The organism is Plantactinospora solaniradicis, from assembly GCF_042658085.1.
Taxonomy (GTDB): Bacteria; Actinomycetota; Actinomycetes; order Mycobacteriales; family Micromonosporaceae; genus Plantactinospora; species Plantactinospora solaniradicis.
Genome location: NZ_JBHSPR010000042.1, coordinates 1 through 57671, shown reverse-complemented (window position 1 = coordinate 57671; position 57671 = coordinate 1). Strand labels below are relative to the sequence as shown.

The 57671-nt window shown below is 69.5% G+C and carries 49 protein-coding genes and 6 pseudogenes (1 of these 55 running past the window's edge); 26 read left to right on the top strand and 29 right to left on the bottom strand.

The features are described 5' to 3' along the window. From ACFP2T_RS35035 to ACFP2T_RS35025, 3 genes are all read right to left on the bottom strand, one after another. Nucleotides 1-189: the start of a dihydrofolate reductase family protein gene (locus ACFP2T_RS35035; protein WP_377429485.1), read on the bottom strand. It extends 390 nt beyond the left edge of the window; 189 of the gene's 579 nt are visible here — the first part of the coding sequence; it begins with the start codon at nt 187-189; its stop codon lies off the left edge, out of view. A 236-nt stretch (nt 190-425) separates the two neighbouring features. Next, the gene (locus ACFP2T_RS35030) at nt 426-572 is read right to left on the bottom strand and encodes a hypothetical protein (RefSeq protein WP_377429483.1); all 147 of its coding nucleotides are present in this window, start codon (nt 570-572) and stop codon (nt 426-428) included. A gap of 119 nt (nt 573-691) precedes the next feature. After that, a complete protein-coding gene (locus tag ACFP2T_RS35025) occupies nt 692-1456 on the bottom strand; it encodes a phosphotransferase family protein (protein ID WP_377429481.1) in 765 nt (254 codons plus the stop codon). A 146-nt stretch (nt 1457-1602) separates the two neighbouring features. Here ACFP2T_RS35025 and ACFP2T_RS35020 point away from each other — a divergent pair, with 146 nt between their 5' ends. The 5 genes from ACFP2T_RS35020 to ACFP2T_RS35000 all read left to right on the top strand — a co-directional run bounded on the left by ACFP2T_RS35020 (nt 1603) and on the right by ACFP2T_RS35000 (nt 7455). Next, a complete protein-coding gene (locus ACFP2T_RS35020; protein WP_377429479.1) occupies nt 1603-2061 on the top strand; it encodes a cold-shock protein in 459 nt (152 codons plus the stop codon). Next, nucleotides 2031-2741 carry an LPXTG cell wall anchor domain-containing protein gene (locus tag ACFP2T_RS35015; RefSeq protein WP_377429477.1) on the top strand — a complete coding sequence of 237 codons (711 nt, stop codon included), beginning with the start codon at nt 2031-2033 and terminating at the stop codon, nt 2739-2741. Before ACFP2T_RS35020 ends, ACFP2T_RS35015 begins: the two co-directional genes overlap by 31 nt. Before the next feature lie 569 nt (nt 2742-3310). Further along, nucleotides 3311-5599, top strand: a complete 2289-nt coding sequence (locus ACFP2T_RS35010; protein WP_377429475.1) for an ATP-binding protein — start codon at nt 3311-3313, stop codon at nt 5597-5599. 359 nt (nt 5600-5958) lie between these two features. Further along, nucleotides 5959-6228, top strand: a complete 270-nt coding sequence (locus tag ACFP2T_RS35005; RefSeq protein ID WP_377429473.1) for a hypothetical protein — start codon at nt 5959-5961, stop codon at nt 6226-6228. Nucleotides 6229-6498: 270 nt separating this feature from the next. Next, the gene (locus tag ACFP2T_RS35000) at nt 6499-7455 is read left to right on the top strand and encodes a TIGR03557 family F420-dependent LLM class oxidoreductase (protein ID WP_377429471.1); all 957 of its coding nucleotides are present in this window, start codon (nt 6499-6501) and stop codon (nt 7453-7455) included. A 47-nt stretch (nt 7456-7502) separates the two neighbouring features. On the opposite strand, the gene ACFP2T_RS34995 is transcribed toward ACFP2T_RS35000, so the two are convergent. From ACFP2T_RS34995 to ACFP2T_RS34980, 4 genes and pseudogenes are all read right to left on the bottom strand, one after another. Then, complete coding sequence (locus ACFP2T_RS34995) at nt 7503-7949, bottom strand: glycosyl hydrolase family 65 domain-containing protein (protein WP_377429469.1); 447 nt, start codon at nt 7947-7949, stop codon at nt 7503-7505. 97 nt (nt 7950-8046) lie between these two features. Beyond that, a pseudogene (locus ACFP2T_RS48140) lies at nt 8047-8199 on the bottom strand (hypothetical protein); the annotation flags it as partial. A 172-nt stretch (nt 8200-8371) separates the two neighbouring features. Then, complete coding sequence (locus ACFP2T_RS34985) at nt 8372-9154, bottom strand: glycoside hydrolase family 65 protein (protein WP_377429467.1); 783 nt, start codon at nt 9152-9154, stop codon at nt 8372-8374. A gap of 181 nt (nt 9155-9335) precedes the next feature. Continuing rightward, a complete protein-coding gene (locus ACFP2T_RS34980; RefSeq protein ID WP_377429465.1) occupies nt 9336-9770 on the bottom strand; it encodes a MerR family transcriptional regulator in 435 nt (144 codons plus the stop codon). Here ACFP2T_RS34980 and ACFP2T_RS34975 point away from each other — a divergent pair. Beyond that, nucleotides 9760-10566 carry an MBL fold metallo-hydrolase gene (locus ACFP2T_RS34975; RefSeq protein WP_377429463.1) on the top strand — a complete coding sequence of 269 codons (807 nt, stop codon included), beginning with the start codon at nt 9760-9762 and terminating at the stop codon, nt 10564-10566. The two genes, ACFP2T_RS34980 and ACFP2T_RS34975, sit on opposite strands and share 11 nt — an antisense overlap. 34 nt (nt 10567-10600) lie before the next feature. Here ACFP2T_RS34975 and ACFP2T_RS34970 read toward each other — a convergent pair whose 3' ends face one another. Next, on the bottom strand, nt 10601-11782 hold the full coding sequence (locus ACFP2T_RS34970; protein WP_377429461.1) for a hypothetical protein: 1182 nt from the start codon (nt 11780-11782) through the stop codon (nt 10601-10603). A 415-nt stretch (nt 11783-12197) separates the two neighbouring features. Here ACFP2T_RS34970 and ACFP2T_RS34965 point away from each other — a divergent pair, with 415 nt between their 5' ends. Beyond that, a complete protein-coding gene (locus ACFP2T_RS34965; protein WP_377429459.1) occupies nt 12198-14978 on the top strand; it encodes an AfsR/SARP family transcriptional regulator in 2781 nt (926 codons plus the stop codon). A 7-nt stretch (nt 14979-14985) separates the two neighbouring features. Here the strand turns inward: ACFP2T_RS34965 and ACFP2T_RS34960 are convergent, their stop codons facing one another. The 5 genes and pseudogenes from ACFP2T_RS34960 to ACFP2T_RS34940 form a co-directional block, all read right to left on the bottom strand. Continuing rightward, the gene (locus tag ACFP2T_RS34960; protein WP_377429457.1) at nt 14986-16047 is read right to left on the bottom strand and encodes a hypothetical protein; all 1062 of its coding nucleotides are present in this window, start codon (nt 16045-16047) and stop codon (nt 14986-14988) included. Between the two features lie 78 nt (nt 16048-16125). Then, nucleotides 16126-21381, bottom strand: a complete 5256-nt coding sequence (locus tag ACFP2T_RS34955; protein WP_377429455.1) for a non-ribosomal peptide synthetase/MFS transporter — start codon at nt 21379-21381, stop codon at nt 16126-16128. Further along, complete coding sequence (locus ACFP2T_RS34950) at nt 21378-24365, bottom strand: condensation domain-containing protein (protein WP_377429453.1); 2988 nt, start codon at nt 24363-24365, stop codon at nt 21378-21380. Before ACFP2T_RS34950 ends, ACFP2T_RS34955 begins: the two co-directional genes overlap by 4 nt. A gap of 8 nt (nt 24366-24373) precedes the next feature. Next, nucleotides 24374-26410, bottom strand: coding sequence for an HAD-IIIC family phosphatase (locus ACFP2T_RS34945; RefSeq protein WP_377429451.1), 2037 nt, complete (start codon nt 26408-26410; stop codon nt 24374-24376). Between the two features lie 527 nt (nt 26411-26937). Then, nucleotides 26938-27213 (bottom strand): annotated as a pseudogene (locus tag ACFP2T_RS34940) (IS5/IS1182 family transposase); the annotation flags it as partial. Nucleotides 27214-27846: 633 nt separating this feature from the next. Here ACFP2T_RS34940 and ACFP2T_RS34935 point away from each other — a divergent pair. Together ACFP2T_RS34935 and ACFP2T_RS34930 are read left to right on the top strand one after the other, a co-directional pair. Next, nucleotides 27847-28323, top strand: coding sequence for a DUF2243 domain-containing protein (locus ACFP2T_RS34935; RefSeq protein WP_377429449.1), 477 nt, complete (start codon nt 27847-27849; stop codon nt 28321-28323). Further along, complete coding sequence (locus tag ACFP2T_RS34930; RefSeq protein ID WP_377429447.1) at nt 28320-29144, top strand: cytochrome c oxidase assembly protein; 825 nt, start codon at nt 28320-28322, stop codon at nt 29142-29144. Before ACFP2T_RS34935 ends, ACFP2T_RS34930 begins: the two co-directional genes overlap by 4 nt. Before the next feature lie 16 nt (nt 29145-29160). On the opposite strand, the gene ACFP2T_RS34925 is transcribed toward ACFP2T_RS34930, so the two are convergent. The 8 genes and pseudogenes from ACFP2T_RS34925 to ACFP2T_RS34890 all read right to left on the bottom strand — a co-directional run bounded on the left by ACFP2T_RS34925 (nt 29161) and on the right by ACFP2T_RS34890 (nt 35915). Then, nucleotides 29161-30339 carry a zinc-dependent alcohol dehydrogenase gene (locus tag ACFP2T_RS34925; protein ID WP_377429445.1) on the bottom strand — a complete coding sequence of 393 codons (1179 nt, stop codon included), beginning with the start codon at nt 30337-30339 and terminating at the stop codon, nt 29161-29163. Then, nucleotides 30336-30962: an SRPBCC family protein gene (locus ACFP2T_RS34920; protein ID WP_377429443.1), complete on the bottom strand. Its 627-nt coding sequence runs from the start codon at nt 30960-30962 to the stop codon at nt 30336-30338. The genes ACFP2T_RS34925 and ACFP2T_RS34920 overlap by 4 nt, the downstream gene beginning before the upstream one ends. A gap of 379 nt (nt 30963-31341) precedes the next feature. Then, the gene (locus ACFP2T_RS34915; protein WP_377429441.1) at nt 31342-31914 is read right to left on the bottom strand and encodes a hemerythrin domain-containing protein; all 573 of its coding nucleotides are present in this window, start codon (nt 31912-31914) and stop codon (nt 31342-31344) included. Next, nucleotides 31911-33122, bottom strand: a complete 1212-nt coding sequence (locus tag ACFP2T_RS34910) for a hypothetical protein (RefSeq protein WP_377429439.1) — start codon at nt 33120-33122, stop codon at nt 31911-31913. The genes ACFP2T_RS34915 and ACFP2T_RS34910 overlap by 4 nt, the downstream gene beginning before the upstream one ends. 170 nt (nt 33123-33292) lie before the next feature. Further along, nucleotides 33293-34005, bottom strand: a pseudogene (locus tag ACFP2T_RS34905) (cbb3-type cytochrome c oxidase subunit I); the annotation flags it as partial. A 157-nt stretch (nt 34006-34162) separates the two neighbouring features. After that, on the bottom strand, nt 34163-34762 hold the full coding sequence (locus ACFP2T_RS34900; protein WP_377429437.1) for a DUF3618 domain-containing protein: 600 nt from the start codon (nt 34760-34762) through the stop codon (nt 34163-34165). After that, nucleotides 34759-35205, bottom strand: a complete 447-nt coding sequence (locus ACFP2T_RS34895; protein ID WP_377429435.1) for a phage holin family protein — start codon at nt 35203-35205, stop codon at nt 34759-34761. Before ACFP2T_RS34895 ends, ACFP2T_RS34900 begins: the two co-directional genes overlap by 4 nt. After that, nucleotides 35202-35915, bottom strand: a complete 714-nt coding sequence (locus ACFP2T_RS34890) for a hypothetical protein (protein WP_377429434.1) — start codon at nt 35913-35915, stop codon at nt 35202-35204. Before ACFP2T_RS34890 ends, ACFP2T_RS34895 begins: the two co-directional genes overlap by 4 nt. A gap of 184 nt (nt 35916-36099) precedes the next feature. On the opposite strand from ACFP2T_RS34890, the pseudogene ACFP2T_RS34885 reads away from it, so the two are divergent. The 6 genes and pseudogenes from ACFP2T_RS34885 to ACFP2T_RS34860 form a co-directional block, all read left to right on the top strand. Continuing rightward, nucleotides 36100-36321, top strand: a pseudogene (locus ACFP2T_RS34885) (IS701 family transposase); the annotation flags it as partial. Between the two features lie 271 nt (nt 36322-36592). Then, nucleotides 36593-37144, top strand: a complete 552-nt coding sequence (locus ACFP2T_RS34880) for an STAS domain-containing protein (RefSeq protein WP_377429601.1) — start codon at nt 36593-36595, stop codon at nt 37142-37144. Continuing rightward, a complete protein-coding gene (locus ACFP2T_RS34875; protein ID WP_377429599.1) occupies nt 37138-37929 on the top strand; it encodes a SigB/SigF/SigG family RNA polymerase sigma factor in 792 nt (263 codons plus the stop codon). The genes ACFP2T_RS34880 and ACFP2T_RS34875 overlap by 7 nt, the downstream gene beginning before the upstream one ends. A gap of 450 nt (nt 37930-38379) precedes the next feature. Next, complete coding sequence (locus ACFP2T_RS34870) at nt 38380-38673, top strand: hypothetical protein (protein WP_377429432.1); 294 nt, start codon at nt 38380-38382, stop codon at nt 38671-38673. A gap of 498 nt (nt 38674-39171) precedes the next feature. Beyond that, a complete protein-coding gene (locus ACFP2T_RS34865; protein WP_377429430.1) occupies nt 39172-39474 on the top strand; it encodes a hypothetical protein in 303 nt (100 codons plus the stop codon). A 710-nt stretch (nt 39475-40184) separates the two neighbouring features. After that, entirely contained in the window at nt 40185-40883 is a 699-nt protein-coding gene (locus tag ACFP2T_RS34860; RefSeq protein WP_377429429.1) for an alpha/beta fold hydrolase, read from the top strand. Nucleotides 40884-40988: 105 nt separating this feature from the next. Here ACFP2T_RS34860 and ACFP2T_RS34855 read toward each other — a convergent pair whose 3' ends face one another. From ACFP2T_RS34855 to ACFP2T_RS34840, 4 genes are all read right to left on the bottom strand, one after another. Beyond that, nucleotides 40989-41267, bottom strand: coding sequence for a DUF418 domain-containing protein (locus ACFP2T_RS34855; RefSeq protein ID WP_377429427.1), 279 nt, complete (start codon nt 41265-41267; stop codon nt 40989-40991). Next, nucleotides 41264-41866, bottom strand: a complete 603-nt coding sequence (locus tag ACFP2T_RS34850) for a DUF3618 domain-containing protein (protein WP_377429425.1) — start codon at nt 41864-41866, stop codon at nt 41264-41266. Before ACFP2T_RS34850 ends, ACFP2T_RS34855 begins: the two co-directional genes overlap by 4 nt. After that, complete coding sequence (locus ACFP2T_RS34845) at nt 41863-42318, bottom strand: phage holin family protein (protein WP_377429423.1); 456 nt, start codon at nt 42316-42318, stop codon at nt 41863-41865. Before ACFP2T_RS34845 ends, ACFP2T_RS34850 begins: the two co-directional genes overlap by 4 nt. 497 nt (nt 42319-42815) lie before the next feature. Further along, nucleotides 42816-43532 carry a GAF and ANTAR domain-containing protein gene (locus ACFP2T_RS34840; RefSeq protein ID WP_377429421.1) on the bottom strand — a complete coding sequence of 239 codons (717 nt, stop codon included), beginning with the start codon at nt 43530-43532 and terminating at the stop codon, nt 42816-42818. A gap of 603 nt (nt 43533-44135) precedes the next feature. Between ACFP2T_RS34840 and ACFP2T_RS34835 the strand changes: the two genes are divergently transcribed. Both ACFP2T_RS34835 and ACFP2T_RS34830 read left to right on the top strand, forming a co-directional pair. Then, the gene (locus ACFP2T_RS34835; protein ID WP_377429419.1) at nt 44136-44615 is read left to right on the top strand and encodes a hypothetical protein; all 480 of its coding nucleotides are present in this window, start codon (nt 44136-44138) and stop codon (nt 44613-44615) included. Between the two features lie 142 nt (nt 44616-44757). After that, nucleotides 44758-45588, top strand: a complete 831-nt coding sequence (locus ACFP2T_RS34830; protein WP_377429417.1) for a glycoside hydrolase family 43 protein — start codon at nt 44758-44760, stop codon at nt 45586-45588. A 567-nt stretch (nt 45589-46155) separates the two neighbouring features. Here ACFP2T_RS34830 and ACFP2T_RS34825 read toward each other — a convergent pair. From ACFP2T_RS34825 to ACFP2T_RS34815, 3 genes are all read right to left on the bottom strand, one after another. After that, nucleotides 46156-46410, bottom strand: a complete 255-nt coding sequence (locus tag ACFP2T_RS34825; RefSeq protein ID WP_377429416.1) for a hypothetical protein — start codon at nt 46408-46410, stop codon at nt 46156-46158. A 206-nt stretch (nt 46411-46616) separates the two neighbouring features. Beyond that, nucleotides 46617-47300, bottom strand: a complete 684-nt coding sequence (locus ACFP2T_RS34820; RefSeq protein ID WP_377429414.1) for a response regulator transcription factor — start codon at nt 47298-47300, stop codon at nt 46617-46619. Beyond that, entirely contained in the window at nt 47297-48460 is a 1164-nt protein-coding gene (locus ACFP2T_RS34815; RefSeq protein WP_377429413.1) for a sensor histidine kinase, read from the bottom strand. Before ACFP2T_RS34815 ends, ACFP2T_RS34820 begins: the two co-directional genes overlap by 4 nt. A 161-nt stretch (nt 48461-48621) precedes the next feature. Here ACFP2T_RS34815 and ACFP2T_RS34810 point away from each other — a divergent pair, with 161 nt between their 5' ends. The 5 genes from ACFP2T_RS34810 (at nt 48622) to ACFP2T_RS34790 (ending at nt 53623) form a co-directional block, all read left to right on the top strand. Further along, complete coding sequence (locus tag ACFP2T_RS34810) at nt 48622-49347, top strand: ABC transporter ATP-binding protein (protein WP_377429411.1); 726 nt, start codon at nt 48622-48624, stop codon at nt 49345-49347. After that, nucleotides 49344-50075, top strand: a complete 732-nt coding sequence (locus tag ACFP2T_RS34805; protein ID WP_377429409.1) for an ABC transporter permease — start codon at nt 49344-49346, stop codon at nt 50073-50075. The genes ACFP2T_RS34810 and ACFP2T_RS34805 overlap by 4 nt, the downstream gene beginning before the upstream one ends. Nucleotides 50076-50105: 30 nt before the next feature. Beyond that, nucleotides 50106-50738 carry a class I SAM-dependent methyltransferase gene (locus ACFP2T_RS34800; protein WP_377429407.1) on the top strand — a complete coding sequence of 211 codons (633 nt, stop codon included), beginning with the start codon at nt 50106-50108 and terminating at the stop codon, nt 50736-50738. A 549-nt stretch (nt 50739-51287) separates the two neighbouring features. Further along, complete coding sequence (locus tag ACFP2T_RS34795) at nt 51288-52001, top strand: TetR/AcrR family transcriptional regulator (RefSeq protein ID WP_377429405.1); 714 nt, start codon at nt 51288-51290, stop codon at nt 51999-52001. A gap of 116 nt (nt 52002-52117) precedes the next feature. Then, nucleotides 52118-53623, top strand: a complete 1506-nt coding sequence (locus ACFP2T_RS34790) for an MFS transporter (RefSeq protein ID WP_377429403.1) — start codon at nt 52118-52120, stop codon at nt 53621-53623. Nucleotides 53624-53714: 91 nt separating this feature from the next. Here ACFP2T_RS34790 and ACFP2T_RS34785 read toward each other — a convergent pair. Continuing rightward, nucleotides 53715-53837 (bottom strand): annotated as a pseudogene (locus tag ACFP2T_RS34785) (IS6 family transposase); the annotation flags it as partial. 290 nt (nt 53838-54127) lie between these two features. On the opposite strand from ACFP2T_RS34785, the pseudogene ACFP2T_RS34780 reads away from it, so the two are divergent. From ACFP2T_RS34780 to ACFP2T_RS34765, 4 genes and pseudogenes are all read left to right on the top strand, one after another. Next, a pseudogene (locus ACFP2T_RS34780) lies at nt 54128-54776 on the top strand (ATP-binding cassette domain-containing protein); the annotation flags it as partial. A gap of 11 nt (nt 54777-54787) precedes the next feature. Continuing rightward, entirely contained in the window at nt 54788-55408 is a 621-nt protein-coding gene (locus ACFP2T_RS34775; RefSeq protein ID WP_377429401.1) for an AAA family ATPase, read from the top strand. A gap of 322 nt (nt 55409-55730) precedes the next feature. Continuing rightward, the gene (locus ACFP2T_RS34770; protein WP_377429399.1) at nt 55731-56642 is read left to right on the top strand and encodes an NAD-dependent epimerase/dehydratase family protein; all 912 of its coding nucleotides are present in this window, start codon (nt 55731-55733) and stop codon (nt 56640-56642) included. 782 nt (nt 56643-57424) lie between these two features. Then, a complete protein-coding gene (locus ACFP2T_RS34765) occupies nt 57425-57574 on the top strand; it encodes a hypothetical protein (RefSeq protein WP_377429397.1) in 150 nt (49 codons plus the stop codon). Nucleotides 57575-57671 lie beyond the last annotated feature (97 nt).

Genomic DNA, 57671 nt, shown 5'->3' with positions numbered 1-57671 from the left:
GCTGCGACGGCCGAACATCAGCGCCGTCGTGTCGGTGAGCTCCTCGCCCTTCAGCGACCAGGCTTCTGGGACGAACTCGAGGTCGTTGACCACCCAACCGGCGCTGCGGTGTTGCTCCCCCGGCCCGCCGCCGGGCGAGTCCACGACGCCATCGAGCGACATGAAACCGGTGTAGACCAGGTCCCGCATTGTGCTGTCTCCTCATTTTCGGGCAAGTTGCTGGACTCACGCTAGATCGCGGCCGTGGCGGCCGTCTTGGACGGAAACGACAACAGGTCCAAAACGCGTACGGAACACCGCCGCGACCGGCCCGCCCTTTGGCCACGTCCGTAGCCCCGCATCGCTACTCCCCGCCAGGTCGGCGCGCTCCGCGTCGCTGCGGACCGCCGCCACCGGGCCCGGACCCGCAGCATGATCAAGTCCACTCATCTGCGTACGTCCAACGCCTCGAGCGACGGTGCACGGAGAATCTCTCGTTGCTTCGGCGTGGATGCGGTGACCGGCTCGAAGTCCCCGCCGAACCGGACGTCGGCGTAGGTCCGGTCGAGTCGTGCGCCGGCGTCCGACCTCACCGACCGGCTGCCCGGGATCTTCGAGGACCTTGACCTCCGTCGGTCTGGAAGACGAGCTTCAGGAGATGGCCCGCTCGATGCGGCAGAACGGCACTCGTAGCCGTCGGGCTCGTGCCGCCTCACAGCCGGGATCTCAGCACGGCGACCTCGGGGAACTCGTCCGGCGAGCCGTAGCCGTGCTCGGCCAGCCAGCGGACGTTAGTCAGGCATCGCAACGACCACCATGCGTGGATGAGGTCGCGGTCGACGTCGGTGCCGTAGCCGGCGACGACGTCGCCAAGGTGCTCCTTGTGGCCGAGCGTGAGGGTGGCGAGGTCGAAGAGCGCGTCGCCCTGGGACGCCTCGGACCAGTCGAGGAGGCCGGTGACCTCGTCACCGGCGACGAAGACGTGGTCGACCTGCAGGTCGCCGTGGATGAACACCGGTGTCCACGGCCGGAGCGCGGTCTCGGCGAGCCGGCGGTTGCGTGTGACCACGTCAGCGGGAAGGACGTCGTTGGCGACGAGCCACTCGCACTCGCCCGCGAGGCGCGATGCGAGCTCGTCGAGGCTCCGACCGGGCCATGGCGGCAGCGGCGCGTCGTGCAGCGTCCGGGCGGCGGCGCCCGCCGCGGCCCACGCCGCGGGCGACGCGGTCGATGGCTCGCCGAGGTGGCCGAGTGCCGTGCCTGGGAGGGCGGCGAGCGCGAGCGCGGGCGGCTTCCGCCACAGGATCTCCGGGGTCGGGATCGGTGCCATAGCCATCGCCTCGACCTCGAGGTCGGTGCGGGTCGGATCAGCGTCGATCTTCAGGAACACGTCGCCGACGCGCAGGGTCGCACGCTCGTTGTGGGCGATGACGACCTCGACCTTGTCCACGTCGGCCATTGTCGCGGGGATGATCACCAACGTCACCTGGTTTATCGCGTGCGACTGCGCGGTTGACGGCGTCCCGCTGCCCGGCGGCCCCGTGCACGCCACCGCCCGCTGACGGGTTGAGCGGTGCCTCGGTCCGCCGGGCCTCGGCACGTGGATCGTGAAGTCCAAGCGGCATGTCGTCGCGGTCGGTGCCTCGACGCGACCGAGACTGTCGGTCCGATGACGTCGAGCGAGCGCTGTCGCGCGTGACCCCGCTGCGCTCAAGTCGTCCGGTTGCACGTCGAACCGGATTCATCGCCCCCGACCATGGCGGTCCAGACTTGTTCGTTCATCACTCCAGCATCCCGACGAGTGGCGATCGGGCCCTGCGGGAGGGGCATCGGGTGTCGTTCGCGGTCGAGCCGGGTGCGATCGGTCCATGGGCGGTCAAGGTGGTGCGTCTTCATCCCTTGCGGAGGGACTTGAGCAGCGACCGCTCGTCGTACAGGCGCGCGCCGCGGTCTTGCTCACCGCGCAGTCTAGGACGTCCATCCCTTCTTGCTTTTGCGCCCGCTGACGGTAGTATCGCCATGTTTTGGCCTGCAGCGGGGGGAAGATCTACATGCGATGGAAGGTCCCGGCCGGCGTCCTAATGGCGCTGGCCTTTCTGATTCCGGCGACACCGGCGGTGGCTCAAACCGAATCGCCCGGGCTGAACGAGGCCTGCGAAACGGTCGAGCGCAAGGTGTACAAGGATATCCGCGAGCTTGTCACCATCGACCTGGATACCGCCACCAATGTACAGGTGCGGGTGTTGACCGCCCAGATCCTGGCTGCGGCAAACGCCGACTCGTTGCCCGTTTTGCCTCGCGTAATACAGGAGCGGCTGAACGGCACCGCGGATGATCTCCGCGCATTCCTCAAGGCGGACGTGCAGAAGGTCTGGTCAACGGATCTGCGGATCATGGTGGTCCGGACGTTGACGGGCGCTGGTGCCAACGTGAAGGCGGCCACGCAAAAGGTGCTCGACGACGGGGCCACCGATGCCTACCTGGCTTACCTGAACGACGGCCTGTACGCCGCACGTGCGCTTGACTGCGCGTCTCAGCCCACACCGACACCGACACCGAGCGCCACGCCCAGCGCCACGACGACCGTTGCACCGACCCCTGCTTCCTCCGCCAGCCCGGGCGCCCCCGGCGGCGAGGGCGGTGGGCTGGCCGTGACCGGTGCCGACACCGCGACTGTGGCCGCCATTGGCGGTGCGCTTCTGCTCCTCGGCGGCGCGGGCTTCCTGATCGGACGCCGGCGCCGTTCCCGCTTCGTGGCATAGCTCACTCGACGCGCCCGGCTCGATGCTTCGTCGGGCCGGGCGCGTTCAGCGCTGTGCTCGGCGAGGTTTGTCGCGGCGCGAACGCGTGTTGCCAGCTTCGGGAGCAAGCCGCAACGTATGTGTGCCGACGAGCCGGCGGCAATCCCCGTACCGCCGAGGGCATGGTGTTTCGGGCCTGGCTTGCGGCTGGCGACCGGGCTCGGCCCGGTTTTGGGCCGCCTTTGAGCGCCCATAAGTCGCGGTGAAACTGATCTTGCTTAGGAACGTTCCAGTGCGCAACGTGAAATACGCGTGCTGCTCAGGAGTTGTTAGACACCTTCGAGTGGCCGGCTGACCGGCGGCCATCGGGCATGCCGGGGTGGACGGGCGTGTTGCGGGCGATGTGCATGGCTTCGATCGTTCCCAGGTGAGCGATACGTTGCCGCCCGGTAGCGGGTGGACGTGCTGACATCGTTCCAGTTCGCGAGTGTCCTGATCGAAATCGTCGACCGACGATCCCATTGCCTGCGAGTGCCACAATTTTGTTTGTGCTGCAGTGGCGACGGCTCCTGTGGATGGGTGGACGGCCGGTGGCCGTCGTCGTAGCTGGTTGTGCGCTGCTGGCATTGCCCGTTGCGGTGGTGGCGATGGCGGTGAATCCAGATGAGAATGTCAACATCGCTGATCTTATGGCGGTGTGGTTGGCCGCGGCGACGGTGGCGGTGCCGTTGTTGGCGTCGATGCGACGTCGAAAGCCCTCCCTCAACCCGCCGGCGGCGCGGAGCGCGGCTGGGGCAGCGGGGGCAACTGTTCCTCGACAGCTTCCGGCAGCTGTGCGTGGGTTTGCGGGCCGTGCCGGCGAGTTGGCCGCCTTGACCTCTCTGCTGGACGGGGCAGGGCGAGGCGGGGCGGTGGTGATCTCGGCGGTGGACGGCACGGCCGGCGTCGGCAAGACCGCGCTGGCGGTGTGCTGGGCGCACCAGGTGGCCGATCGGTTCCCGGACGGACAGATGTACGTTAACTTGCGAGGGTACGACCCGGTCGGTCCGCCGATGACCCCGACAGAAGCCGTCCGTGGCTTCCTGGACTCCCTTGACGTGCCGGCCGAGCGGATCCCGCTGGGTTTGGACGCGCAGGTGAGCCTGTACCGCAGCGTCCTGGCCGGTCGGCGGGTGTTGGTGGTGCTCGACAATGCTCGCGACGCCGCGCAGGTGCGTCCGTTACTGCCCAGCTCGCCTGGGTGCATGGCGCTGGTGACCAGCCGCACGCAGCTAACAAGCCTCATCGTGGCCGAGGGCGCCCAGCCGTTGACCGTGGATCTGTTGTCGATCGACGAGGCACGGGAGCTGTTGGTCCGTCGACTCGGCGCGGACCGGGTGGCGGCCGAGCCGGAACCGGTACGCGAGATCATCACCCGATGTGCCCGCCTGCCGTTGGCGCTCAGCATTGTGGCCGCTCGCGCCGCGGCGCACCCCCGGTTCCCGCTGGCGGCGCTCGCCGCCGAGTTGCGGCAGGGCGACGGCGGGCTCCAGACGTTCGTAGGCGGTGAGGCATCTGCCGACATACGGGCGGTGTTCTCCTGGTCCTACCGTCGCCTCGACGGCGTCAGCGCACAGCTGTTCCGCCTACTGGGGCTGCATCCCGGGCCGGATGTCACAGCCGCCGCAGCGGCCAGCATGGCCGGCCTGGACCTCGCATACACGCAGCGCGCGTTGGCGGAATTGGCCCGCTGCCATTTGCTTGCTGAGCAGGTCCAGGGCCGTTACGGGTTCCACGACCTGCTGCGCGCGTACGCGGCTGAGCTCGTCCACTGCGACGACCCCGACCGAGAGCGGCACCTTGCCGTAGGCCGGATGCTCGACCATTACCTGCACACTGCCAACATCGCCAACGCGCTGCTGCATCCACGCTACGACCATGTCGCTCCTGCCGCGCCGCTGCCAGGGGTCCGACCGGAGGACCTCGCTGACGGCGAGGCAGCGCTGGCCTGGTTCGACGCGGAATACCTGGTACTGTTCGCCGCGGTTCACGTCGCCGCCGACACCGGGCGGCCCACCCTGGCATGGCAACTGGCGCACAAACTCATCGAGTATCTCGGCCGTCGTGGCAGATGGACGGACTGGGCCGCAGTCGGGCACATCGCGCTGCAGGTCACGCAACGGCACGCCGACCTCGCCGGGCAGGCCGACGCACACCGTAGCCTGGGTCGTGCCGAGGCCTGGCTAGGACGGCATGACGAGGCGCATCGCCACATGCGGGCATCCATCGACCTGTGCACCGAACTCGGCGATACGCTCGGCCTCGCCGAGGCCTACAACGAACTCGCCAGCGTCTTCGAACACCAGGGAGACTTCGCTGGCGCGCTCAACGCCTCGCGGCGGGCACTCGATCTCCACCGTGCCTGCGGCTCGTGGCGTGGGCTGGCTCGCGATCTCAACAACCTCGGATGGTTCCACGCGCTGTGCGGCGAGCCGGAGCAAGCCGTGATTCCTTGCCGGGAGGCGCTCGCCCTGCATCGAGCGCACGGCAACCGCCGCGGCGAGGGCCACACCTTGGACAGCCTCGGCTACGCCCATCACCTCCTCGGCCAGCACCAACTGGCCATCGAGCATCTCGACCAGTCCATCGTCCTCGCACGTGACCTCGGTGATCTTCATGCGCTCGCGGTGCGTCTGGACCATCTCGGCGACGCCCGAGCCGCCGCCGGGAACACCAACGCCGCCCGCGATTTGTGGCAGCAGGCCCTCGCCATTCTCAACGACCTTGGCGTCATCCGCGCTGGCATCGGTCCGGCCTACCCCGACGCGGACCACATCGGCGCCAAGCTACGCCGTCCCCACCCACCCTCTTCGCGGCTGAGGAGGAACAAACGGCCATGAGCCGGTTTCCATCAACCCACTGGCGTGCCGCCCTCGCGGGCCAACTGACCCCCTCAATCCTGGATCAGTCGCCCTGATCTGTCGCGACCAGCGCGATTCTGCCTTGTCAACCAGAACGCTTCGTATCCGACCGCTGATCGGGCCTGACGGCCTGCTCGGCCTCCCGGTCCAGGCGCACCAGGCAGGATGAGGGCCAGCGACGTACCGGGTCGCGGCGCGGGTGCGACGTGCGGTTGGGCGGAGAGCTGTCAGGCCGGCTTCGCCGTGTCGCGCCGGACGTGTCGCGGAGATGGCCGGCATAGGGCTCTGGGTAATCGGATTGGGGAGTAGAAGTGCGGCCATGACACCGATGGTGCGACATGCGGCTGCGTCGCTCTGACCTGCGCGCTCCCGGTTACGGCCGCCGCCGGCGGGGACGCGGATTCACGTTTCTCGACGTGAGACGGCGGGCGATCACCGACGTGGCGCAGGTTCGCCGGCTACGTGACCTCGCCGTCCCGCCGGCCTGGCGGGAGGTGTGGATCTCACCCGACCCGCGAGGCCATATTCGGGACGGTCGGCTCGGACCGCTGGAGGGAACGTCCGACTCGGCGGCCGAGCAGGCCGTGCTCGCCCTGCTCGGCGACTGACTCCGGAGGCCCACGGCGCGGGCAGTGGGCCGCCCGGTTGCCCCGTCGGCAGGGTGACCAGAGCGCTCGCCAGTCCGGTCGGTCGGCGTACCGCGCCCGATCGGCTGGCATCGGGTGCGACGGCGCGTTCGGGAGCCGACCGACCGCCTTCAGCTGTGCTCGAACGGTACCGGCACGGCCGGGCCCGGCCGCCACGTCCGTCCCGGGTCCTGATACGACAGCCGCGGGTCGGGGTAGGACGAGGGCATACCTGATTCAAGGAGGACGGCAATGCGCATTGGCTACTTCCTGTCCAGTGAGGAGTACACCCCGGCCGAACTGCTGGAGCAGGCACGGGGTGCGGAGGCGGCGGGGTTCCAGGGTTTGTGGATCTCCGACCACTACCATCCCTGGCTGGACGTGCAGGGGCAGAGCGGGTTTGTCTGGTCAATGCTCGGCGCGCTGAGCCAGGTCTGTTCGCTGCCCGTCACCACGGCCGTAACCTGCCCCACGATCAGGATCCACCCTGCGGTGATCGCGCAGGCTGCGGCGACCACGGCGGTGCTGCACTCTGGTCGGTTCGTGCTCGGTGTCGGTAGCGGTGAGGCGCTCAACGAGCACATCTTCGGTGATGCCTGGCCGAATGCCAGCACCAGGTTGGAGATGCTGGAGGAGGCCATCGAGGTGATTCGTGAGCTGTGGCGAGGTGACTTCGTGGAGCACCAGGGTAAGCACTACCGGGTGGAGAACGCGCGGATCTACACCCGGCCGGAGACCCCGCCGTCGATCTACATCTCCGGGTTCGGGCCAAAGTCCGTCGACCTCGCCGCCAGGGTCGGCGACGGCTACATGAGCACGAATCCGGACGGAGAGCTGGTCGCCCGGTTCCGGGCCAACGGCGGAGGTGACAAGCCGTGCCAGGCCGGTTTCAAGGCGGCATACGCGAGCAGCGTCGAGGAGGGCGCGAGGATCGCCTACGAGCGCTGGCCCAACTCCGGCGTGCCGGGTGAGCTGTCTCAGGTACTGCCCTCGCCGCGGCACTTCGAACAGGCTGCCGAGTTGGTGACCGAGGACCAGGTGAAGAAGGCGTTCGTCTGCGGTGACGACCCGGACGCCCACCTGAAGATGATCGACAAGTACGCGCAGGCCGGCTTCGACGAGATCTATGTGGCCAACACCGGGCCGCACTACCACGGCCTGTTCGAGCTCTACGCCAGGCATGTCCTGCCCGCACTATCCCCGAAGTGACGAGTCGGCGGAGTGCCGTGCCGTCGGCGGCCTCCGTCGATCCGGCCTCAACCGCGCGCCGGGGTTGCCGGACCGGACCGGGCCGGCTGCGACGCGGCCTCGGCAGCGCTGCCCCGGGCCGTCCGGACGGCCGTCACCGGTTGCCCGGCGGTCCGGCGTCGGGGAGCACGGCCGGGCGGTGCGGCGGGTTCCGGGCCGGTATCGGGAAGTTCCGGCAGCGGCAGGCGACAGGGGTGGCCTGGCCGGAGATGCAACGGCGTCCCGTGGTGCCGCAGGCTGACTTCGCCGCCGTCGTCGGTCCCGTCCCGCAGCAGATACGTCGCCGTGTCGCCGGTCACCGTGACCTGGAGCCGGCAGCCGCGCCAACGGAGCGAGAACGTCAGCCGGGTCAGTGCCGCCGGCAGCCGAGGTGCGAACGCGAGCTCGTCGCCGTGGTCTCGGAGGCCGCCGAAGCCCATCACCAGCGCCAGCCAGACGCCGGCGAGGGCGGCCATGTGCAGGCCGTCGCGGCTCTGCCCGGCGGGGGGGACCGTGCAGGTCCTGCAGGGCCGAGTCGGCGAGATGGGCATAGCCGAGTTCGAGGTGTCCGAGTTCGGCGGCCAGGATCGCCTGCGCACTCGCCGACAGCGACGAGTCGCCGACGGTGCGCCGCTGGTAGTAGTCGAAATTGCGGGCCTTCTGGCCCGGGGTGAACAGCTCACCGCAGTGCTGCATCGCCAGTACGACGTCGGCCTGTTTGATCACCTGCCGGCGGTAGAGCTCCAGGTAGGGATAGTGCAGCAACGGCGGGTACTCGTCGTGGCCGTCGTAGCCGTTGCCGGTCAGTCCCTTGGCCGGCAGTGGACGCTGCCCGGCCCGAGCGCTGGCCTGCAACAGGTGGAAGAGCGCGAACCGTACCGTCTGCTGCAATTGCGGGTCACCGTCGACGACGACGTCGGCGTCCTCCCAGAACCTGTCGAGGTAGCCCCGCTGGTCGGCGCGGAGTCCGGCCCAGCCGCGTCGGGCGGCCGCCGCGAGCGCCGTACCCGCGTCGGCGATCAGGTCGTCGAGCGGTCGGTGCCCGGACCAGGCGTACCCGACCAGTTTGGTCACCCGGAGTCGCTGGCCCCGGCGCGAGCCGGGTCTCGACGGCGACGCGCACGAGATCCGGGCCGGTGTCGACGTCGACGTCGACGTTGGCTTGCGGCCCGTCGAGAAGGTGCGTGACGGCGGCGACGATCCGTTGTCGGCTGTGCCGCGTCCGGTGCGCCAGGACGCCGCCGAGGCCGTCGGTCGTATGCCGCTCGGGCAGCAGCGGCCGTTCCAGGATGATCGGTGCCCTCGGGTCGTCGGTGTCCCGCTCGGGCAGTGACGGGTTGGCCCGAAGCTCCGAGTGCAGGCGGATCCGTACCGGCCGGTCGGTGGCGACGATCTCGTAGCGGATCGCCAGCACCGCGGGGTGGACGAACGAGACCAGCCGGGTGCTGCGCATCGCCACCGCCGCACCGGACGGGGCGGTCCAGCCGAACGACCGCCGAAGGGTGCCGTCGCGCAGGTCGAGGATCCGTTCGTGCCGGTCGGTGCCGTCGGCTGTCGGGTCGACCGGCCGTCCACGAAGAGTCGGAACCGGGTCCCCTCCGGCGCTCCGACCAGCACCTGGTTCTGCTCCGGAAAGGCGTAGCCGCGCTCCGGGTAGGTCAGCTCGCCTTCCTCGAAGCATGAGTTGAGGTAGCTGCCCGGGATGTTGCCGGCACCACCCTCCTCTACCTGTCCGACCACCAGCACCTCTGGGTCAGCACTCAGGGACGTCCAGCTATCCAGAACCGGTCCGCGCTACTCGACCAAATCCGACCGTGGGACGGCCGCACGGCGTGCTGCAGAACAGCATCCGGATCGCCTGCTCACGGCTCAACCAGGCCCGCGCGAGGGTCGAGGGCGCCCGTCGTCGACGGAATCGGTGGCGGGATGCGTGCCGCGATCTGCTCCCGAGCGTGTGGGCAGTCGTCGAACGGCATCGGACACGACAAGGCGTGCGCGATGAGCTGCCGCGCGGCGGTCGCTTTCGCGATGCGCTCGTCCAGCTCCGCCATGTGTCGTCGCAGGTGCTCGGGGTGGTCCATCGGATTGCCCGTGCCCAGCAGTGTGCGCAGTTGCCGCAGGCCGAATCCGGCCTCCTTGCCCATCAGGATCAGCGCCACGCGCATCAGGTCGGCCTGGCCGTAGCGGCGTTTCCCGGCACCGTCACGGCCGGGTGCCAGCAGGCCCATGGTCTCCCAGTGCCGCAGCACGTGGGTGGCGAGCCCGAACCGGTGTGCCAGGTCCCCGATGGTCAACAAGCCGCTTGACTTCACGTGCACATTAACGGGCACGGTGGGCCGCATGAGCAAGCCGGATCTCGCACTGACCCGAGTCGCCAACGCCTGCGTACTGCTCGAACTCGACGGTCATCACGTGCTCACCGACCCCTGGTTCACCGAACGCTGGTACCTGCGGCGCGGCGAACCCCTCGGCCTGTCGGTCGCCGAGCTTCCACAGCTGACAGCCATCGTCGCCACCAGTTTCGCTGCCAACCACTGGGACCTGCGGGCGCTGAAGCAATACCCGCACAAGATGTCCACCCCGGTGTATGTCAGCACGGCGCGGATGGCCCGGCAGGCACAGGCGCTGGGCTACCGACGTGTACAGGTCCTACGCTGGTACGAGACCCGCCAACCGGCCGCGACGCTGTCCGTCGAGGCCGTACCTGCCGGGCGCACGCTGCTGTGGCGCAACAACGCCTACATGATCAGCAGCGGAAACTTTAGAGTGTTCTTCGGCGGCGAGATCCACGATGTGGCGCTGTTGCAGCAGTATCGTGCCCGCCGGGCAGCAGCGGACGTCGCCCTGCTGCCGACCAACGGGCTGCGCCCGCTGGTCGGTCCACCCCTGGTCATGGGGCCGCGGGAAGCGGTCTCCGGGGCGACGGCGCTGGGGGCAGGCGTCCTCGTGCCGGTGCACGACGCCCACGCGAGCGATCTGCTCTCGTTAGTGTTCAGGCGCCACGGGTCGGCGGCCGAGGCAGCGGCTATGGCACCGGCCGGGTTGGATGTCGTCTGCCTGGCACCCGGCCGGCGCTGGAAGTACCCGTCATGAATCTGCCGACCGTTGCCCGCCTCGCGCGACGGTTCTAGGTGGCGAAGCGGGCCTGGATGGCCGACGGGTAGGAAGCCTTCTGCCACACCACCGCGAAGTCGCCGGTGGGGCTGGTGGCGGCCGTGACGGTGCGGCCGTCGGGCGCGATCGTCTGCACCGGGCCGTGGGTGCCGTCGGCGGCCAGGGTCACCGCGTGCACCTGCGACGTCTGCACCATCGGCCCCGGGTACTGCCAGGCGATCAGGCCGGCGCCGGTGTCGTCGAGGGTGATCGACGGCCAGTCGCCGTTGCCGAGCAGCGTGACGTCGCCGGGTGTTCCGGCGGCGGGCAAGCGCCGCAGGTACACCTCACGGGAGTTGTCGGTGTCCCAGTTCCACCGGCCCCACACGAGCACCGAGGTCCCGTCGTGGTCGGTGACGACCGACGAGTAGAAGGTGAGCCAGTGCGTGTCCGGCGTCGCCACGACGGCCGGCTCCAGTACCCCGTCGCGGCTGTAGCGCTGCAGCACGAGGCGCGCGTATCCGCTGTACGGGGTGATCCGGTAGGTGAGCACGGCGTCGCCGGCGGCGTCGACGGCCATGTCGATCTGGCCGTAGCGGACGTCGGTGACCGGCGGGGCGATCTGCGTGCGGCTAGAGACGCCGTCGTCGGGCCCGATGCGCGCGGAGACGATCCGGTCGTAGTTCTCGGTCCAGAGCACGAGCGCGGTGCCGTCGTCGACGAACGCTGCGGTGGGCCCGTCGACACCGCCCGGGCCGAGAGTCAGCTCGGGGCCGAGCGTGCCGTCGACGCCGAAGCGGCGGGCCTTCGCGACGTACGTGGAGCCCACACTCTCTGTCCAGGTGACCAGGGCGGTCCCCGACCGGCTCACCGCCACTGACGGGCTGATCGACCTCCACGGCGTGATGAGTTGCGGCGGGCCGGCGTTGCCGGCGGCCGACACCCGGGCGCCCGCGATGACGGAGTCCTGCACCCACACCACGGCCGCGTCACCGTCGTCGTCGACGGCGACCTTCGGCCACAACGCCGACGTCCCGATCCGGGTGAGGGACTGGATCGGTCCGAGGATTCCGCCCGCCGTTCGCTTCTGGACCTGCACCTGGTCGGTGCAGCCCTGAACATTGCCGTCGCATCCGGCCCAGGCGAGCAGCGCCTCGCCCTGCCGGTCGATCGCGACTGTGGGCTGGTCCTGCCCGGACCAGTTCGGTTGGGACACGGTCTGGACAGTGGTCCACGCGGCCGACGCCGGTGTCACCGCCAGGGGCAGCACACTTACGGCACCGACCACAGCGGCAGTGAACGTGCGGATCAGCCTTGCTGGCAACAGATTATCTCCGTGCACTGTTGTCCCTTCGATCGATGACCGTCAGGCGGTGTACGAATGATGGCACGGGTGCGGGCGGTACGCCCGGTGCGCGGTTGACCGCCTGGCCGGTCCACCGATGTACCGGAACCTGCCCAGCAGACCCACCGGCTGCCCCCTGACGCTGCCGTTGCGAATATTCATTGTCCAGGGGGCGGCGCAGCGGTCGCCGCGACCGACTTTTTAACCTCACCCCATGCGATAGGCATTGGTTATCGTATATCTTATGCGAGATGTGTTCCAATTAGCGAGGAATGTGGGAATCCGCGTGCTGGGACCAGTGGAGGTCTTCGCGGGTAGTCAACCGGTCGCGCTGGGCCGGGCGCAGATGCGGACCGTCCTCGCCGCCCTCGCGGTCGAGGTGGGGCGGCCGGTGGCTGCCGAGACGCTGGCCGACCGGGTGTGGAGCGGGACGCCGCCGAAGACCTGGCGGGAGGTGCTCTACTCACACGTCACCAGGATCCGGTGTGCCCTGGCAGCCGTCGACGCCTGTGGTGAACCGGTCGTGCTGGTGCGCCGACCGGCCGGATACCTGCTGGATCTCGACTCCGATCTGGTCGACCTGCATCGATTCCGGCGGCTCGTCGGCGCCGCCTCCGTGGCCCGGCGGACGGATCCGGAGCGGGTAGAACTCCTACGATCGGCGCTCGCGCTCTGGCGAGGCACACCCCTGGCAGGCGTGCCCGGTTCGTGGGCCGACCGGATGCGTACCGGGTGGTATCAGCATCGGCTCGAGGCCGTTGTGGCGTGGGCGGACGCCGAGCTCCGCCTCGGTAACGAGCAGCAAGTCATCGTCGAACTACGCGACCTGCTCGGAGAGCATCCGCTGGCCGAACAGCTCGCCGGAGTGCTCATGCGAGCACTGGCCCAGGACGGTCGATCCGCCGAGGCGCTGGAGTGCTTCGTCGCGCTACGCGCCCGACTGGCCGACGAGTTGGGCGCGGAGCCGGCTTCCGAGCTGCAGGCCGTGCATCGGGCGATCCTGCGCGGTGGACAGCCGCCGCCATTGGCCGCTACTCCGGCGCGGCCGGCGCGGCCGATCTATCCCCAGCCCGCGCAGCTACCCGCGGCCGTTCCAGGATTCACTGGTCGACGCGCTGCGCTCGCGGACCTCGACTCCCTACTCGAGGGGCGGGGTGGGCAGTCGATTGCGACGGTCTCGGGGACCGCCGGGGTGGGCAAGACCGCCCTCGCCGTGCACTGGGCACGCCGGGTGGCCGAGCGGTTCCCAGACGGGCAGCTCTATGCGAACCTGCGCGGTTTCGACGGCTCCACGCAAGCCGTGCGGCCGGCTGCGGTGGTGCGCCGGTTTCTGCTGGCCTTCGGCGTGCCGGCCCAACAGGTGCCGGAGGATCCGGAGGCGCAGGTGGCCCTCTACCGGAGCCTCCTGGCCGGCCGGCGGGTCCTGGTGCTGCTGGACAATGCCCGTGACTGTGCGCAGGTGCGGCCGCTGCTGCCCGGTGGCGCTCCCGCATTCTGCCTGGTCACGAGTCGCAACCAGCTGACTCCGCTCGTTGCGGTCGAAGGCGCCCACCCGCTGTCGCTTGACCTGTTGTCTGCTGCGGAGGCGCACGAACTGCTGGCGTCGCGGCTCGGCGCCGACCGAGTCGACGTGGAGCCGGCCGCCGCCGAGCAAATCGTTGCCTGCTGCGCCCGGCTGCCGCTGGCCTTGAGCATCACGGCAGCCCGGATCCGCCAATCGGGTGTCCCGCTCGGCGTGCTGGCCGAGGACCTGACCGACGTACGCGGGCGATTGAGCGCGCTGGACGCGGGCGATCCCGGTTCCCAGGTACGAGCGGTGTTCTCCTGGTCCTACCGCGCCTTGACCCCGGCGGCGGCGCGGCTGTTCCGCCTGCTGGGAGTGCATCCGGGGCCGGACGTCGGCGTGGTGGCCGTCGGCGGCCTCGCCGGCGTCCCCGAGGCCGCCGCGAGAGCGTTGCTGGCCGAACTGACCGGCGCGAACCTGGTCGGCAAGCATTCCTCCGGAAGGTACGCCTGCCACGATCTCCTCACCGCCTACGCCGCCGACCAGTGTCGAGAGACCGAGACGGGGGCCGACCGCGCCGCCGCCACCGACCGGCTCATCGACCATTACCTGCACACCGCGTACGCCGCTGACCGGCTGCTGAATCCGGCCCGAGACCCGATACCCCTGCCGCTGGCCGAGGCGACACCCGGCAGTGCTGTCCGTCGACCGGCCGACGACCAGGAAGCGCGGGCCTGGCTGACCGCCGAGCACCACGTTCTGCTCGGCGTGGCGCAACTCGCCGCAGACACCGGCCACGACCTTCGGGCCTGGCAGCTGGCCTGGGTCCTGGACATGTTCCTACACTGGCGCGGCTTCTGGCACGACCGTTCCCGGATGTGGCAGCTGGCGGTGGCTTCCGCCGAGCGGCTCGCCGATCCGGTCGCGGCGGCCCACGCGTACCGGGATCTGGCTCGGGCCAACAATCGCCTGCGCCGCTACGCGGACAGCGGCGACCAACTGAATCGCGCCCTTGAGATGTTCGGACGGGCCGGCGACCGGACCGGGCAGGCGCACACCCACCGGGCGCTGGCGTCCCTGTGCGAGCGGCAGGGCCGGCTGCGACAGGCACTGCACCATGACGAGCGGGCCTTGGCGTTGTTCGCCGCCGTCGGTCATCCGCAGGGCCAGGCCGACGCGCTCAACTCCATCGGGTGGGACCGTTGCCTGCTCGGCGACTACGTCCAGGCACTGCGGTGCTGCCGGCAAGCCCTGGAACTGCACCAGCGGGCCGGGGACAAATGGGGCGAGGCCACCACCTGGGACAGCCTGGGGTACGCCCATCATCACCTCGGCGGCCATGCGGAGGCGGTGCACTGCTATCAGCGGGCACTCACCCTGGTGCGGGCGTTGGGTGACCGCTATTTCGAGGCCGACACCCTCACCCGGCTCGCGGAAACCCAGGAGGTGGCCGAGGACGTCCGGGCGGCCCGCGAGTCGCTGCGGGCCGCCCTGGACATCCTCCTCGACCTCGATCATTCGGACGCGGAGGAAGTCCGTACCAAGTTGATGCAGTTGCAGTAGTCGATCGTCAGGCCGGGCTGGTCCCGGCGGCCAGGGTGAAGCCCAGCTCCCGGACGCTGTCGTTCTCACTGATCGTGTAGAGGTGGCCATTGCTGCCGTGGAAAGCGACCTCGGCGGCGTCGGCGGAGACGCCCGCGCTGGTGCCGGGCATCATCGGGTAGCCCCAGTCCTTGCCCAACCGGTTTACAGACGCCACCGTCGTCCAGAGGTTGCCGTTGGCCCCCTGGAACGCGATCCGGGTGAGGTCCCAGTTGGTCGACATCGTCGACATGTTCGGGCTCGTGCCCGGCGCCATGGCGAATCCGGTGTCGTCGGTTCCCCCGCCCACTCGGATGATCCACAGGTTGCCATTGGCACCCTGGAAGGCGATCACGCCATCCCGCGAGGAAGCCGGGCTGGTCCCGGGCATCATAGCCAGATCGGTGCGACCGCCCCTGGTGGTCCAGAGGTAGCCATCGGCTCCCTGGAACGCGACCTGGCTGGTCGAGGCGATGCTCGGACTGGTCCCGGGCGCCATCGCCAGGCCGCTGTCCGTGTAGCTCCTGCCGTCGGTGGTCCACAGGCGGCCGTTGCTGCCCTGGTAGGCAACCCGAGTGCCGTCGGTCGAGACGGTCGGGCCAGTGCCCGGGGCCATGGGCTGGCGGTGGTCCCCGCCGGAGCCGCTGCCGGCCGCGGCGGCCCACAGGTTGCCGTTGCTGCCCTGGAACACCACCGTGCCGGTCAGCACGGTGGTCTGGCCGGTCCCCGCCGAGATAGCCGGGCTGGTCCCCGGCATCACGGAGAAGTTCAGTTCCTTGCCGTTCCCGGTGATTCCGGTGACCCACAGACGCGAGTTCGCCGCCTGGAACGCCACAGTCCCCTTCGAAGACATCCTGAGATCAGCCGTGCCGGCATAACCGGGTGTTGCGGCGCCCGCGACCAGCAGCAGGCCGACGCTGAGGCTTACGCTGAGCGTCCTGGCGTGGATGCGCGCGATCTTGCTCCAAGAAACCGACATGTGCGCTCCCGTGTCGTGCGAAAGCCCCGTGCTCCCGCGACATCGACGATCGTCATACACCCGACTGGGCATTCGTCTTGACACTTCCTTGACGCGGGGCGTTGCGTTTCTCGAGTCGGTGGACATGTCGAACCGCGGATTCCGCCAGGATCAGGCAGGCGGACGACGGTCGGCCAGGGCGGCCAGCCCGACGAGGTCGTCGGGCTCGGCGTCCGGCACGTCCCGGTCGAAGTGGGCCAGCACGGGAAGGCGCAGCGAGACGACGACCAGTGCGCCCATCGCCAGCCCGCACAGCAGGTACAGCAGGCCGGTGCCGCGCCCCGCGCCGACGCCGATCACCGCGCCCACCGTGCCGGCCAGCGGACCGCCGGGGTCGACCAGTGGTTGCAGCGCCGTACTGACAAGTGGCGCGACGGCGTATCCGAGCGAGAGGACGGAGAGCGCGACCATCTGGTTCAGCGCGATCACGCGGGCGTGGAATCGCTGCGGCACCTTCGTGTGGATGATGGTGATCCAGGCGCCGTTGACCAGCACCAGCGCGAACGACAGGCAGAACGTGCCGACCGCGATCAGGGCCAGCGACGGGCGGAGGCCGGCCACGGCGGCGCTCGCGGCGACCCCGGCCGCCGCCCAGAGCAGCCCACGCATCCGGTGCCGCTTCGGCCCGCCCCAGAGCGCGAGTACGAGGCCGCCGGCGACCGCACCGGCGGCGGACACCATCGCGACCCGGGCGGCGTCGGCCGTCGAGCCCACCACCAGCACGAGCGGGGAGACCAGCACGAGTACGGCGGCCAGCGGCGCGTTGAGTCCGACGAAGAAGAGCAGCATCGCGCGGAGGCCGGGGCGGCGGAAGAAGTAGTGGAAGCCGCCCCGGATCTCGGCAAGGACGGTCTCCCGGCGCTGCCAGGCCATCGTGCGCGGAAAGCGGACGGCCAGTAGTACGGCCACGCACAGGAGGTAGCTGGCCACGTCGAACAGCAGGATGCCGAGCATGCCGAGCGAGTGCAGCATCGCCACCGCCACCAGCGGCACCAGGAACTGTGCCGCCCCGGTTGCCAGCTGCACGACTCCGTTGGCGTGTCCCAGATACCGCTTGGGTACGAGCTGCGGCACGGCCGACGCGTACGCGAGCCGCTGAAGGGTCAGCGCCACCGAGAGCGCGGCGAGGAGCCCGTAGAGGAGTCCCGCCCCCAGCGCGTCGAACGCGAGCAGCAGTGCGAGAGCCCCCTGGATCAGCCCTGCCAGAATGCTCGCTCCGATCAGCGCGCGTCGCCGATCGCTACGGTCGACGAGGGCACCGGCGATCGGCGCGACGAGGATGCCGGGCAGCACGCCCGCGACCGCGAAGAGCGCGAAGCGCAACAGCGATCCGGTCGCCAGGTAGGCCCAGATCGGCAGGGCGAACTCGGTCAGTGCCGTACCCGTCATCGACACCGTCTGGGCGGCGGCGACGGCGAGGAAACGGCCCATGCTGGGTCGCGGCCCGGGAGTGGGCGGTGCGCCCGGATCCGATGCCGGCACCGGACCGGTCACGATCCCGGCCAGCTCCGCGGCCCGGTACTTGAGGAAGTAGTGCCCCGCCTCGTCCAGCACCACCAGGCCGGTACGCGGGGACAGGAACTCCCACTCCCGGTAACGCTCCTGGTAGTAGTCGGTGCCCGGGTCCTTCTCGCCCACCACGGAGACGATCGGAGCCCGCAGCGGTGTCACCCGCCCGCCCATCAGAGCGGTGAAGTACTCCTCGGCCTCCTCGGCGTCCCGCCGCATGGCCCGGATCAGGTGCCGGCGCTCGGCGGGCTCGAGTGCGCCCACGTCGGCGCCCATCGACTGCAACCAGTTCGCGTACACGGTGTCCGAGCGGAGTCGGTCGAACCGGGCCAGCCCGGCGAGTCGGGGCCGGGCGAAGGGGAAGACGCCGCCGAGGTAGACCGCCTCCAGGGTACGACCGGCTGCCTCCAGCCGGCGCGCGACCTCGACGGTCAACGCCGCACCCGGGCCGCAGTGTCCGTAGAGGACGAGCGGACCGGGCACCCGGTGCAGCACCTCGTCCGTCACGGCGGCGGCGACCTCGTCGAGCGGCCGGGCCTCCTCCGCCACCCCCAGGTCGTGACCGGGTACGGCGACGGAGTAGAGCGTGACCCCCTCGGGCAGGGCGTCGGCGAGGGGCTGGTACACGATCGCGCTGGCGCCGCCGTACGGAACGCAGACCAGGGACAGGGTGCGGGTCGGCCCGGGACGGGTCAGCTCGTGCAGCAGCGGGCGTGGGCCGGTCCGGTCACCGAGGCCGGCCAGGCCGCGCACGGTCGGATGTTTGAACAGGTCCATCGCGGTGACCGGCGTGGGCAGTAGCCCGCGCAGCCGGCTCACCACCGTGATGGCGAGCAGCGAGTGCCCGCCGAGGTCGAAGAAGTCGTCCTCCGCACCCACCCGTTCGACACCCAGCACCGCGCGCCAGACCTCGGCGATGGCCTCCTCGACCGGTCCGGTCGGCGGGATGAAGGCGTTCCGGGACCCGACGTCGGGTGCGGGCAGGGCACCCCGGTCGATCTTGCCGTGTGCCATCCGGGGCAGCGCGTCCAGCCACACCGCCTGGGCCGGCAGCATGTACTCGGGCAGGGTCAGCGCCAACCGCTGACGCAGCTCGGCGAGCGGCAACTCCCGCGCCGACGCCCGCTCCAGGTAGGCCACCAGCCGATCGGCGTGCACCGCGACGGCGGCCTGGGTGACCTCCGGCAGGGCGGCGAGGGTGGCCTCGATCTCGCCGAGTTCGATCCGGTAGCCGCGCAGCTTCACCTGATGGTCCCGCCGGCCGAGGAACTCCAGGTCGCCGCTTGGCAGCCATCGGGCCAGGTCGCCGGTGCGGTAGAGCCGCCCGTACGACGCGCTCCGGACGAAACGCTCGGCGGTCAGCTCCGGCCGGCCCAGGTAGCCGCGGGCCAGCCGGTCGCCGCCGAGATGCAGCTCGCCGACCGCACCCACCGGTACCGGTCGGAGCAGCCGGTCGAGCACGTGCACCTGGGCGTGCGGCAGCGGGCGTCCGATCGGCGTCGTGACGGAACCGGGGTCGACGGCCGGCGACACCTGGTACGTCGTGACGCCGACCGTCGCCTCCGTCGGTCCGTAGTGGTTGACGACGGCGGCCGGGGAGAGGCCGGCCAGTTCCCTGGTCCAGTCCGCCCGGGACGCCTCCCCGCCGAGCACCAGGGCGCGGCGGGGAAGCAGGCTGGCGGCCGGCACCTCGGCGGCGAGCGCGGCGAGGTGCGACGGGGTCAGCTTCAGGTAGTCGATCCGGCCGGACGAGACCTGGTCGGCCACCTCCTGGGCGGTGCCCCGCCGTGGGATCAGCGCTACCCGGCCACCCGTGGCGAGCGCCAGATAGAACATGGTGACCGCGAAGTCGAACGACAGCGACTGCAGCAGGCCGAAGCGGGAGCCGGGGACGACGTCGAGGCGTTCGCGCATTCCGTCGAGGTAGCGGACGAGCTGGCGGTGCTGCACCGCCACGCCCTTCGGCTGCCCGGTGGACCCGGAGGTGTAGATGACGTACGCGAGGTCGTCGGGGCCGGCGATCGGCGGAAGCGGGCCGGATCCTCCGGCGGCGACGTCCGTGAGCAGCCGCCCGGGATAGCCCTCGAACAGTCCGGTGAGGTCGGGGGAGGTGAGCAGGACCTCGGCATCGGAGTCGGCGAGCAGGTACGCCAGCCGGGCCGGCGGTTGCTCCGGGTCGAGCGGCAGGTACGCCCCGCCGGCCTTGAGCACGCCCAGCACGGCGACCGCCGAGTCGGTGGACTGCTCCAGGCAGATCCCCACCCGCGCATCCGGCCCGACCCCGCACTCCCGCAGGCGTCGCGCCAGCCCGTTCGCCAGACTGTCCAGTTCCGCGTACGTCAACGACGCGTCGCCGTGCACCACGGCGGGAGCGTCCGGGGTCCGGGCGACCCAGGAGTCGAACGCGTCGGTCAGCACAGCTGCCGGGGAGTCTGTCGGCGCCGGCGCGCTGAACCGCCGCAGCACCTCGTGCTCCCGCGACGACAGCAGGTCCAGTGTGGACAGCGGCGCGGCGGGGTCGGCGGCGACCTGGTGCAGCAATATCGCGAACCGGTCGAAGAGCCGTACGACCGTTGCGGCGTCGAACAGGTCGGTGTTGTACGTGACGGTGCCGACGAGTTCGTCCCCGTCGTGGTACAGGTAGAGGGCCAGCTCGTGTCGGGTGGTCGTCGGCGCGACGTCGAACGGCGCGACGGTCAGGTTGCCGAACCGGGTGGCCGGCGCTCCGGTGTAGTTCTGCATCGCGAAGCTGACCTGGAAGACCGGCGGGCGCCGTACGTCACGCCGCACCCTCAGCTCGGTGACCAGCCGCTCGAACGGCAGCTCCTGGTGCGCGAACGCGTCGATCGCGGTCTCCCGCAGCCGGCCGAGCAGGTCGTCGAAGGTCGGGTCGCCGGCCAGGTCGGCGCGGAACACGATCGTGTTGACGAAGAGCCCGACCAGGCCCTCGGTCTGCGGCTGTCCCCGCCCGGCGACCGGCACACCCACCGCGAAATCGTCCTGACCGGTGTACCACCCGAGCAGGGCCTGGAAGCCGGCGAGCAGCACCATGAACGGTGTCGCGCCGCGGGGCTGCCCGACCGCGCCGAGCGCCGCGGTCAGTCCGGCGTCGAGCCGGAACGTGTGCATGGCACCGGCCGACGTCTGCGTCGGGGGGTACGGCCGGTCGGTCGGCAGTTCCAGCGCGGGTACGTCGGCGAGGCGCTCGCGCCAGAACGACAGGTCGCGTTCGGCCCCGCCCAGCAAGCGCTGCCAGCGCGCCCAGTCGGCGTAGCCGATGGGCAGGTCCGGCAGGCCGGCGGGCCGGCCGGTGCGGTGCGCGTCGTAGAGGATGCCCAACTCGCGCAGGATCACCTCGGTCGACCAGCCGTCGCTGATGATGTGGTGCATCGTCAGGCACAGCACATGGTCGTCGGGGCCGATCGTGGCCAGCGTGGCGCGGAAGAGCGGGCCGGCGGCCAGGTCGAACGGCACGGCCACCGCTTGGGTCAGCGCGGTCCGGGCCGCCGCGACCGGATCGGCGGTGCCGCTGACGTCCACCGACCGAAGCTCCACCCGCCCCGGCGGGGTCACCTCCATCTTCGGCTGGCCGTCCTCGGTGGCCGAGAATCGCATCCGCAGGCTTTCGTGCCGCGCCACGAGTGCGTCCAGCGCCGCCCGGAGGGCGCCGGGATCGAGCGGGCCGGCGACCCGCAACGACAGCCACATGTGGTACGTCGCGGTGCCCGGCGCGTACTGCTCCAGGAACCACATCCGTTCCTGGGCGTACGACAGTGGTGGGGCGCTGCCGTCGGTGCAGGCGACGATGGCCGGGGCGATCGGATCGGCCCGCCACCGTCGGGCGAGCGCCGACGTCATCGGGCGAGTTCCTCGAGGGCCTCGGTCAGGCCGGCCACGGTCGGATGCGCGAAGACCACCCGCACCGGTACGTCGAGACCGGTCGCCGCGTTGATCCGCCCGACGACCCGCATGGCGTGCAGCGAGTGGCCGCCGAGCGCGAAGAAGTCGTGGTGGACGCCGACCTTGTCGAGTCCGAGCACGTCGCCGACCACCCCCGCCACCAGCTCCTCACCTTCGGTGCGGGGCGGCACGTACTCCACCGGCAGCGGGGCGGTGCTGGCGGGCGGTCGCACCGGCTCCGGTACGCCTGCCCGCACCGCCTCGGTGACCGGCCGGTCGGGCTCCGCCGCCAGCAACCGCAGCAGCTCGTGGAATGCGGTGGCGAGCGCGTCGACCGCGTCGGCCGCAAACCGGTCGGCGGGGTACTCGAACACCACCTTGATCTGGCCGGTGTCGGTGGGCAGCACGATCAGGGTGAGGTCCAGATAGGAGTGTCCGGCCGGCACCGGCAGGACCGTCGCGGACAGCCCTGCCCAGGCGATCTCGTGCAGCCGGTAATCCTGCATGTTGAAGCCGAACCGCACCAGCGGTGGCCCGCCGGCAACCCGGGGTGGCGCGAGTGCGGCGACCACCGCCTCGAACGGCGCGTCCTGATGGGTCAGCGCTCCCGCGAACGCGTCGGTGACCCGGCGCACGGCGGCCGGGAACGGCGGTTCGCCCGCCAGGTCGGCCCGCACCACGACGATGTTCGTGAAGTCGCCGACCACCCGCTCGGTCCCCGGCTCGGTGCGGCCGCCGACGAAGACGCCGACCGGCACGTCGGTCCGGCCCGTGTAGCGCCCCAGCAGCAACTGGTACGAGGTCAGCAGGACCGGTGCCAGGGTCAGCCGACCGGAGACACCGGCCGAGGCGGTGAGCCGGTCGACGAACTCCGGCGACAGCATGCGGACCGCCTCCGCGACCCCCTGCGCGTGGGCGACCGGCGCCGGCAGCGGCAGCGCGACAGGCGGCCCGACACCGTCCAACGCGGAGCGCCAGTACGCCAGCGTCCGCTCCAGACCACCACCGGCCAGCCGCCGACGCTGATAGGTGGCGACATCCGGGTACTGCACCGGATGGGCCTCGAGCGCCGGCCCGGTCGCCCCGACCCGCGTCCCGTACGCGGCCGCCACTTCGGCGCTGACGATGCCCAGCGATGCCGCGTCGAGCACGAAGTGGTGGCCGGCGAGCAGGAACAGGTGCTCGTCCGGACCGACGCGCAGCAGCGCGGCACGGACGAGCGGCCCGCGTACCAGGTCGAACGGCTCCGCCCGCAGCCGTTCGACCCACCTCGCCGGACCGTCGGAGTCCGGCCCGGAAGTCCGGGAGCCACCGACGGCGCTCGACTCGAACCCGACCGAGGTCTCCACCCGCAACGGCGCGGACAGCCCACCGACCACTCGCTGCCGGGGCTCCTCGCCGCCCGTCACCGGCACCGTGCGCAGGCCGTCGTGCCGGGCCACCACCTCGGCGACAGCCGCCGCCAGGGCCTCGGTGTCCAGCGGGCCACGCAGCCGGATCACCGTTGCCACGTGGGCGCTCGCGCCGTCCGTGTCGACCTGGGCCGTCAGCCAGGACCGGCGCTGATGGTATGAGCAGTCGTACACCTCCTCGCCCGCCGACCGCGGTGGCCGGGGCACCGGCCGCAGGCGCTTGACGAGCAGAGCCCGCTGCTCGGGCGAGAGCTGCGCGATTCGGTCTCGCACCGTGTACTCCCTTGTCCGTGTGCCGGCAACGGGCTGCGGGGTGGTACCCAGCAGTCCCTCCAGCCGGTCGCAGGCGGCCTCGACGGCGGCCCCGGAGTCCACCAGCGGCGACCGCGCCCGGTTCCGGGCCGCGTAACCGGGGTCGTCCAGCACCCGACGGAGGAGCGCGGCGATCGTCTCGGTCGTCCAGCGGGCCGCCGGCAGCCACTCGCCGAGGCCCAGCCGGCGCAGTCGCACGGCGTTGTCCGGCCGGTCGACCCCGTGCGCCAGCACGACCTGGGGTACGCCGGACGCGATCGCCCGGGCACTGGTGAGCACGCCGCCGTGGTGGACGACGGCGGCGACCTTGGGTATCAGCGTGCGGAACGGCAGGGACGGCTGCCACTGGACGCCCTCCGGAAGGACATCCGGAACCAGGTCCCGGTGGCGGCAGACCAGGATGCCGGGCCGGCCGGCCCGGGCGCACGCCTCGGCAGCGAGCCGGTACCACTCGTGGTGCAGCAACTGTCCCGACCCACCGGTCAGCAGGACGGGTCGGCGGGCCGGCGGAACGTCGTCGGCCACCAACTCCGCCACCTCCGCGGGTAGCTCGCCGGTCTCGGCGTCGTCGTGCAGCACGAAGCCCGGCAGCGCGGTCCGGGCGGGTGCCCGGTCACCGGCTCCGTCGAACCAGTCCGGCCAGAGCCCCAACTCGAGATCGGCGGAGGAGAGCCACGGCGCCCAGTCCTCGACCGGCGGCATACCCACGGCGGCCCGGACCTGGTTGGCCGATGCGGCGAGGGTGCGCGGGAAGAGCCGTTCGGTGAGTGGCATCGCCATGAGCTGGGTGGGGGCGAGGGCCACCCAGGCCGCCGGTACCCCGTACGCCTCGCGCAGCATCAGCACGGAGAGCCCGGAGGTGTGCCGGCTCACCGTCACCACCTGGGCGGGGTCGCGCTCGCGTACCACGGCGGCCATCGACTCGTATTCGCGGCGGACCTGCTCCCACAGGCCGTTGCGCCGGTAGTAGTCGGCCAGGTGGTCGACGTCCGCCAGCACGTTGAGCAGGAGGCGCCGGGCCTCCAGAAGGGTCCGTGCGTAACCGGACTCGGTGTCGACGGGTACGAACTCCAGGCCGGCGGCGCGGACCGTGCTGCCGTAGTACTCGTGGGTGTGCAGCACGACTTCGTGACCCCGGGCGCGCAGCGCCTGCCCGATCCGGATGAACGGCAGCACGTCGCCGTGGGTGCCGAAGGTGCTGGTCAGGAACGTAGCCATGGCGGCGGTCAGCGGTCGGCGTCGAGTAGCGCGCGGACCTCGTCGTCGGAGAGCTGCGCCAACTCGGCAAGCAGCTCGTCGACGTTCGCCGAGGAATGCTCACGGATGGTTCGGGCGATGTCGGCGACGGTGAACGCGTCGGTGAAGAGCGCGTCGACGGGCAGTTCCACGCCGAAGTCGTCGCGTACCCGTACGGCGAACCGAACCAGGGTGAGCGATCCGCCGCCCAACTCGTGGAAGTTGTCGTTCACCGAGGTCGGCGGAAAGTCGAGCAACTCGGCCCAGATGGCCGCGACCTGGGCCTCGGTCGGGTCGTCGGTGTCGACGGCGGCGGCCGGCGTGCTGCTCCGGCGTGCCTCGATCGCGGCCAGCACCTGCCCGGCGGTGCTGCGGGTGGTCGCGGTCCGGTGCACCCGGTCGGCGTCGGCGGGCGGGGCCAACCGGGCCGCCGTTTCCGCGCCGGCGGGAGCCGGCCGCACCGATTGCGGCTCGTATCTGGCCGCGACGGCGTCCGCCACGGAGATCACGAACGCGGTCCCGTCCCGCCGGACGCCCGGCAGGCCGGACAGGAAGTCGTAGCCGGGGCGGTTGCGCTCGGTGGGGGAGTAGGCGAGTGCCACCTCGGTCAGGCCCTGCTCCCGGGCGAGTGCCCCGAGGCTCGCCAGCACCCGGTGCTCGACGCCGCGGCCGAGCACCCGGCAGCTCAGCAGGAACGTCTCCACCTCGAGCCGGGCGCCGTGGGCACGGTGCACGACGACACCCACCTGGCCGTACGAGCCGAGTCGGTCCCGTACGTCGACGACCAGCACCTCACCGTCCACCGTGCCCAGTTCGGCGGCGGTGCGCCGCACGGTGGTGAGGTTGAACTGGTTGGTGCGCTGGGTGAGCTGCGCGGTGCGGGCGAGGTCGGTGGACGTCATCGGCCGGACGTCGACGACCAGGCCGAGCCCGTCGAGAAAGCTCGCCAGCGACGGTGCCGCCGCGCGGGCGGCCCGGCGTCGTGCCTCCACCACGTAGCGCTCGGCGCGGTTCCGGTCGTCGTCGGTGACCTCGGTGACGTCGAGCGGCCAGCAGTGCCGCAGGTACGGCAGCACGGCGTCCGGCTCGGCGGGCAGCGCGAGCGCGAGGACCTCCGGGTGGGCGGCGCGCACCTCGGCGCACTCGACCGGGTTGTCGTCGAGGAAGACGAACGCGTCCAGCCCGAGGTCGAGTTCGGCGGCCAGCGCGGCGAGGTTGGCCGACTTGGGCTGCCAGTCGATCCGGTGCGCGGTCACGTGCTCGGGCCGCAGCACCATGTCGGGATGCTCGGCCAGCACGGCGAGCACGTCCGCCTCGGCGTTCTTGCTGCAGATCGCGATCAGCCGGCCGGCGGCGCGCTGGGCGAGCAGGAACTCCTGGAACGCGCGGCGTCCCGGGCCGACCCGCACCCCCCGTACGCCGTCCTCGCCGACCACCCCGTCCCACAGCGTGTTGTCGGCGTCGACCGCGATCACCTTGGGGCGCGGCGTGAGCCAGGCGTGCGCCGCCCGGGCCACCGCCGTGCCGAGCGCGGCGAACATCGTCCGGGTGTACGGCACGTCCGCGGACCGTTCGCCGTACGGGTCGTGGTAGTCGGGCACCGGGTAGAGCGTGGCCAGGTCGACGCCGGTGATCACCCGTACCCGTGGATCGCCGGAGAGTGCTCCGGCGAGCCGCGCCTCGGCGGCGGCGAGCGCCGGGTCACCCGCGTTGCCGGGCGGCGGTGGGCAGCACACCACGAGGTGTGGCACGGGCGCCCGGTCGGCGCTGTCACGTACGGCGTCGGCGAGGTCGTCGGCGCCAGCTTCGGCGTCCGGCCACTGGTCGACCCGGATCAGGACCACGTTGACGCCGTGCCGGTTGCCTGCGAGCGGCCCCCCGTCGTCGAGCAGCGCCTGGAACACCTGGTTGTACGGCGCGAACGTGGTGTGCGCGGGCAGGTCCCACTCGTCCCACCAGTGGCGCAGCGTCTCGTCTATCGGGTCTGCCGTGAAGCTCGCGGCGACGGCAACGCGGATTGCGTCCACTGTAGAAGGATCTCCTCGGGATGGCGGCCACGGGACATGAGATGGGAGCGCTCCCGGACTGGAAGACAGATTGAAGTTTAGCCATGCCCCCGGGGGTGTCAACGGTGCGCCGACGATCCGACTACCTTGGGGAGTCGGCGTCCATGGGCAGGTCAGCGCGGTCTTCGAAGGTCGGGTCGGCACCCGGATGCTGTCCCAACGGGCTACCCGGAACGATCCATTCGGGCGGTGGTCGAAGCCTGTGCCGGAGCCGGGCGGCGTCGTTCGTTGACCACGGGCATCCCTACGGTGACTCCCGGTGACCCTGACCGGGTCGATGCCGGCCTGCTGGAGAATCTCCCGCACGGTGGAGGCGGCGACCTTCACCCCAGCACGAGTTCACCGTGGATGCGGCGGTACCCCCACGTGCTGTTCTCCCAGGCCAGGCGCAGCACCAGCCGGCGGATCGACCGAACAGGCGGTGGCCGCCCGGCCCGCCTGGGCCGGGAAACCCTGGCATGCCTGCGAGCTGTCAGATCCCGATGCCGGCTGTAGCGGTGGTTTCTGCTCTGGGCGGCCAGGCGGTGGTCCCGGGTCGGGATCAGGGTGCCGTCGACGATGGTGATCTGGTCGACCCTGCGCCGCCGTACCGGGGCCACTGCGAGTAGGGGGCCGAGGGTGTCGATAACCCGGTGGGTGGCGGAGTGTGATACTCGAACTGCCGGTCTCGCCGACGTTTCGGCCGCCCGAGCCACCCGAACCGAACGCGGACTCACCGGTCTGGTGTCCGCCGGCGAGCGCGTCCAACGCTTCGAAACCGAACGCTGCCAGCTGCTCCTACCGAATCCGCTACACCTACTAGACGCATCCGATCCCTGATACCCAGCCAGCCGACGTTAAGCCGCGCCCGGTTCCCAGCGAGAGCGGTTCTGGCAGGAGGCCTCATGCAGCTGGGGTGTTCAGCAACGGCAGTGCCCGAACCAACCGGACCGGATCCGGTTGCACCAGCCGGCCGTTCCCTCGCCGGTGTGAACTGTTGATCCACTGGGTGATTTCGGCACGTTGACCCTGCACCACCTGGGCAACAAGTTCGGGCGCCACCGCCGGGCTGATGTATCGATGGGAAGCGTCGCCAGCTACTGCCGCCGCCACTTCGGCGGCGCTTATGATCGACTTTTGTCGGCGACCACGTGCAGCTTCACCCAGGGATGGGCCTTGGCGACCTGCTTGAGGAACGCGAGGAACTCGTCGTTGCGGTGCCGGTCGTAGTAGGTGGGGAATTGAGCCGGTGTGACGGGGTCGTTGTCGGGCTGCTCCGCCCCCGGAATCGCTCGCGGGGAGTGACGCGGCCATCGCGACAACGGACGCGAAACCGGTGCCCGTCACCGGTTTGATCCCGGAAGATCGGGGTAGAGGCGAGCCCAGGTGCCGGGGAGCGAGACAGGTGGGAAGCGGCTATGACGGGGACCGTACGCGACATCCCCGAAGGCCATGCCCGGCCGGGGCGTTCGGCGACTGCCGCGGCTCTGATCGGTGTCGGGCTGATGGCCGGGATCGACGAGATTGTCTTCCATCAGCTCCTGAACTGGCATCATTTCTACGACCGGTCCACTCCCACGCTGGGTCTGTTCTCCGACGGGCTGCTGCATGCCGGGGAGTTGGTCGCGCTGGTCGCCGGTTTCTTCCTGATCGCCGACCTGCGCCGGCATCGTGCGCTGGTGCCGCGGGCGGCGTGGGCGGGGCTGTTCCTGGGGTCGGGCGGTTTTCAGCTCTTCGACGGCGTCGTCGACCACAAGTTGCTGCGGGTGCACCAGATCCGGTACGGCGTGGACCTCGTCCCGTACGACGTGGCGTGGATCGGGGTGGCGGTGCTCTTGCTGGCGGTTGGCGCACTGCTCGCGCGGCGGATCCGTCGGACGGCCGGCCGTCGATGACCGGTGGGTCGGCTCATTCGGCGGTCGGGGCGGACGGGTCGGGGTGGCTTCCGGTTCTCGCTGTGGTCGCGGTGGGTGGTTGTTACCTCGCTGCCGCCGCTCGGGGCCGGCGCACCGCACGCGGTTGGCGGCCCACCCGGACGGCGGCCTTCGTCGTCGGCGTCGGACTTCTGGGCGTGGCCCTCTCACCCGTTGTGGCCTCGGCCGCCCATCACGACGCACGGGCACACATGGTCCAGCACCTGCTGGTCGGGATGTACGCGCCGTTGGCGCTCGCGCTGGCCGCGCCACTGACGCTGGCGTTGCGGACGATGCCAGGGCCGGCCCGGCGGCATGCCAGAGCCGTCCTCCGCAGCCCCGTATCGCACCTGCTTCGCCATCCCGTCACGGCTCTGTTGCTCAATGTCGCCGGTCTCTACCTGATCTACCTCACTCCGTTGTACGGGACCGCCAAGACGAACGAGATACTGCACCTCGCGATACACGCGCACGTCTTTGCCGCCGGATACCTGTTCACCTGGTCGGTCGCCGGCCCGGATCCGGCGCCCCGGCGTCCAGGGCTGGGGCTGCGGCTCGCGGTCGTCGTGCTGGCAGCCGCCGCGCACGCGATACTGGCCAAGCTGCTCTACGCCCGGGCGCCCCACTGGCCGCCGGGCGCCGCGTTCGACCTCGACGCCGCGCGCGACGCGGCACAGTTGATGTACTACGGCGGGGACCTGGCCGAACTGCTGCTGGTGGTGGCGCTCTTCACCGGCTGGTACCGCCGCTCGGGCCGCCGCGCCGGTCCCCGGGCCAGCGGTATCGCCGCGCCGGTCGGGTGAGCCCGGGAGGGCCAGGTCAGGCCGCGGCCGGATGCAGCACCGAGCGTAGGCAGCCGTCCTGCTTCTTCTCGAAGATCTCGTAGCCGCGCGGACCATCCTGAAGCGGTAACGGATGGGTGGCGAGGTAGCCCGGGTCGATTTCCTTGTTGGCGAGCCGTTCCAGCAGCATCGGGATGTAGCGCTGGGCGTGCATCTGGCCCATCCGCAGCACCAGTGCCTTGTTCATTGCCGCGCCGAGCGGAAACTTGTCGACGAAGCCGCTGAACACGCCGACGATGCTCACCGTGCCGCCCTTGCGGCAGGCCATGATCGCCTGTCGCACGGCGGTCGGCCGGTCAGTCTGTAGCCGTACGGCCTGCTTGATCCGGTCGTACGCGTAGGCGGGCCCGGTGTCGTGAGCCTCCATGCCGACCGCCTCGATGCAGGCGTCCGGGCCTCGGCCGCCGGTCATCTCCCGCAGCGTGTCGAGCACGTCGACCTGGCTGTAGTCGATGGTCTCCACGCCGAGCCGGTCGGCGGCGGTGGAGAGGCGGTCGGGTAGCCGGTCGATGACGATGACCCGTTGCGCGCCGAGGATCTGGGCGGAACGGGCCGCCATCTGTCCGACCCCGCCAGCGCCCCAGACCGCGACCACCTCACCGCCCTGGAGATTGCAGAAGTCGGCCGCCATCCAGCCGGTGGGCATCGCGTCGGAGGCGAACACGGCGGCGTCGTCCGGTACGCCTTCGGGAACCTTGAACGAACCGATGTCGGCGAACGGCACCCGGACGTACTCCGCGTGGCTGCCGGCGAACCCGCCCGCCGCGTGCGAGTAGCCGATGATCCCGGCCGGGGCGTGGCCCCACAGTTTCTCCGTGAAGTTTGGCTGTGGATTCGAGTTGTCACACAGCGAGTACTGGCCGGTCCGGCAGTACCAGCAGCCGCCGCAGGCGAGTACCGATCCGACGACCACCCGGTCGCCGAGTCTGAGCTTCTCGACCCCGGGACCGACCTCGACGATCTCGCCCATGAACTCGTGGCCGAGGATGTCGCCCTCGCGCATGGCGGGTAGGTAGCCGTTGATCAGATGCAGGTCGGAGCCGCAGACACTGCTCGCCCGGACGCGGACGATCGCGTCACCGGCGCCGTGGATCGCCGGTTCGGGGACGTCCTGCACGCTGAGCTTTCCAACGCCTTCCCAGCACAGTGCCTTCATGCCCGTCCTCCCGTCGACAGCTTCTCCCGGACGGCCTTGGTGGCCCGTTCTGCGGGGCCGGTCCGGCCGGACGGCTCGTCCGTGGTCGACACCACCTCGCCGGCCTCGATCACCGACTTGGCCCGGCGCAGCGTCGTGCGCAGCAGTTGGTCTGGATCGCGGCCCCTCAGCACCGCCGCCTGGTGCCCGGCCCGGCTGCCCGGATAGCGGAGTTCGACCCGCAACTCGGTGCCCCGGTCACCCGGGGCGGTGGTCAACTCGAGGTGTCCCTCGGAAGCCAACGGGCGGTCCTCGATCCGCCAGCGAAACGGCCCGTCTTCGCTCTCCGCGGTGATCTCGACGGACCAGCCGTCGTCGCCGGATCGGTCACGTACCATCCAGCGCCGTCCGTGCTCGTCGAGCGTCTCCACCGCCACCGGTCGGTCCAGCACGATCGAGAGCCGCGCCGCGTCCCGCCACCATTCGCGCACCGATTCCATCGGTCGATCCACCGTCACCGCCCGGACGGTGGCATATCCGTCGCCCTGTCGGGCCGGTAGGGATTCCTTGCGGCGGGCGACGATTGCCGCGCCTACCCCGACGCCCACCATGACCACCAGCCATCCGCCGATCCTGCCTGCCATGCCGCCTCCTCCTGGATCAGGACGTCGTAGCTCTCGTATTGCGAATGAAGGCACCGCTTGGGCCAGGAATCCTCGCGAGTGGCGTGCCCGCACCAGAATTGGGCTACCCGGCGGCGAACCGGATAAACGGCCTGAGAGACGACCGGGAGTCCTCCACGCGGACAGGCGGTCGGTCGCTCGTCGGACAACCCTCATCGACGTGAGCTGTACCCGCACCACTACGGGTAGCAGGAGGTCGACCGGTCCGGGATATCTGGTCGAATACACAACTCGCGCGACGGTGGGCTGCCTGCCGCGCCCCAGCTTCGAACAGCTGGCTTGGCGGTGCGTGGAAACGAGGCTGTCCCGCCGTCCGGACGGGCGGGACAGCCCACCTCGGTCAACCCTGCATCGCGGTCCGGATCGCGTTCCGTACCGCGTCGACCATCGCGAGGGGCGGGCCGAGCACCAGGTTCGCGGTGGCGGACTCGGCGCCGGGATGCGGCCTGGTGGGTGCCACTGCCTCCGCGGCGCGTAGCGCCCCGGCCAGGGTCACCAACCGTTGAGCCGGCAGGGCGGCGCGGAGCTGCATGAACTCGTACCGTTCCTCCCGGGTGGCGTGCTCGAGTACGGCGACCTTGAGCTGGCTCAGTCGGTCGTCGAAGTCCGGGGCGTCGGTGCCCAGCTCGACGAGGTCCTTGAGGAGTTCCTTCGCCTCGTGTTCCTCCGCCAACCGCGCGTCGATGACGTCGTCGCCGGCGTCGATGCTGCCGCGGGCGAGCGGGTGCACGATCTCCTCCTCGACGGTCTCGTGCACGGCGAGCAGTTCGATCAGTTCCTGCCAGGCGAGGCGCTTCGGTTTGCCCTCGGCCGCCGCGACGGTACGGAAGAGTTCCTCGATCCGGGCGTGCTGGGCCAGGAGCAGGTCGATGACGTCGATCCCCTTCTCGGGGTCCGTGCCGTTCGCGCTCACCGCTTGTCCTCGGGCTGACGCAGCGACTTCACCGGGTGCGGTCCCTCGGTCTCGATCCGGTACTCGGTGCCGAACCGCTCCCGATGCATGTCGATCACCCGCTCGCTCGGCGGTTCTTCGCCACCGTGGATCTGTTCCTGCAACTTCTCGAACCGCTCGTGGGCGTCCCGGACGTAGCCGGCTCCCAGGGTGGTCAGGTCGATCTGGGTGTCGAGCAGGTGTCGCAGGTACTCCTTGTTCGGCTCGAACGTCACCGGCGCCGGGAGTTCCGGGGCGAGTACCTCCTCCGGCTCGCGCCCGTCGAAGCGCCGCATCAGGTCACACGCGACCCGCAACTGCTCCAGCTCCATGTTGAGGTGCAGTTCCCAGATCGCCTTCACCTTCGGGTCCGGCTCCTGGGTCATGAACGAGTGGTAGAGGTAGACCTCGTTGTACTCGTGGTGGACCAGCCGCTCCCACCAGGTCTCACCGGGGTCGACCAGCGACTCGTAGTGGGTGACGTGCTCCTGCTCGATCATGCCGATCTCGACGTAGAGCTGCCGGGCGATCGGCTCCATGTACTGCGGGCCGACGTTCATGTAGAAGTTCATCGTCTGCTGCTCCGCCGACATCACCGTCAGCGCGTGCAGCCTCGACAACGGGTTCACCTTGTTCCGGTCGTACGGGTCCCGGACGTTGTCGTACGGGTGCCGGTGGTGCATCTTCGTGGGCCGGCCCGGCATTACCTCGGTCAGCCCGTCGACCACCTTCTCGGCCTTCCGTCGCTCGATCATCTCGAAAAGGTTGGCGTACCGGTACAGGTGGTCGAAGTCCTCCAACACCCCGAACTCGTACGCCTGGGTCAGATACGGATCGGGCTCCATGCGGGCGATCCAGGCAGTAAGGTCAACGGCCACCTGCTCGTACGCGATGGTGGTCTCCAGCGTGCTGGCGATCGGCGGGAGCAGCCAGTTGACCACCTTCTGCTGCTGCGCCTCGATGTACCTGGTGTAGGCGAGCTGTCGCTTCACCTCCGGATCGGGACACGTCCGGGCCATGTGGTGACTGAACATGATCGACTCGATCTCGATCCCGTTCATCACGATCACCCGACACCGCGTGTACGGATCGGTGGCGTCGGGATCCAGCGGCTCGACATCCAACTCGCGCCAGTTCCGCAACTGCTTTTCCAGCGGGATGCCCTTTTCAGTCAGCGGATTGAAGGTCATGACTACCTCGTCTCAAGATGGTGGTGACCCGCCAGTACCCCCACCGAGGCTCCCAAACCTGTCGGACGCGACAATCAGCCGCTTTTCCCCTGACGACGGACGACGACCAGACGCGTAGCGGAACTATCGGGCAGCGGATCCGTCACGCGTCCGGCGCGGAACCCCCGGGTACGCCATTGCTCGTTGTCCTTCCCGCCACGGTCGGTGCCGCCCTGGTTCGAGTCCGGCCCTGCCAATGGATACCCAGGGCGGCGTACCTCGTCGGGTTCGGGGACCTCGAGGGGCGGGTGCCGGATTGCGGGTCGAGGTGGTGCTCCTCGGCACCCCGTGCACCGTCCGGCGCCGGCCGGTCCGACGTGACCTGGCGGGGGTCGGGGCGCAGTCCCTCGGCGAGTCGCTGCGGCGGTGCGGTGGCCCGTTGCGGAAGGTCCCGGCCGAGGTCGGGACCTTCAGGCCGTACTTGACGTCGAAGGCGGGGCGCTCGGAGTGGATCCGGGGCATACGATCGAAGTTGTGCAGCGGTGGCGGGCAACTGGTGGCCCATTCCAGCGAGTTGCCGAAGCCCCACGGTCGTCCCGTCACCAGTGTGCCGAAGCGCCAGGACTTCCAGACGTTGTAGATCAGGAACAGCGTCGAGGCACCCAGTACGAACGAAACCCATCGTCGGGATCGTGATGTACCAGCAAGGTGCCGTGGAAGCCAAGGAACATGGTCCAGAAGTGGATCTTGCGGAGTCGTTCGTTGAGCATCCGGTCGGTCATCTTTGGAACCAGGAGTAGACCCCGGCGAACGCGGCGAAGACGATGGTGCCAAAGAGTACGTAGTGGAAGTGCGTGACGACGAAGTAGGTGTCGTGGGTGTGGAAGTCGATCGGCGGGCCGGCCCGTCGCCGGAAGACTTCCTCGCTCGCCGGGCCGCGTCGCAACATTCGAGTCGGGTCCAGATGTTGCGACGCGGTAAACCATTCCACTGTCTCCCAGACCCGATGTCCCAGATGTGTCCGGTGGTCGAACCTCGAGGAGGCAGATCGGGATCAGGAACTACTTGACAGAACCCGTGTTCCGGACGTCCTGGACCGCCGAACGGCCGTCGTCCTTGACCGTCTGAACGGCGCCGGTCACGGTGGATCGTACCGCCTCAGCAGCCTGCCGAGCCGGCTCACGCAGATGCTCACGGCCTTGCTGGACGACCTCCCCGAGCTTCTCCTTGACCTCGCCGCTGTGCTCACCGACCTTTCCCTTGAGCTGGCCGGCGGCCTGCTGCTCGCGGTTCGTGGCCGGCAGCAACGACGAGATGAGCCAACCGACACCGAACGCGATCAGGCCGACTGCCAGGGGATTCCCCTCGGACTGCTCCCGTAGCTTCGCCGGCGCCTGTTTCGCGGCGTCGCCGACCGACGAGGCGGCAGACGAGGCGCGGTCGGTCAGTGACGACGTCGTCGACATGGTGCTGTCACCGATGTCCGAAACGGTACCCATAACCCTGTCCCTCACATTCCTTACCGCCCCTCGGGCCCGCTGTTTGCGGTCCTCAATGATTCGGGCCGGACTCACCTTGTGGGCCAGCGCGTCTACATCGCTGCTCAAGTCGCTTCGGGTCTGCTCAATTTCGCGCCGGATCTGCTCCGGATCGTTGGTCATCGGTCGACTCCTTTCCAATTTGGCTTCAACGCCTCCGGAATCTCCTGCATGCTTCCGGTGGTCTGCCGCATTCCACGCACTTGCTGAGCGTTCGATTTCGCCATGACGTACAGCACGCCCGCGACCGTGGCCCAGATGACTGCGACGATCACGGCGGCCCAACCCTGGTCCATGACGTTGGACAACCCGCTCCAGAGGGCGAGGGAGAGAAAGAGCAGGACCATGACGCCACCAAAGCCGGCGCCGCCGAAGAGGCCAGCCGCCTTCCCCGCCTTGGCGCCCTCTTGGCGCAGCTCTGCCTTGGCCAGGGTCACCTCCTGACGCATCAGGTCAGACAGGTCCTCGCTGACCTGCCGCATCAGGTCGCCCAGAGAGCGGTTGGACGCCTCCTCGACCGGGTCGACGCCGGTCCGATACCCAGGGCTGGAGTTGGGGATGGTCATAACCGCGCACCGGCCGGCGATGACGGCGACAGGCCTGGGAGGACAGCCGCCTCGTCGGCCGAGGGCGTCGTTCCGGGTGTCGGATGGATCTGCGAGGCGGATGCGGTGCCCGACAGGCCGTCGATCGACACGTCGGCGCCGCCCCGCCCATCGGTACTCATGGACAATGGCGCCGTCTCGGCCTCGGCGAGCCGATGGTCGGCAACGGCGGCGTGCTGATCACCGCCACTCGCCAGGTTCCGGGTCAGGCGCCCGGCCACCACACCGAGCAGGGCCGCGCCGACGAGGAACGGCCCGGGATTGCGCTTGGCATAGCGCCGGACCTCAGTGAGGAGGTCGCCCGGCTCGCGCTGCTCCAGCCAGTTCGCCGCGATATGGATCCTCTCGGCGGACTGCCGGGCAAGCTCGGAGACGGGGCCAGACTGACCACTTTGCTCTACCATCGAGCGCATTTCGTCGGCGAGCGATCGCAGGCCGCCAGCCGCCCGGCGCTGTTGCTCACCAGCTTGTGAAGTAAGCTGCCCGCGCGCCTCGCCGAAGAGGTTCCGGGCCTGCCGGGATGCCTCCGCGATGGTTTCCTTGCCTTGTTCCTTTACCGATCCGGTGACGTCACGCCCGGCCCGTGCTGCCTGTGCACCGACCTCTCGCACGGTCTCGGTCGTGGACTGCTGGCCAGCGGACGTCGACGAAGCCGACGGATTTGATGTCATGATGTCCCTTCCAAATAGGTCATCAGGGGATGCGTTGACTGTGGGCAACGGCCTGCTACCCGACGAAGGAAGGGCTACACATCGGGGCTCCTTTATTTTGCGGGAGCGGTCGGTTTCTCTGGTCCGCAGGACGGAGGCGGCCTCCACGGTCCGCTGAGCATCGCGGGTGGGTAGGCGCCTAACGTCGAATCTGCCCACCGCCACATCACGACGCACCCTCGTTCGATGGGGGAAACCAAGCTGGCGGATCGAACACGACTACCGCGAACTGAAGACCGGCCTCGGACTCGACCACCACGAAGGCCGCATCTGGCACGGCTGGCACCACCACGTCAACCTCGTCTCCGCCGCCCACGCCTTCCTCACCCTGCAATGCCTCGACCCGAAGGCGGCAGCGTCGGCCTGAGCCTCTACGCCGTACTCCAGCGCCTGCAACACCTACTCGTCCGCCTGGCCGGCGCCTGCCACGCCTGCAAAACACGGCTCCCATACGGAAACCCATTACCCGATCAGAACGTGACAAAGTATTACTAGGCCGTTCCCTGCCTACCCGTCTCTGGCGGGCGACAGAGGTGCGGACGGCTCGACTGGCGGCTGGGAACCTTCCGTATTACGGTTAGACCGGGTCAAGCCACGCGCCCGTCCAATTACGGATTCTCCGTAGGAGGCGCGTGCTCATGATCGAGCGCCCATGGCTCACCCGATCCCACTTCGACTTCCCCAGAGTCGGTTTCGACGCCCTGCGGATTACGACGGTGCCATACGCCTGCCGTGCCACGGACACCCCCCGGGCAACGGCCGCCCTGGAACAGCCCTTCTCGGTGGCTCGTTATATCGAACTCACTAACCGCTCCGCGCCCATCTCAGCCGGCCGGCTGGTGGTCGTACCGGCGGGACATGTCGACATGGACACGGCCCCGGTGTTGGGGTCGGCTCTGGTGAACGCCGTCGACAGCCACCCTGAGGTCTGTTGTGATCTGGCCGCTGTCGGCCTCTTCAGCGCCGCCGGCGTGCGGGTCCTCCTCGCGGCGCGCGACCGGGCGGGCCGAAGCGGCTCCCGCTTATCGATCAGAGGCGCCAGCGGAATCACCCGCCGTGTTCTGCGGATCACCCAGGTCGAGCGCCTGTTCGCCAATCCCGATCAACACCAGGTAGGCGACGGTCAGACAGCGTTCCGGCCCACACGCCATGACCGATCAGACAGTATCCGAAGGGCTGATTTATTGTGATCACGGCCTCTGCGCCACGTCGACGCGGTCAGACCCAGGTCGACGACGATAAGGCTGCCGCCCTGTTGACCGAGTTCGTCTGCACCGACGCCGACCATCCTGCCCGGCACGAACTTCGCGGAAGGGTTATCCGCGCCTTCCTGCCGCTGGCGCGTCACCTGGCCGTTCGCTATTACGGTCGAGGCGAACCGCTCGACGATCTTGTGCAGACCGCGACCATCGGACTGATCAACGCCGTTGACCGGTTCGACCCCGGCTACGGAACCGACTTCGTCGGCTATGCGGTTCCGACCATCACCGGAGAGATCAAGCGACACTTCCGGGACCGCACCTGGTCCATGCGGGTCCCGCGCAAGCTGCAGGAACGCCGAATCGCGCTGGCCCGCGCCACTCAGGCCCTCACGAATCGGCTCCGACGGTCGCCAACGGTCGCGGAACTCGCCGTCGAGCTGGACATCAGTGAGGAGGAGGTGCTGGACGGTCTGGAAGGCGCGCGCGCATACCACGCGGTTTCGCTGTCCACCCCGACCGCCGCCAACCGAGCCACCGAACTGGGCGACACCCTCAGCGACCTCGACGACGCGTACGAACGCGTCGAACTGCGGATCGCGTTGGGGCCGGCGCTCGCGGCCCTGGACGAGCGCGAGCAAGAGATTATTGGTCTCCGCTTCTACGGCAACCTCACCCAGACGCAGATCGCCGAGCGGATTGGTGTCTCCCAGATGCACGTCAGCCGCCTGCTGACGAAGGCTCTTGCCAAGCTGCGCCCACACCTTACGGGCTAGAAGCCCGCTCACCGACGGCTGCTGCTCCAATCACTCCCTGGTGCATGGTCTGCTCCCGTGCCTGCTCGCCAGCGGGTTGACTCCGACATCGACTCCCGTGTGGCGGCTGTCGCGGCAGGAGCGGGTTGCAGGGCGGGTTCTCGAGCAGTTGTCCGAACCCGGAGCGTGCAGAATCCGCCGGGTGAGCCGTGTGCCCGGCGTACTGAGAAGTGGCCGCCGGCATCGGCGGCCCACCGGTGTGCGGTGACCAGAGTGGTCAGACCGGCGGCGCTGAAGGATGTCTGTGATGAGATCGCAGCACCGACCATGCCTGTCGACGGCATTCAGCAGCGCCCGCTGCAGCTATAGGACGCGGTCATCGGGGCAGCACTCGACAAGTGAGGATCATTCCCTCGGGCTAGCGCAGGTAGCCGTTGAGTGAGCGGGGCCGGTACTGGGTAGTGAACAGTCATGACGACACGCAACGACGCCATTCTGGTAGGCGGCCCGCAGGACGAGACGCTCGTGGCATCCGGGGACGCCGGCCTGCTCGAGGCCGAACTCGACGGGTTGATCCACCGTTACATCCGAACCACCGCGACGCGGGATCGCGAGGGCAAGACCTTCACCGTCTACAACTACGACGGTGAGGTATCGCCGGGGGGCGGCGAGTCGGGTTCCGAGGATGCGGCTGCCCGGGTGGCGTCGCCGTTGGCGGCCGGGCAGGCCACGGGACTACCGACATCAGGCAGCACGGGCTCGTAAAGCAGGGACAGTGAGCAGTTCCGCGGTAAGGCCATCGAAGCGGCGGAAGAGCATACGGTTTATGGATACGTCGGGCAGCCTGGCGCGCGGTCTGGGGCGCGCAACGCGCCACCCGGCTTACGCTGCCAGTTCACCCACGTGACAAACCCGGTGATTCAGCAGCCGGTGTCGGCCGACGGCTGGGTCCACCGCTGGTGAATCACCTCCCAATGCCAGCGGAGCAAGGTAGAGGGCGTGCCCAGGCAGATCGACCATCGGTCGTGGGGGTCCGGCATGACGAGCTATCGTCCATTGACGCGGGTTGATCCGGTCACATACGCCTTGCCGAGCTAGGTGGTTTGCGTCCCCAGATGCGGGGTATCCATGTGCATCGACGTAGACGTCTACAAGAGCTATACGTCGCTGTTCGCCGTCCAGACTCCTGCGGCGCGCCTGGTACACCACCAGACCGTGAACCATGCGGTGTAGTCCAAGGCACGACGCCTAAGGGAGATTTACATGTCCAGCGTCACCACCGATACCTCGCGCCGCGACGCCGTACTCGACGGGCAGCCTCGCCGCCGTCCCGCCGAGACCAAGGCGGCGTTCAAGACAACCGAATTCATCGCCTACCTCGTCGCCTTCGTTGGTGTGCTCATCGCCTCCATCATGGTCGATGGCAACGGCAACGGTGACAACGGCGCCGTCGGTGACTATTTCCGCGCCGACCGCGCTTGGTTCTACATCGTGCTGTTGACCATCGGCTACATGGTCAGCAGAGGGCTGGCAAAGGCCGGCAGCCGCGATTCTTCCAACGTCTAACCTCTACCCGCCACGTCTCGATGTGATGTATTCGTCGAGAGACCCTGGGATACCCACCCGAGCGGCGATGCATGGATGCATCGCCGCTCGGGCGTCTCGGTAGTTACACGTATCCGTTGCGCCAACTGAGCGATCGACCCTGGCGGGTCGCCGGTCTACATGACGGCTCCCCGCCAGGGTCGATCCCCGAAACTCTGCTGCACTCACGACGTGTGCTGGCCGACCCCGTGCGACTCGCCGCCAACTCGACGACGGCTCCACCTGCGTTCTGCCCTGATAGTGCAGGAGCGGCGAGCACATCGGGACGACCCGAGGGCAAACCATTGCGGTGTGCTCGGTACGGCGCTCTCGTCCGTTGGCATCCCACAACTGCAGGGTCCTGTGCGCCACGGCGGTTCCAGGCGCACGGGTGAGGAGTCCGCCCTCGTCGACAGGGTGAGGAAGGAACCCGCATGACCGGCGACGCGAGCCAGCAGTCTCCACTGGGCACGACCTCTCACTGAACTCTATGCATACGGAGGCACCTCATCACCCCTTTCAGTGCTCAACGCTTTCACCAGAGCCCGCCCGGACGACTGACCACGGCGGAACGCCGGGCGGCACTCGCGGCCCCTGCGCCAATCGGTGCGTTCCACAGTCGCTGGGTACAGGTAGCCGGCCTGCGGCTGCATGTCCGGCAACGGATCACTGCTGACGCCGCCACGCCGTGTGTGCTTCTGCATGGGCTCGCGGTCTCGCACCGTTACCTGATGCCCACCGCGCTGCGCCTCGGCGGCCGCTCGGTCTACGTTCCCGACCTGCCCGGCTTTGGGCTCTCCGACAAACCACCGGCTGTCCTCGACGTCGGCCAACACGCCGAGGTGATCGCCGCGCTCACGGACGCTCTCGGCGTCGCATCCGCCGCGATACTCGGCAACTCGTTCGGTTGTCAGGTAGCCGTCGAACTCGCGGTGCGCCGCCCGGACCTCGTTGCGGCACTCGTCCTCGTCGGCCCTACCACCGATCCGACGGCCGCGACGATGACTGGACAATTACGTCGGCTACTGCGCGACCTTCCACGAGAGGATTGGCGGCAGACGCCGATTCTCGCCAAGGATCTGCGTGACGCGGGACCACGCCGCATCATCGCCACCCTGCGGCACGCAGTCGAAGACCACATCGACTCCAAACTCCCCGCGATCAGCGTGCCGACCCTGCTAGTCCGTGGGGACCGCGACCCAATCGCACCAGCGCGCTGGGTGAACCAGGCAACCGCTCTGACACCGCATGGCCACACCCATACCGTCGCCGCCGCCCACAACGCCGTCACCACAGCTGGACCGCAACTTGCCGCGGCCGTCGACACGTTCCTGAACCGCAGAACTAGCCAGCTCACGCCAACCCCTGGTGGATTTGGTCGCCGTCATTGACGTGCCGGTTTGGGTTCGATAGCGCCGATGTCGTCGGTACCAGGCCCGTCTGCCGCCGTCGACCACACGGCTACCCGGGACACTGCCGATGCGGTCCTTATTCGGTTAAGGGGTCGTGACCACTCTGGTCGTTCCTCGTCGGTCCAGGCCCGTGGTGTCCACTCGGCCGGGCCGTACCATCGGTGACTGGCCGAGGTAGTTGGACGGCGGCATCCGGCCGGCGGGTGCGAGTGCCGAGGCCGCCCGGGCGCCGCGTCCGGTGCGGAACAGCCGCAGGGTGGTGGCGATGTAGGCCGCCGCGAGCAGGGGAGTGGTCGAGCAGATGCGCGACGACCTGCCGAGTTGACGGCTTCGAGGCGAATCTCCCTCGGGTGAGCGTCTCAAGCGCGGCCTCGAACCGAGCTCGTTGCCCTTCCTCGGTCAACGCGTCGCCGCAGTCCTGTCCAGCCATCGCGCCGAAGTCGCTGATGCCGCCCGAGACCTGCCGCGGTGCGGTGTGGGCGGCGGCCAGTTGCGGCACCGTGTCGAAGAGCCAAGACCGCAAGGGCGGCGGCGCCGACGACGGCGGCGGCGAGGACCGGTGTGGGTATCGCGCGCAACGAGTTGCCGATCTTGGTTGTCGCGGCGCGGGCGGAGGCGACCAGGGTCGACTCGGCCTTGCCGGTGGTCTGCGCGCTGGCTTTCGCCGAGTTGCGTACCGTGGCGGTCGCCTGTTGGGCCTTTTGTACGACCGGCTTGACAGGCTGAACGGCCCTTTGGCTCATTGTGCGGGTCAGCTGCGTCGCTTTGGTCTTCGCCGACTGGCTGGCTTGGGTGACACGCTGTCCGAGTCCGCCGACGGCGGTGGTGGCCTTGGTGCGTGCACGGGCCTTGACGTCGGTATTGGCGGCCAGGGCGGCTACGGTCTCGCCGAGTTCCGTGCGTGTCTGCTGGATGTCGCGCCGGGTCTGGTCCGGCTCACTGCTTCCCGATGGCGTGCTCATGGCTGCCTCCGGGTCGCTGCGCCACGTATCGCCTCGGTGTCGGCTCGCACACTGTCTCTGGTCGCCGTGGGCGTGGCGGGCATCGCCTTGCTGACCTGCTTCCTACCGCGCTGGGCGGCGATGGCGGCGGCGATGGCGAGGATCACCGTGACGATCAGGGCGGCCACAGCGTCGGGCATGACCACGGCCAGGGCCAGGGCCAGGGCCAGGGCCAGGGCCAGTACGACCGTAGCGACGGCGGTCCCGCCGGCGAGGAGACCGAGCAGCCCGCCACCGCCGAGCAGCCCGGCGCCGACGCCCGCGCGCTTACCCTTGGCGGTCATCTCCGCCCGCGCCATCGTCAACTCGTCGCGCACCAGCCGGCTGATCTGCTCCGTGGCGCGCTGCACCAACTCAGCTACCGGCGCGTCAGCAGACGCAGCGCCGGAGCCGCCGTTGGGACGTTCTGCCATGAGTGCCCTCATCTCTCTCGCACCCCCGGACCGCCCGCGGGCTGCTCGGATCAGCTGTGTTGAATCGCCGGCGTGCTGATCGAGTTCTGCGGGGAACCCTCGAAATGCCCACCCAGGGACGGGACGGGGCCCTCGCCGAGCCGTCCGGCGACATCGCCCGTCGGGAGGTCGCCGTCCTGCCGACGACGTCGCAGCGTCAACGTGCCCGCCGCTACGGTCAGCGCCCCAGCGGCGAAGGCAAGGATGAGCGCTTGCCGTGCGGCGGGCCTTCTCTTGCGAGCCATGACTACCCCCTGAACCCAACGTGTGCCTGCATAGTCCTGATTGTCGGACTCAGCCGCCGAAGCGACGCACCTTATCGGCAGACTTGCCTGAAGGTGAACGCCACCTGCGGTCAGCCGCCGTGACCTGCGGGTCTGTGGATCTGATGGTGTTTCCGGCCTGACACAGGCGAGGTGGGCTTGCCGGTCGGCCGTGAGGGGCGCCTCCGAATGTGCTCAGCGTCGGTCGGCTGACGGTCCACGGCGGGCTGGCGGCACGAAAACACCGGTCTGAGTCAGAGTGCGAGCCATCTCTGCCACCTTGATGTTGGTGTGCTGACTCGCCCGCACCAAGAGGATGAAGGCCTGGTCAGCGGTGAGCCGGTACCGTTCCATGAGGATGCCCTTGGCCTGACCGATCAGGTCCCGCGTGGCGACCGCCTTGTCCATGTCGTTCTGTCGCCGCGCCCCAGCCATCGCCACGGCGGCATGCGACGCGAATAACAGTCCTACCTGTTCCGACTCGTCGTCGAACGCGCCGACCTCCGGCGAGTACAGGTTGAGAGCGCTCAGGTTGTCGTGCACCACGTACAGCTGAAAGGACAACATGCTCCGCACGCCGAGCTCCAGACCTCTGCCGGTGAAGTGGGGCCACCGGGTCTCCCGCGCCAGGTCGGACACCCGTACTGTCTGCTGTTCGTAAACCGCATCCAGGCACGGCCCCTGACCGGCGTCGCGCTGAACCTGATCGATTCGACGCACCAGGTCATCGGTTGCCGCACGAGTATCCACAGCGCGCCTGCCCCGCACCACGGTCATGCCGGCATATCGTGCCCCCGGTATCGTCTCGACGGCGGCAGCAACGATGGCGTTCAACGTGTCCGCGAGGTTGTCCTCATCCTGGAGGGTGCGCGCAAGGTCGCTGAGCGTCTGCGCCAGGTGTTCGGGCTTCACCCCGCCGGTGTAGCTGCTCGAAGGCTGACCGTGACCACCCCTGCCGGTGCTGCCACCCGTCATCATGCGGCCTCACAACTTCATAGCGACTCCGGGCGGACACTGCTTGCCGCCCGGAGCCTTGACCAGCGCAGTCTCGCGAGTTACTACCCCAGCCCGATTCCTCGTACCCAGGGGACAGGCACCCATGCCTTAGAGATCAGCGCCGCCGATGATCGCGGTGATGTGCAGGGTGGGCAGGTAGCGTACGGCGAGCTTGTCGTACCGGGTGGCGACTCAGCGGTGGTGTTTGAGTCGGTTGACCCGCACTCCACTACGTGCCGCCGCTGGTAGATCTCGGGGTCGAACCTCGACGGCCGGCCGCCCTTCAATCCCATTCTGCGCCGATTGGCGGCCTCGCCGACCTTGATCGATTGTGGACTGCCTCCGTGCTGGCCGACGGTCAGCAGCATGGCCAGAGACTTTTGGTCTCGATCGCATTGCCCGTGGGCACCAACGGCTTCGGCGTCGCCCGCTGCGCGTCAGTCAAGTCATGCCGCCTCGTCATCGGCATCATGGCCAGGGGACACCCACAAGATCCACCACACAATCGGCGAGCACGACGTGATCCTGCTGGTGATGCTCAACGACAGTCGGGAAACCAAGCTGCACCGTCGGTGGACCGACCTCGCCGCGAGCACACCGGCGAGCAACTCCCGTCGGTCGCCACCACCCACGTACCGCAAGTTGCGGCAGTGGCCCACCGGGGCGATCTGGTGGCCCCTGGCAAGAGACCCCCTCGGGCTCTACGTCAAGCTGCACCAACTCGGCTGGCGCGACCTGCGGACCGGCTCCCGGGTCCGCGCAGCATGGCTCACGCCCGACGGCGATCCCACCCATGAGCCGACACCGCCGCCAGCGATGACGGCGTCGCCGGGATGTCGACCATCGGGCGGCACCGGCGGAGGCCAGCCCGCCGAGGGGCCGAACTCACCACCGACCCGGCGCCCGCACCCGATCCGTCCCCCCACGCCGGGGACGCTAACGATGGCCAAAAACCTGACCGATCCGGCCATCGAAGCGGCGATCCAGGCGTTCGTTTGAGAACGGCTGTGATCGATCACGTTCGAATTGTTGCGCGGAAGTCGATTGCGTTAAATCCTTGTAAAGCAACGTTTCGTCGCGGTCGCGCGGCTGGCAAGGCGCAGCGACTCCGAAGTAGCCCAATGTCGGCGACGGCCCAAATGTGAGCGCAACAACTGCACCGACCGGACACCGATGGACTCCGACGTGGTTGTTCGCCGCTCGGCGCGGGCCCGGCTGCTGCACGATGTGGGCTCCGGACCTCCAGTGGATCAACGGCCGGTGGTACATCTACTTCTCGGCGGAAGCGTCGCCGGGCCAGGGCGAACGCCGAACGTCGGTGCTGGAGAGCAACACAACGGATCCGTACGGCGCCTACACCTACCGGGGCATCCTCAACCTGGAGCCCAACGGCGGGTGGGCGATCGACGGCAGCGTCGTCCGGTTCAACGGCCGGCCGAACCACTTCGTCTACTCTGCGTTCCGGGGCGGGGAACAAGGACTGTTCATCGCCCCGATGTCGTCGCCGACCCAGGTCTCGCGCAACGGGGTTCGGATCTCCTCCCCGAACCTCTCGTGGGAGCGCCAAGGCGGGGCGGTCAACGAGGGCCCGTACGCCTTGTACCACGATGGGAAGACGTTCCTGACGTACTCGGCGAGCTCCTGCAATACGCCCGACTACAAGCTCGGCCAGTTGACCTGGACCGGTGGCGATCCGATGTCGGCCGGTTCGTGGACGAAGAAGTCGTCGCCCATCTTCCAGCGCAGTGACGCCAACGGCGTCTACGGCCCGGGCCACCACTCCTTCGTTCAATCACCCGACGGCTCGGAGATGTGGGTCGTCTACCACGCGAACTCGTCGACCAGTCAGGGCTGCGGCACCACCCGCACGACGCGGGCGCAGAAGATTGGCTGGAACTCTGACGGCTCGCCCAACATGGGCGTCCCGGTCCGGACCGGCGTCTCGATCGCGGGTCCCTCCGGCGACTCGTAACCCTCCCGAACGGCCCGGTGGGGTGCCTCCGTCAACGGTGTCCCACCGGCCTGACCGCACCGCCCGGAACGCTGATCCTGGGACTGCGCCAGCACGTAGTCCCAGGTTCTGGGCCTCACTCGATCTGAGCTCCGCCGGCAGTTCCGGCTGCCGCCACGGCACGGCGATTCCGAGGTGATCTGACCATCCGAGCCGTCGTCGTGGCCGGCTCGGGCGGCACCACCCGGGGTTCGACGACGTTTACCGGTCCGGCCCGACAATTTTCGTCGCCTGCGACACCGGGCGCCAGACCGACGCTTCGCTACGGGGGCGTCGGTTCGGTGCCGGTGCCTGGGTTTGTTGGTGCTGGCAATTTGAAGAAGGTGAACCGTCGTGTCTCTATCGCGAGGGAACTTCGTTCGTCTGGCCACAGCGACCGCCGCGTCCTCGGCGGCGGGCGGCACCGCTCCGACCGCGGCGTGGGCGGCGAACAGCGCTTACGTGCTCGGGTTCCGTTGGGTGGCCCACCGCCGCTGGGCGACGTCTTCGCCAGCAACGTCGGCCCGTCTGCGCGAGGCGAGTCGGCGGTCAGTCCGGTTGCGCGGTGAATCGCAGCGCCGCGTCCGAGCCGCCGCTGTCGAGTGCCAGACCGTCCGTGTCGGTGAACTGGCCGAGCCGGGCCAGGGCGACGTCGGGAGAGGACACGTCGTGGAGCGAGACGAGTATCCCGGTGAACGTAAGGCAAGCATCGGCGTGCACCGGATCGATACCGAGATGATCGATATCACCGGACACGGTTGCCGTGGCCCTCAATGAACGGCCGCGTTGCTCGACCAGGTCCACGGTGACCGTCCAGAAGGGGTGTGCAGGTAGTAGTAGATGCCCGCCTCGGCCGGCTCCCCGAAGCTTGCGCTCGTCACATGGTGCCCGGCGAGACGCCGCCAGCTCTCCGCAGGGACGGGGAGCCAACTCACGGTAAGGCGGAGGTTTGCGGTGGAGATCCTCGGCAGGGCCTGCGCTGGTACGCCGGGCTGTGCCGTCGCCGCTCGTCAGGGGGACGGCGGGCGGACCAGGCCGGTCTCGTACGCGATGACGACCAGCTGGGCGCGGTCATGCGCGCCCACTTTCGCCATGGTGCGGTTGATGTGGGTCTTGACGGTGTGCGGGCTGAGCGTGAGGTGCCCGGCGATGTCGTCGTTGGACAGTCCGGTGGCGACGAGCGCGAGGATGTCGCGTTCCCGGTCGGTGAGGCAGCCGAGCCGGGCCGGTGTCGCGTCGAGTCCGTGGTCGGGGCGGGCCAGATAGCGGCTGATGAGGCTACGGGTGGCGGCGGGGGTGAGCAGGGCGTCGCCGCCGTGCACGACACGGATCGCGTCGAGCAGTGCGGCGGGTTCGGCGCTTTTGCCGAGGAAGCCACTGGCGCCGTTGCGCAGCGCTTCGAAGACGTACTCGTCGATCTCGAACGTGGTGAGGATGAGGATCCGCACGTGCGCGAGGTCGGCATCGGTGGTGATGCGGCGGGTGGCGGCGAGACCGTCGAGGCCGGGCATGCGGATGTCCATGAGGACGACGTCGGCGCCGGTGCTGCGAGCATTGTCGACGGCGGCGTGCCCGTTGGCCGCCTCGCCGACGACGTGCAGGTCGGGTGCGGAGTCGATGAGGCTGGCGAAGCTGGCCCGCAGCAGCGGCTGGTCGTCGGCGACGAGCACGCGGATCGGCTCGGTGCCGGTCATGGCGCCACCGGGATGACGGCGGTGACCCGCCATCCGCCGTTCGGGCGTGGCCCGGCGCGCAGGGCGCCGCCGACGGCGGTGACGCGTTCGCGCATGCCGACGATGCCGTGCGCCGGTTCGGCGACGAACGGTTCGGCGGATGGCCCGTCGTTGTCGATCGTGACGGTGACGGCGTCCGTCTCGTGGTGCACGGTCAGGGCGACGTCGACCGGCCCGGCGTGCTTGCACACGTTGGTGAGTGCCTCCTGGACGACGCGGTAGGCGGTGTGGTCGGCGGCCCAGGCGAGCGCCGCGGGTGGTCTGTCGACGTGGGCGGTGATGCGCAGGCCGTTGCGGCGGTAGGCCGCCAGCAGATCGTCGAGGGCGGCGAGGCCGACGGCCGGCTGCCGGGGCGCGGTCTCGTCGTCTGGCTGCCGGAGCAGACCGACGGAGTCGCGGAGCTCGTCCAGGGCGGCGCGACTGCTCTGCCGGATCTGGGCGAGCGTGGCACGGACCTGAACGGACTCGCCGGTCAGGAGGTGGCCGGTGACGCCCGCCTGGACGTTGATCAGGGCGAGGTGGTGCCCGACGCTGTCGTGCAGGTCGCGGGCGATCCGCAGGCGCTCCTCGGTGAGGCGGCGCCGGGTCTCGGCGTCCCGGTCGCGCTCGGCGTCCTCCGCTCGGCGGAGCACCTCGGCGAGGTATGCCCGACGGTGCCGGGCGGCCGTGCCGGCGGCGACGGCGACCGCGCCGAGCGCGGCCAACGCCAGGTTCTCCGGACCGAGCAGGTGCGACGGTCCGCCGAAGGTGTGCGCGACACCGACCGTGACGACGACCAGGCCGCTGACCAGCAGGGCACGGCGCCGGTCGGAATGCTCAGCGACGGTGTAGAGGGCGAACAGCGGCGCGGCCAGCAGCAGGGTGCCACCGAGGCCGTGGCTGCGGGCGAGGTACACCTCGGCGGTGATCGTCGCGACCACGAGGACGGCGTACGGCCACCGGCGCCGCAGCACCAGTGCACCGCAGGCGAGCACGGCTGCCAGCAAGGAGACACCGTCGGGAAGGGGGCCGGGAACGCTCGTGGTGACCAGGGTTACGGCGAGGATCACCAGCCCGATCGTGAGGTCTGCGACATGTCGGTGCTCCCGGACGGCGTACCGCAGGTGGCCGATGACGTGCACGTCAACCACCGTACGAGCCGCGGCCGGGCGGCCGCGTCGTCCCTGCGGCGAATTCTGCGGATACCGCGGACGCGGTACGCCGAGGATGCCGCCGCAGGGCGACGACACCCCGGCCGGCGCAGGCGAGAGTGAGGTCCTCAATCCGAACGAGAGCAGGGACGATGACCGAGGTGTCCATTACCGGCCTGACGAAACGGTTCGGCCCGGTGACCGCGGTACGCGACGCCGGCTTCACCGCCTCGCCCGGCGTGACCGGGTTCCTGGGGCCGAACGGCGCCGGCAAGACCACGGTCCTACGCATCCTGCTGGGACTGGTGCGCCCGACCGCCGGCGAAGCGCTTATCGACGGCGTCCCCTATGCCGGCCTGCGGCATCCCCGGCGGGTGGTCGGCGCGCTGCTCGAGGCGACCGGGTTCCACCCTGGCCGCACCGCCCGCGACCACCTGACGATCGCGGCGCGGCTCGCCGCGCTCCCGGTCGCGCGGGTGGGCCAGGTCCTCGACGACGTCGGTCTGGCCGCCGCCGCGCACCGCCGAGTCGGCGGCTACTCGCTCGGCATGCGCCAGCGACTGGGGCTGGCCGCGGCGCTGCTCGGCGACCCGCAGGTCCTGATCCTCGACGAGCCCGCCAATGGGCTGGACCCGGCCGGGATGGCGTGGTTGCGGGGACTGCTGCGGGACCTGGCGGACCAGGGCCGGACGGTGATCGTCTCCAGTCACGTGCTGGCCGAAGTGGCGCAGACCGTGGACCGGGTAGTCGTGCTGCACGCCGGGACTGTCCGGTTCGCCGGCACCCTGGACGAGTTGGCCGGGCCCGGAACGGGCGGGCTGGAGACCGCGTTCCTGCGGCTGACGTCCGAGCCTCGTCTCGAAGGGAGCCGGCCGTGACCGCGCTCCTCGGTGCCGAATTACTGCGGCTGCGCACCACGCGCAGCGTGTGGCTGCTGCTGGCCGCCGCGCAGCTGCTCATCGTGGTCGGGATCAGCGGGGTGATGCGCTCCCGCGACGACGTCGGCTCACCCGAGGTGCAGCAGGCCGCGATCGCGCACGTCGGCCTGATCTCGCTGGTCACGCTGATGCTGGGCATCATGGCCATGGCCGGCGAGTACCGGCACCGCACGATCACCGACACCTACCTCACCGTGCCCCGGCGCACCCCGGTGGTCGTGGCCAAGCTCGTCGTGCACACCGTGGCAGGGCTGGTCTTCGGCGTCGTCACCGCGCTCGTCGCCATCGCCGCCGCGGCGATCTGGCTGACCGGGCGCGGCTCGTCGCTGGACGTCGGATCGACCGACCTGTGGCTGACCGTGGCCGGCGGGGTCGCCTGGAACGCGGCGTTCGCGGCGATCGGCGTCGGCGTCGGCGCGCTCATTACCAACCAGATCGGTGCGATCGCCGCCTCCCTGGCGTGGCTGGCCCTGGTCGAAGGGCTGGTGGCGCGGCTCGTCGGCGACGCGCAGCAGTGGCTGCCGTTCGCTCTCGGTTCGGCGTTGAACCGGCTGCCCACCGCGACCGACGGCCCGCCGCAGTGGCAGGCCGGGCTCGCCCTCGCCGGCTACGCCGTGGCGTTCGTCGTCGCCGGCGTCGCCACCACCGTGCGCCGCGACATCACCTGACCGGACATCGCACATCGAAGGAGGCCCCTGATGCCGCACTCCTCCGACCGCCACCGCACCCACGGTGGCGTCATCCACCACGCCCGTGGCTACGAAATCGTGTCGATGCTGGCCTTCGGCGGATTCCGCCGCCACACCTACGACGCCCTGGTCCGGGCGTCCGGCGCCGAGCCGGGCGACCGGGTCATCGACATAGGCTGCGGCACCGGCTATCTGACCCGCCGGGCGGCCGTCGCCGTCACGCCCACAGGTACGGTCACCGGCGTCGACCCGTCCCCGCAGATGCTCGCCGTGGCCCGCCGCCTCGCCCCGCCGACGTGCACGTTCACCGAGGCCGGCGGCGAACGCCTGCCGGTCGCCGACGGCACCGCCCACCGGGTCGTGTCCTGCCTGGCCTTTCACCACATCCCGCCCGAGCTGCGCGTCGACGCCGTCCGGGAGATGCACCGCGTGCTGCGCCCCGGCGGACGGCTGCTGGTCGCGGACTTCCGGCCGCCGCGCGCAAGGCTGGCCCAGCACCTGCTCGGCGCGGTGACCGGTCCCGCTATGCGGTACGACGGCAGCGACGAGGTCCGCGCCGCCGTCGCGGCCGCCGGGTTCCGCGACGTCACCACCGGCCGGCAGCGACCGCTGCTGTTCGTGGTCACCGCAACCCGGCCGTGATCCCCAACGGATCAGATAGCCCAAGGGCGTCAGTGTCACGCGGGTGACGGGCCGGCTCGTCTGTCGTGTTGCGGCCAGACGTGTGCTTCGGTCCGCATCTGGGGGTATCCCTGGACCGGCGGGGCCGACGGGGCCGGCGGTGACGATGGCCCGATGGCCCGATGGCCCGATGGCCCGATGGCCCGATGTCCCGATGGCGACGATGGCGACGATGGCGGAGTTTGCCTCGGCTTATTTCGCCAATCGATGAGAAGGCACTCGCCGGGCTCGAGGTCAGCACCGCATTGCCGGAGCGGCTCGTAGTCGCAACCCGCGCGCCGCGACTGGCCGACCTGTGGGGCGCGTGCGCCGTACTGCGGGAACCTTCCAGCTTCACCTACCTCCGAGTCGGCTGGCTGAGGGGCGGGGGGCAGTGACGGGTCGACCCGGAGGAGTTGATCGATGAAGGGACCGAGGTCACAGCGGCGGCAGAAATAACCGGGGAGGTTCTCCCCGTTTGACTCCTCGGGAAGCGGGGAGGATTTCCCCGGTTGAGAGAGGAGCGTCGTCGTGGCTGGCACCGCCGTACAACGGTTGCCCCGGCAGCGGGCGGACGCGTCCCGAAACCACGACCGGATCGTCGCCGCCGCCCGGGAACTCTTCGTCGAACACGGCGCGGATGTCCCGCTGGACGAGATCGCACAGCGGGCGGGAGTCGGTAACGCCACCCTGTACAGGCACTTCGCGAACCGGCGGGAGCTGATCCGGGTGGTAATCCTGTCCCTGATGTCCCGGATCGCGGAGGGGGCCGAGCGGGCGCTGGCGGAGGAGCCGGATGCCTTCGGCGCGCTCCGTCGTTTCGTACACGAATCGGCGGACGGGTTCATCGGTGCACTTTGTCCGATCTTCTCCGACTGGTTGGACCCGAACGATCCGGACCTGCGTACGTTGCGGGAGCGGTTCGAGCGAGTGGTCGAGTCCCTCCTGCAACGGGCCCGCGAATCGGGTCAACTGCGGCGAGATATCGGCCCTGGTGACCTGATCGTCCCGATCGTCCAGCTCACTCGTCCGATCCCCGGTACGGCACGGGCGACGGTCGATCGGTTCGTCCACCGCCACCTGGAACTGCTAGTCGACGGGCTGCGGGCGCCGCAGCCGTCCGTCCTGCCAGGGTGCAGCGCGACCCTGGCCGACCTGCGGGAAGGGTGCGCCCTTCGCATGGCCGACCTGCGGCGACCCAACCGAGGGTCCGACGCGGGGCTGGCCGGCGAGCGCGCCGATTGAACGCGAGAGCGCGCTGACCGGTCCGGCGCTGAAATCACCACCACCGTCATATTCGGGCGACCTGCGTCCACAGGGTGCCGTTTCCATCCATATTTGCACGAAATGCGGGGATTTTGATGTCCGAGAACGTGGAAGCTAATCCGAGGCGCTGGACAGCGCTGATATTCATCTCGCTCGCCCAGTTGATGGTCGTACTTGACGCGACCGTGGTGAACATCGCGCTGCCGGCCGCTCAGCACGACCTGGGCATCTCCGACGGCAACCGGCAGTGGGTGATCACCGCCTACACTCTGGCGTTCGGAGGGCTGCTGCTCTTCGGCGGCCGGCTCGCCGACATCGCCGGACGTAAGCGGATCTTCATCATCGGCCTGCTCGGCTTCGCCGCCGCGTCGGCCATCGGTGGCATCGCGGCCAACACCGGCATGCTGCTCGGCGCCCGCGCGGCGCAGGGTGTGTTCGGCGCGATGCTGGCCCCGGCCGCGCTGTCGCTGCTGGCGGTCACCTTCACCGAGGCCAAGGAACGCGCCAAGGCGTTCGGCGTGTTCGGTGCGATCGCGGGTGGTGGTGGCGCCATCGGCCTGATTCTCGGTGGTGTGCTCACCGAATACCTGAACTGGCGCTGGGCGTTGTTCGTCAACATTCCGATCGCCCTGATCGCCACCGCCGGCGCGTACCTGGTGATCCACGATGTGCCGGGTGCCCGTAACCGCAACCGGCTGGACATCCCGGGTGTGCTGCTGTCCACCGCCGGCCTGGTGGCCCTGGTCTACGGGTTCACCCGGGCCGAGAGCGACGGTTGGACCGCAGCCTGGACCGTGGGTTCGTTCGTCGCTGCGGCCGTGTTGCTGGTGGCGTTCGTGCTGGTCGAGTCCATGGTCGCGCACCCGCTGCTGCCGCTGCGGGTACTCACCGAGCGCAACCGGGCCGGGGTGTACCTGGCGCTGGGCATCGCGGTGATCGGTATGTTCGGCCTGTTCCTGTTCCTTACCTACTACCTGCAGGTGGTCAAGGGATGGTCGCCGGTCGTCACCGGCCTTGCCTTCCTGCCGATGATCGTAGGCATGATCACCGGTTCGACCCAGATCGGCGCCCGGCTGATGAACCGGGTCGCGCCCCGGCTGCTGATGGGCCCGGGCTTCCTGGTCGCCGGGCTCGGCCTGCTGATCCTGACCCAGATGAAGGTGGACAGTTCGTACGTCGGGCTGATCCTGCCGGGTCTGGTCCTGCTCGGCCTGGGCATGGGTACCGCGTTCATGCCGGCGATGAGCCTGGCCACATACGGTGTCGAGCCGCGTGATGCGGGTGTCGCCTCCGCGATGATCAACACATCGCAGCAGGTCGGCGGTTCGATCGGCACCGCGTTGCTGAACACCGTCGCGGCAAGTGCCACCACGGCCTGGTTCGTCGAGCGGGGCGGTAACCCGGCTCTGATCAACGAGGCTGCGGTACACGGCTACGCCACCGCGATCTGGTGGGCGGTCGGCGTCATGGCCCTCGCGGCGCTGATCGCGTTCACCTTCGTCAACACCGGCCGTCAGGACGGCGGAGCGGCGGTCAGCGGATCGAGCTCCACCGACGACGAGGACGCCGGGGCCATCCCGGTTCCGGTATTCGCGCACTGATCGACGGCACGTCCGGGTACGACGACTGGCGGCCCCGCCCAACAGGCGGGGCCGCCAGTCTCTTGTTCGACGCCAGTACAACTGACCGGGCGAACCACCGGTCACCAGCGCAGTGGCGGGCGAACCGGGCGGCGTCGGCCAGCAGCGGAGTGAATCGTTGCACCCACCGGTACACGGTGACGTGGCCGACCTCGACACCCCGCTCGACCAACAACAGCGCCCGCACGCGGATTGCCACGCCAGCACAACGGTGGTCTGGTGCAATTGGGCATGGCCAGACCTACTCGCTTCGCGGACGCGGTACGTCTGCTGGCAAACGACGACGGCGGGGCTGATCAAGGGTCTCGACCACATCCTCAGCGGCGCCCTGCTGCTGACCGGGGCGGTTGGCCTGTTCGATCCGAAGAACGACCTCATACGGATGTTGCGGGACGTTCGGGACCGGGCCGGAAGTGCCTTCCATTCAAGCCCACCGCGTGCCCGAGCCGACTCCGGCAAGTCCCCCTCGCCATGATGATCGCCACCCTACGCGCCCCCACCGGCGGCAGCGTCCGCTACAACGGCCGCACGATCGACGACTGGGGCATGGACATGCTACGGGGCCGGATCGGCGTCGTGACGCAGGAGTACCACAAGTGGCCGTTCACCGCCGCCACGAACATCGCCATCGGCGACATCACCACCACACCCGGGCAGGACCGCATCGAGGAAGCCGCCGCCCGCGCCGTCGCCCACGACATGATCACCGACCTGCCCCACGGATACGAGCCGCTGCTCGACCGCACCTTCGCCGGCGGTCAGGACCTCTCTGGTGGGCAGTGGCAACGCGTCACCGCCGCCCGCGGGTTCCTGCGGGACGCCGACGTACTCGTCATGGACGAGCCGTCCTCCGCACTCGATCCCCGCGCCGAGGACGCCCTGTTCCAGGCCATCCGTGACCGGCACGGGCGCGGCATCACCATCCTGATCACCCACCGGCTGGCCAACGTCCGCCACGCCGACCCCATCTACGTCCTACACCACGGCCGCCTCGTCGAGGCCGGTACCCAGGAACACCTCATGACCGCCCGCCGAACTGTTCACCCTCCAAGCCGCCGGCTACGTCACCACCGCGCCCGCCGCGCAGCTGCCCCGACAGAGCACAACCGCCTGAGAGTGCACTCCATGACGACGTCGAATCCCACAGCACCCGTTTCGCCTTCACTGGTGATCATCCGGGGAAACTCCGGCAGCGGAAAGACCACGGCCGCCCGCGAGGTCCGGCGTCGCTTCGGACGTGGTGCCGCCCTCTTGGAGCAGGACTACCTCCGCAGAACCGTGCTCCGGGAACACGACAGCGCCCACATCCAGCCGGTCGCGCCAGCGTTCATCACCGCGACTGCCCGCGCCGCCCTCGATCTCGGCTACCACGTCATCCTCGAAGGCATCCTGCACACCGAACGCTACGCCACCGAGCTGCACCAGCTCATCGACAACCATGCCGGCCCGGTGGCCGTGTTCTACCTGGAGGTGTCCTTCGATGAGACCGTCCGGCGTCACCTCGGCAGGGAAGAGCCGATCCCCGTCACCCCGGACGAGATGCGACGCTGGTACACCCACCGCGACCTACTCGATGTTCCCGGGGAAACCGTCATCCCCGAGACCAGCACCCTCGAACAGACGGTTACCACCATCCTGCACGCCAGCGGCCTCACCCACGCGACACCACAGACGCCGTGCCCGCGACGCTGCCGGCACTGTACCCGCGAATCCGACCAGACCGCCGCGACGGCAGTCGTGTCGTGATCACCGGAGCGCACTGGCGAGCGCAGCTTGTGCCAGAACAGCAGCCAGTTACTGGCCTTTTCGCCGTGCTGTTCCCGAGTCCAGTGGGTGTGGGGCTCGGTCAGGTCGGTCGAGTGGCGGCTGATGTGATCGGCGTATAACGCGGAGCCGAGCGACATGCGCGAACAGTGTCGAGGTCCTGGGCGATGTCGCCAGGTCTGCCAGCGCAGACTCACCAAACTAGCCAACTGAGACGACAGACCCTTCAGAAACAGACGGCTGGGCCGGGTCAGGCCTGCACCCCGCTTGCGTGGCGCGGCGCACCGCCGGAAAGGATGTGACCATGACCGACCCTGTTCTCGAATCCGCACTCCCCAGACGCGTTGTCGTCACCGGGGCCACCGGCAAGCTCGGTCGCGCCGTGGTCGCGCATCTGCGCGATGTAGGTGTCGACGTGCTGGCGGTGGACCGGGCTGGCGGGCGTGATCCCCGCGACGTCGATGGCGAGTTCCTCGTCGTGGATCTCACCGACTACGGGCAGGTGGTGGAGGCGTTCACCGGCGGCGCCGACGAGCACTCCGGCGACGTCGAGGGGGTGGTACATCTGGCAGCGGTTCCGGCCCCCGGGCTGCTGCCCAACGCGACCACCTTCGCGAACAACTCCGCGGCGACGTACAACGTCTTCGCCGCAGCTCGGGCGGCAGGGATCAAGCGGGTCGTGTGGGCGTCGAGCGAGACGGTGCTCGGGCTGCCGTTCGACACCCCGCCGCCGTACGCTCCCGTGGACGAGGAGTACCCACCGCGCCCAGAATCGACGTACTCCCTGAACAAGGCGCTCGAGGAGGAAATGGCGCGCCACTTCTGCCGATGGGACCCCGATCTGGTCATGGTGGGCCTGCGGTTCTCCAACGTGATGGACGTCGAGGACTACGCCCAGTTCCCGTCCTTCGACGCCGACCCGCAGCTGCGCCGATGGAACCTGTGGGGCTACATCGACGCCCGCGACGGTGCCCAGGCGGTCGAGCGGGCGCTCGCCCACGATCGGCCCGGCGCCGACGTGTTCATCATCGCCAACGCCGACACCGTCATGAGCAGGTCCAGTGCAGGCCTCATGGGCGAGGTCTATCCGGGGGTCGAGGTCCGGAAGAAGCTCGGCGAGCACGAGACACTGCTGAGCATCGACAAGGCCCGACGGCTGCTGGGCTACCAGCCGCAGCACTCGTGGCGGGACCACGTCGACCCCACCGGCGGCTGACGCATCGATCGCCACCGAACACTTCGCAGGTGCCTCATCCGTCGCCGGGGCGCAGGCGGCGATCGGTACTCGTTATCCGGCGGCATCGCTCATCTTGGCGAGACGGTATCGACCGCCCGGGGCTCCTCACGTCGATCACCGACCCGCTTGAATCCACGCAGGATCGTCCCCGCCGCCAGCGGCCGAGGTTAAAGAACAAGCTTACGAGCTCGTGCGCAATAGTGAGGGCTGTGAGCTGCGGTGATCCGGTGCCGTCAGCGTCATGATCAGCCGGTCGGTGAACCGCAGCGTCAGACGCCGACCCGCTCCCGCCGCCCGACGCGGCCTGCCACGTCGGGCTCGCAACCGGCCCTCCCGCCCAGCCCACCAGGCCGAACACAGCTCCACCCGCAGCAGGTGCAGATGCCGTCGGGAGATCCCTGTGAACGCGGGATGACTGAACACACGACGAGCCCACCGGATCGACACCCGAAGATCATCACTCACGCCGGGTCGACGCCACCGACCGTCCTATTGCGCACGAGCTCGTAAGCGCCCCGGGTGATGTGGAGGCCGCCAAAGACCGGAAACGCCACTACTCCGCCATGTAGTCGAACCGAGCCGGGTACTCGAGGTGCAACGGGTCGTCCAGCCTCCGCAGCAACGCCGCGATCTCGGCTCGGGCGGGCAGGTCATCAGAGCATCGTGCCATTGGATGGTGCTCCACGCCCCGGCACCCGCGTCCGGCGCTCCAGCCACCGGGCGAACTGGCCTCGCTCGATCGAATGAAGTGCAGTTAACGAGTGAGGTGCAGAAGCAGCGACGAGCACACGGTCATCGTCGAGTTCTCTCTCTACCTCGCCACCGTGCTCACCGTCATTCACCGCCTGATCAACAAGGCCCGCGCACTCTACCGACCGCCGCCCGGTCCCACCACCCGACGCCTCCGCTGACAAGCACCCGGTTGAACCGGATGGACAAGATCCAGATCCAGTGGCGCGTCCGTGTCGTCGCGGTCGATGGCTGGAGGTCGGGTCGCGCGGGTCTGGC

Bases quoted from the DNA above. Each gene is read 5' to 3' on its own strand.
- ACFP2T_RS34910 (WP_377429439.1), bottom strand. From the start codon at position 33,122: ATGACCTTCAATCCGCTGACTGAAAAGGGCATCCCGCTGGAAAAGCAG.
- ACFP2T_RS34995 (WP_377429469.1), bottom strand. From the start codon at position 7,949: ATGGCCGCCCTCGCCGGCGTCTGGCTGGCGCTGGTGATGGGCTTCGGC.
- ACFP2T_RS34775 (WP_377429401.1), top strand. From the start codon at position 54,788: ATGACGACGTCGAATCCCACAGCACCCGTTTCGCCTTCACTGGTGATC.
- ACFP2T_RS34850 (WP_377429425.1), bottom strand. From the start codon at position 41,866: ATGAGCACGCCATCGGGAAGCAGTGAGCCGGACCAGACCCGGCGCGAC.
- ACFP2T_RS34770 (WP_377429399.1), top strand. From the start codon at position 55,731: ATGACCGACCCTGTTCTCGAATCCGCACTCCCCAGACGCGTTGTCGTC.
- ACFP2T_RS34845 (WP_377429423.1), bottom strand. From the start codon at position 42,318: ATGGCAGAACGTCCCAACGGCGGCTCCGGCGCTGCGTCTGCTGACGCG.
- ACFP2T_RS34810 (WP_377429411.1), top strand. From the start codon at position 48,622: ATGACCGAGGTGTCCATTACCGGCCTGACGAAACGGTTCGGCCCGGTG.
- ACFP2T_RS34935 (WP_377429449.1), top strand. From the start codon at position 27,847: ATGACGGGGACCGTACGCGACATCCCCGAAGGCCATGCCCGGCCGGGG.
- ACFP2T_RS34955 (WP_377429455.1), bottom strand. From the start codon at position 21,381: ATGACGTCGGCGCTCGCCCGACGGTGGCGGGCCGATCCGATCGCCCCG.
- ACFP2T_RS35000 (WP_377429471.1), top strand. From the start codon at position 6,499: ATGCGCATTGGCTACTTCCTGTCCAGTGAGGAGTACACCCCGGCCGAA.
- ACFP2T_RS34950 (WP_377429453.1), bottom strand. From the start codon at position 24,365: ATGGCTACGTTCCTGACCAGCACCTTCGGCACCCACGGCGACGTGCTG.
- ACFP2T_RS35005 (WP_377429473.1), top strand. From the start codon at position 5,959: ATGCGGCTGCGTCGCTCTGACCTGCGCGCTCCCGGTTACGGCCGCCGC.
- ACFP2T_RS34895 (WP_377429435.1), bottom strand. From the start codon at position 35,205: ATGACCATCCCCAACTCCAGCCCTGGGTATCGGACCGGCGTCGACCCG.
- ACFP2T_RS34985 (WP_377429467.1), bottom strand. From the start codon at position 9,154: ATGCTTCGAGGAAGGCGAGCTGACCTACCCGGAGCGCGGCTACGCCTT.
- ACFP2T_RS35015 (WP_377429477.1), top strand. From the start codon at position 2,031: ATGCGATGGAAGGTCCCGGCCGGCGTCCTAATGGCGCTGGCCTTTCTG.
- ACFP2T_RS34900 (WP_377429437.1), bottom strand. From the start codon at position 34,762: ATGACCAACGATCCGGAGCAGATCCGGCGCGAAATTGAGCAGACCCGA.
- ACFP2T_RS34800 (WP_377429407.1), top strand. From the start codon at position 50,106: ATGCCGCACTCCTCCGACCGCCACCGCACCCACGGTGGCGTCATCCAC.
- ACFP2T_RS34820 (WP_377429414.1), bottom strand. From the start codon at position 47,300: ATGACCGGCACCGAGCCGATCCGCGTGCTCGTCGCCGACGACCAGCCG.
- ACFP2T_RS34960 (WP_377429457.1), bottom strand. From the start codon at position 16,047: ATGCCCAGTCGGGTGTATGACGATCGTCGATGTCGCGGGAGCACGGGG.
- ACFP2T_RS34925 (WP_377429445.1), bottom strand. From the start codon at position 30,339: ATGAAGGCACTGTGCTGGGAAGGCGTTGGAAAGCTCAGCGTGCAGGAC.
- ACFP2T_RS34790 (WP_377429403.1), top strand. From the start codon at position 52,118: ATGTCCGAGAACGTGGAAGCTAATCCGAGGCGCTGGACAGCGCTGATA.
- ACFP2T_RS34865 (WP_377429430.1), top strand. From the start codon at position 39,172: ATGTCCAGCGTCACCACCGATACCTCGCGCCGCGACGCCGTACTCGAC.
- ACFP2T_RS34930 (WP_377429447.1), top strand. From the start codon at position 28,320: ATGACCGGTGGGTCGGCTCATTCGGCGGTCGGGGCGGACGGGTCGGGG.
- ACFP2T_RS34890 (WP_377429434.1), bottom strand. From the start codon at position 35,915: ATGACATCAAATCCGTCGGCTTCGTCGACGTCCGCTGGCCAGCAGTCC.
- ACFP2T_RS34880 (WP_377429601.1), top strand. From the start codon at position 36,593: ATGATCGAGCGCCCATGGCTCACCCGATCCCACTTCGACTTCCCCAGA.
- ACFP2T_RS34870 (WP_377429432.1), top strand. From the start codon at position 38,380: ATGACGACACGCAACGACGCCATTCTGGTAGGCGGCCCGCAGGACGAG.
- ACFP2T_RS34975 (WP_377429463.1), top strand. From the start codon at position 9,760: ATGGTCAACAAGCCGCTTGACTTCACGTGCACATTAACGGGCACGGTG.
- ACFP2T_RS35020 (WP_377429479.1), top strand. From the start codon at position 1,603: ATGTCGTCGCGGTCGGTGCCTCGACGCGACCGAGACTGTCGGTCCGAT.
- ACFP2T_RS34920 (WP_377429443.1), bottom strand. From the start codon at position 30,962: ATGGCAGGCAGGATCGGCGGATGGCTGGTGGTCATGGTGGGCGTCGGG.